Origin of the sequence: Flavobacterium saliperosum (genome assembly GCF_900100625.1) — a bacterium.
Classification (GTDB): Bacteria; Bacteroidota; Bacteroidia; order Flavobacteriales; family Flavobacteriaceae; genus Flavobacterium; species Flavobacterium saliperosum.
The window spans coordinates 65,095-121,767 of sequence record NZ_FMTY01000003.1; the positions used below are offsets into that span (position 1 = coordinate 65,095).

A 56,673-nucleotide genomic window follows, 5' to 3' on the forward strand; every position below is an offset into this window, starting at 1 on the left:
ATGCTTGTTCCGGCAAGTGTAAAAGCCGATGAAGGAATGTGGTTTTTAATGTTCATCGAGCGTTTGAATCACAGAGATATGCAAAAAATGGGATTACAGTTAACCGCTGAGGAAATCTACAGTATTAACAACCACAGTTTGAAAGACGCTATCGTTCAGTTCAACGGAGGATGTACGGCCGAAATGATTTCAAAAGACGGTTTGGTATTAACCAACCACCATTGTGGGTATGATGCGATTGCGGAATTGTCATCTGCAGAAAAAAATTATTTAAAAGACGGTTTTTGGGCTGCGTCTAAAAAAGACGAAATGAAGCCTTCCAGCTTATACGTTCGTTTCTTCGTTCGTATGGACGATGTTTCAAAACGTATCTTATCTGTTGTGAACGATAAAATGACGGAAGCAGAACGCGAAAAAGCAATTAATGCTGAAATTGCAAAAATCGAAAAAGAAAACAACGAGGGTGGAAAATATACCGTTTCTGTTCGTCCGTTTTTCCAAGGAAATGAGTATTACTATTTCGTTTACCAGGATTATAAAGACGTGCGTTTGGTAGGTACACCTCCTGAAAGTTTAGGAAAATTCGGTGGCGATACTGACAATTGGGAATGGCCTCGTCACACGGCAGATTTCTCCATGTTCCGTGTCTATGCTGATGCAAACGGAAACCCTGCTGATTATTCTGCAAACAACGTTCCGTTAAAACCAAAACACTATTTGCCGGTAAATATCGGTGGTGTTAAGGAAAATGATTTTGCGATGATTTTAGGCTACCCTGGGAGAACAAACCGTTGGATGCCGGCTTCAGGAATCGATCAGAATGTAAAATTCGCTTACCCTGCATGGGTGGAAGGTTCTAAAACCGGAATGGATGCCATGAAAAAATACATGGATCAAAGCGAAGCGTTAAACCTTGTGTATGCTTCTAAATATGCAGGTGTTGCCAACTACTGGAAAAACCGTCAGGGAATGATTGACGCGTTAACGAAATTCGGTACCGCTAAAACAAAAGCAGCTCAGGAAGCGAAATTTGACAAATGGGCGAACAAGAAAGAAAACAAAGCCAAATACGGAAGCGTAGTGGCTACGATCAATAACTTCTACAAGTTAACGAATGAGAAATCTCGTCACGACAACTATCTTACTACCCTTTTCAGAACCAGTGCTTATGGAACGATCTCGAGAAGTTTAGGAAGACAATTGGAGAATTACGCTAAAGCGGATGCGACAAAACGTGCACAAATGGCTCCTGCAATTCTTGAAATGACCGATGAGTTCTTCAAAGAAGTTCACATTCCGGCTGAAAAAGACATCTTGGCTGCGGAGTTAAAATTATATGCTACAAAATCTACCGGTTATGCAATCGCACCAATGGTGGCTGAATTAGGGAAAGCGAACAACAACGATTTTTCTAAATACGTAAATGCTGCTTTCGATTTGAGTATTTTATCTTCTAAAGACAGAATCAAGGCGTTCTTGGAAGTGCCAAATGAAGCGTTAATCGCAAACGATCCTTTAGTGAAATTATCCAATGATTTAGTAGCACATTTCGGTTCAAAATCGGACGAAATTGCAAAAGCACAAAACGATTTCGGTGCAGCTTACCGTAAATTGGTGGAAGGTTTAAGAGAATCTAAAATCGGAACCATCAAATATCCGGATGCGAACTCAACTTTGCGTTTAACTTACGGAAAAGTACGTTCATTGCCTGCCGACAAACGTAATGACGCTACAGTAAACAACTACACTACGTTAGCGGGTCAGGTTAAGAAATACAAAAAAGGAGATCAGGAATTTGATTTGCCAACGCGTGTTCTTGAAATGAACAAAAACAAAGATTTCGGTCGTTATGCAGACAAAGACGGTTCCTTACACGTGAACTTCTTAACAGACAACGATATTACCGGTGGTAACTCAGGTTCTCCGGTATTAAACGGAAAAGGGGAGTTAATCGGTTTGGCTTTCGACGGAAACATTGAGGCGATGGCTGGAGACGTAATCTTCGACAGTAAATTGCAAAGAACCATCAACGTAGACGTTCGTTACGTATTGTGGGTAATTGAGAACTTCTCAAATGCGAAACACATTGTAGACGAAATGACTATCGTGAAATAATTTTTCATTCGTAACGGGGCGGCATTCCATCGAATGTCATTCCGAACGAAGAGAAGGAATCTGAATCCGGATGCAGCAATGTATCCGGATTTTTTTATGCTGTTATTTTGGAGCCTTATCCCGCTGTCCGCTCTATCTTTTATTCCGCTGTTGCTCCATAAAAGGATGCCGCTCCCATCGGGGCTAAGAAGGCAATTTGAGGGCACAAAAATCAGATTGATCAATAGAGTCATCGGTTTAATTGGGTATTCTTCGGAATCTGTGTTCGATTATTGTTTTCCAAATTCCTAAACACATTTACTTGGCAACAACCGTTTCCGGCAGATAGTCAAACGGGAGCATTTCGCCCATTTTTTTCCATCCCATATAACCGAAACTGGCCAAACGTTCCGTATCGGCATAGTTTCCGTTCGCATAAATCTCTACAGGGGAGTCTTCTAATAATTTTAACTGCGAAGTCTGAAAATCAGTAGCTATCTGATGGTAATATTCCACATACTTGCTTTCTTCTTTTGCTCTTCGGTATAGAATCGACAAAAAATCAGTAAAATAAAAATACTTTTTACCGAACCTTTCGAAAACCAACTGATGTTCTTTGCAGTAGGCATCCTCATATACAATTTTGTATTTTATGGGCAAATGTGGAATCGGGCCTTTTTTTCTTCTAAAACGTTCCCACATCCGGTTAATGCTGTCCTGTGACGGATATTCCGGATTCAGTTCCCGGATAAACTTTTTTACCGTAAAACCATCGGCCTCCATCGTGCTATGATACATGCTTCGGATAAAATGCATAGTGGAACCTTTGTAGCATTTCAAACGTGTTTTTGCCACCTCTTTCGCATCCAGTTTTTTCTCCGCAACAATATCTTTGAAAAAAGGATACCCAAAATATGTGGTTAGCTTCTGATTGTGTTCTTCAGGAAGCACCTTACTTTCGAAGTACACCAAATCATAAGAAATGAGATAGCCTGTTTTTTCGTTAATCATCTGAATAGGGGAGTCTGCCGTTACAATCAACAGCGTGTTTTCCTTGTTCATGTCAAACTGCAACACCTCGGGATTCAGGATTTTTGTTTTTTCGGCAATTTTTCCCATCCCGATAAATTCCCGCTTGAAAATCTCCATGTATTTTTCCCTTTGTTTTGCGGTGATTTTCCTAACAACCACTTCCTTAAGGTTGTTCACAGCCGGACTCAGGTAGACTACATTCGGTTTGTCGTTGGCGGTAAAGGAACTGGCAGGTACAATTACGCTTTCGTACCCAATGTAACTGATTATAACCTGAGTTTGCCCTTGAATTAGGGTAAACGCAAATAATCCGTTTTCGTCCGTAGCTCCGCCATTGGTGGTTTGTGGCGCAAAAATAGAAGCACCGGGCAACGGTTCTTTCGTTTCAATATCTCTTACGATACCGGAAATTTTGGTTTGGGAAAACGAAATCGTTCCGAAAAGCAAAAATATAAGTGCTAGGGTTGTTTTCATTCGTTATTCTTTTACGGAAACCCTTATTCCTTTGCTATGACTCGTAAATTCCGGAGCATACATACTCTGAATGGTTGTAATTCCATTGGAAAAATCGCCTTTGTTGTTTACGCGCACATCGTATTCCAATACATACGTTCCCTTATTGATAGTATCAAAAAAGAAATGCGTGGCCATGTCTTTGGTACTCTGATAATACGAAAGTCCGTCTTTCCAATGATGTGTTGAAATCACATCCACAGGTTCAAATCCCGCCGCCCGCATGTCTTTCAAATGAACATATTCCATATTTTCTTTTGCGGTTATGATGAGGCGAACCGTAACCAAATCACCTGTTTTAAGCGGATTTTTATCCGTAATTCTCTGTAATAGCTCTCCAGCGGTCGTACTTTTCTTGAGGTATAATTCTTTTGAAACCGATAAGATGCTTCCGGAATTGGCTTTTATTTTATCCAGATCCTCAAAATACTGCCAATAGAAACCTCCATAACCCGGAACGTTCGATTTGTTTTCTACCGAAAGTGCTGCCATTTCTTTCTTGATTTCATCCGGTTTCCAATTCATTTTGATGTAACCGGTCTCGGCTTCTTTTTCGGTTTCCGACATTTTTTTGGTGACTATCTTTTCATCTCCCATTTTTATGATGGTGTTGTCTTTTACAGAGAGCCAATCATTGCCCTGCATCAGTAAGGCATAAATGGCTTCGGTAGTAGCTTTTGTGGTTGGCCAGTTTTTGTTCTGCTTGTTTTTCAGTAACCAGACCTTCATGGCATCCACCGATTGGGTGTCGTTGTTAATTTCAGCGAAAGCTTCTATCAGTAACGCTTGAGTTTCAATAGGTGCCTGATACCAATACCAGCCCACTTTGTTTTCAATCCAATACATACCCCAGTCTTCGTTGTTGGAAGCCGTTTCCTTGAGACTCTCCGTGATTTTTTTTGCCGTAACATTTTCACCGAAACGATGTAAAGTCAAAGCGGCCATTCCCTTTTCGTATAAGGAATAATTTAGCCAGTTTTCGATTATATTGTCAATATAGGCTTTCGTTGTTTTCTTTAACTCGTCGGTAAGCGGATTACTTTCCAGGTAGAAACTGCGCGTATACAAATAGTGTAAATCGGAATAGGGATTAAGTAAATGCAGTTTTTCTTTTCCTTTCAACGCTGCTGTTCTGCGTTTATGTGCTTCCATAAACTTTATGTCCATGAACATGACTCCTTTTTCTGTAATGCCCTTGTAATCTTCTTTGAGTTTGGCATTGATTTTCATCTTAGACAAATGTCCGAAGCCCGCAAGAATATGTCGGGTAATGTATTCACTTTCGTCAGCACCGTCAAACCAGGCAAAACCACCGGAACTTTTTTGTTTTTGCGTTAATTTATTCAACGTATTCTGCAGGGACCCTTTCATTTTTTCCAAATCAAAAAGCAAGGCCAAGTTCTTTTTTCTTTCCTCTTCGGATTGCGCATCACGAATCCACGGTGTTTCCGCCAGAATAATGGATTTCAATTCTTCATTTTGTTCCAGTTTGGAAATCGATTTTCCGGCTTTGCTCCAGGCATTGAAAACAGCAGCTATTTTCGGATTGCTGTTGATGATTTCAGAAGCCAGCACATTGGCATAATAAAGGGCAAAAGTCTGCTCGCTGCATTCGTGTTCGTATTCCATCAGATAAGGCAATGACTGGAGGGCCAACCATGTGGGATTGGAAGTGTATTCCAATGTGATCATATGGTTTCGCAGGGTCGTAGAAGTGTTGTTTTTTAAATTCTCCAACACATATTTTTTTTTAGTGCCTCCGCGAACCCATAAAGGAATACTTTCCGTTACGAGCATGTTGTTTGTCAGCACCGGAAGAATGTTTTCTTCGCCGTCACTGTAATTGCCTGCTTTCGCCAAAACTTTGTATTGAACGCCCTGCAATCCCTCCGGAATAACGATTCTCCAGGTCACCACCGTATTTCCTCTTGCCGGTATGGTGAAATTTTTGATGTTATCGGTATTTAAGACTTTGGCATCAATCGTTTCCATGGTTGTGGCATCAAATAATTGTAAGGCGGCAATCCCGGTTTTTGCCTCATAGGTCAGATTGGCCACTTTTGCCGTAACGAAAACGGTATCCTTTTCGCGCAGAAAACGCGGAAAATTTGGGGTGACCATCAAATCTTTTTGGGTGATGACGGTGTTCTCGAAATATCCCGAGACGCCTCTTTTATCATGGGCCAAAAGCCTTAACTTCCACTGTGTAAGGGCTTCCGGTGATGTGAAGGAAAACGTCACTTTTCCGTCTTTATCCGTTTTCAGATGCGGGAAGAAGAAAGCTGTTTCGTTTAGGTTTTTTCTTGCCTGAACCTGAGTCACTTCCTGAAGTGATTTTTTGGTTGTAATGATAAGCACACCGTTTGCGCCCGCTTCGCCATAAAGTGCAGCTCCCTGGGCTCCTTTTAAAACAGTTGATGAAAGTAATTCGGAAGCGTCTATTTTTGTTAATGCATCGGCATCGCTTATCACACCGTCAATAACAACCAATACCTGATTGTTTCCGCTTATAGATCGGTTGCCTCTAAGGACGATTCGGGTGTTTGCATTTACACCGTTTGAAGGAGTTATCTGTAAACCTTCGACTTTGCCTGCCAACGATTGAACTATGTTAGGATTGGCTGCTTGTGTAAGTTCTTTTGCACTAAAAACCTGATTGGATGAAGTTATTTCATCCTGTCTTTTTTTGATTCCAAGCGCTGTTACTACTACATTTTCAAGCATCGCGCTTTCGGCGGGCATTGCGACATTATGAACCTTCGAATTAACTTTTAGTTTAACGTCTTTCATACCGATAAAAGAAAAAACAAGTTCTTCTCCTTGCGCCACATCAATAGAGTAATAGCCATCCATGTCAGTCTGGGTCCCCCTTGTTGTCCCTTTAACAACTACGGATACACCCGGCAGTGGCAGACCGCCTTCCGTAACAACGCCAGATACTGATTTTGAATTGGTCGGAATCTTGACTTTTCCCGCTTGTATTAATTTTTCATATTGTTTTTTGGCATAATAATCGTTGGCATTTGAGAAGTTAAAACCAAACCAAATAAGGCTAGTTTCTTTTTCATCAATATCTCGATAGTAATAATTGGTTGGGAATCTTAAAGTACTGTAGATGCTGCGAAATCCAAGTGCGGTTTCAAAATCTCCATAATTAATATAATCATTTTGGACATCTAAATTTTTCCAAATTTTTTTAGTGAACTGATCTAAGGAACTATCATACATGGAAGCCAAAATTTCCGTTTCATTGGCTTTGCTCCCAAGAATTTTGAAAACCCAATTTTCGTTGCTTCCAGGTTCGATTTTGTTTCGAAGACTTTCTGTTTTAAATTGGAGGTTTGATTTTTCATCTAAAAAATACACGGTAAATTGCTTTTTTTCGGATACGTTTTCAAAGATGGTCTGAAATTGTATGTTTATACCATTTTTAAAATCTTTTTTTATCGGAATCTGAATTACAGCTGTATGATTTTCCAATTGTATTTCATTGGAATGGTATTCATTTCCTTTGTAAAAGGCATTTGAGGAAATGTATAAATCAGCAAAATTGGAATTGATTTCCAGTTTTACAAAACCATCTTTTTTTGGATTGAGGTTTAATTGTTTAATGGCAAATAGCTCGTCGGATGGTTTGTTTTTATCTCTTTTTTGAAACAATTTAAATGTAGAAGTGCTCTCCACAGGATTACCAAGTGAATCTTTAGCAGAAAAAACGACTTTATAATTACCCGTTTTCCAAAAGGATAGGAAGTCCAGGGCAATTTTTTTATCTTTTTCTGTGTCTATGGTTTTAGTGAATATGAGTTTTTCTTTTGGAGAATCATCATTTTCGTTTTTTTCATAAGGAAACAGCTGATCGAATTCACTCTCCGGAATTGTTTTGATTTCAGGTTTTGACCATGTCCTGTTTTTCCACTTATTATGGATAGGGGAAAGGGAGTAAAAATGCAATTGTCCTTTAACAGGTACAAATTCATGATTTAGATTTTTACTGTCTACTTCCATAACCGATTTTTTGTCGGTTTCGATGATACGCGGAATAATAGTCTGTAATCTCAACGAATGATATCCAACCTTAACCGTTGTTTGGTTGTTTCTGGTTTCACCGTTAATGTCAGTTATTGAGGCAGCCACATCGTAATTGAAAACGGGTAAGGATTTTTTATCGAATCCGTAATTTGGTTCAGCCGTAAATTCAATAATAAAGTTTCCTTCGGCATCTGTTTTTGTTTCCCCTTCTTCAAGTGTGTTGGTCTCGCTTGGATAAGAATATCTGTAACTGGAGTACGAATTTCGGACAATCTTGTAAGTTACTTTTGAATCGGAAATAGCACTTCCTGCAAAAGACCGTGCCTTCCCCTTAACAGTGACTTTTTGGTCTACGGTATACGTTTTTTTAATTGGACTGAACGTAATTTCAAATTTAGGACGTTTGTATTCTTCCACCTGAAAAGTGATTTCAGGATCATCTCCTGTCAGGTTATCCCAAAAAGGATGTTCTTCTTCTTTTTTATCATATAAAGCGTCTTTTTCAGGTTCATTCGGTTCTTCGGCTGCAAGTGTATACTCACCTGTAAGTCCGGTTTTTGGTAGTAAAAACTCACCTGAGAAGGAACCAAACTCGTTTGTTTTGACTTCTATTTCTTTAATTTCATGTCCGTTGGCATCTTCAAGTAATACTCTCACCGTTAAATCGGGGACAACTTCAATTTGATTGTTTTTTTTCCAAAATGCAATTCCTTTATAGAAGACGGTTTGCCCCGGTCTGTAAATGGCGCGGTCCAGATAAAATTCTATTTTGGGTTCTGTTGTTTCTTTATCATCACCATCATCATAATTGAATGGTCTGATATATTCTCGGGCGATATATAATGAATCATTGTTTTTGCTTATAAAAATTGATTTGTCAAAATAGTGGCTCTTTTTTGAGAATTTGACATCAGCTTTTCCCATTTCATTTGTGTGTAAAACAAAATCATCAAATTCTATTTTCACATCTTCAACAGGAATTCCTGTTTTTCGGTCCAACGCCTGAAAATAAACAGTTTTCTCCTTGGTATGGCTTAATAAGGTCAGATTGCTAACGGTAAGTGTTTCATAATCGAAAGCCTTTGTTTTCAACGAATCACTTTTTTGTTCACTTTCCATATATACCAGATAATGTCCGGTTTCCAATTGAGGTAGGAGCACCTCTGTTGAATATTGAAAATAATCTTTTTTGTTTTCCAGTTTATATGTGGCTTTTTTAAACGGTAAACGATTCTTCAAAAGAAGATTAACAATGCTGTCTTTTTTTTGACTGTTGTCATACTCATAATTAAATAGCGTCTGTTTTATTTTGTAAAACGATATTGTTACATTATCAATGTTTTTATAGGAAATATGTGCTCTGGAGTTTTCCTTATTGTAAATTTGTTTCAATAATTTAAGGTTCAGCTCATTTCGGGTTATTTCATTTTTAGCGTTTGAGGCTTTTTTGTAACTATCCGATCTGCTTAAGTTTAAAATACTGTCGTATGTTGCCACGGCCAGTATAAGGTTCTGAGGTTTTGATTCTTTTGATGCGGAATTGCTGTAAATTTGCGCTTTTTCCAACAAAACCTTTTGCAGGTTTTCGTTGTATAAATGATTTTTCTGAAAACGGGTAAGTACTTTTAGATACGAATCATTATCCGAATAAAAAAAAGCATCTTTTAGAAATCGAATTCTTTGGAACTGATGCTCCTGTGATTTTTTGCTTCCGGATTCCAGTTTCTGATGCAGTGTTAAATACTGTTTTAAATTAGCTTCCTGAATGAAATCGAAAGATAAGTTCTGATACTTTGACGAAACATCAAAAATCAAGTCCCTTTTCAACTCCAAATCAGAATGGTTTATTTTACTGTAATCAATTTTTTCACTGTAATGATTCGCCACTTCAGCAGCCAAAAAATCGTATAGGGAAGTTTCCTTGAAATCTTCGTATTTTTCAAAATCGAAGATCATTTCATAGGTAACTAAAGGGGTGTTTTTCAACAGTTCTTCTTTACTGATGCAGGAATTGTATGCGGTATTGATTTCTTTCTCCAGGATGTTTACGGGCCAGGTTCTGAAGTCCTCACTGTAAATGGAGTCGGTTGCGGTGAGCTTCTGAATACTATATCTGTTTTTAGATAAATGACCCGCAAGACATTTTGCATAGATGTATTTTAAGACAGACTGGGAAGGGCTGCTGAGCTCTTTTATCTCCTTGTTCAAATTGAAAAGGATTTTTAGTTGCGCCTCTTCTTCTAAAGTCTGAATAAATTTAGAGGAATAGAAAAAAGTTTTGATGATTTGGGTTTCATCGTTTCTTCTTTTTGCTTTACTGTAGATTTTCTGAACTTCTTCGTTAGCGGATTGTATTTTCCCTTCTTTTTCGAGTTCAATTACTTTCTCCCATTTTCCATCGAAATTTTGAGCAAACAGATTCAAAGAGAAAAACAAACAGATGATTAAAACTTCTTTTTTCATTTATTTTGATTTGTCAGCAATATACTGCAATATTTAATTTCCTAAAGATTGTTTAAAAGTTAAAAGTAATTTATTTCATTTCCTTATTTTTGACACATGAAGCATTTCCTTCTTCTCTTACTTTTTCCGACGCTGCTTTGGTCGCAATCCGATTTTGAAAAAGCCGAAAAGCTTTTTGAACAGAAAAAGTATGCTTCAGCCGAAACTCTTTTTGAAAATTATCTGAAACAACAACCTAACGACACCAGAACAACGGAATACTTGGGTGACATAGCTGGTCACCAAAAGCAATGGGATAAAGCCATCAGGTATTATAAAAAACTAAAACTGCAATTTCCCAAGAATGCCAATTACCATTACAAGTTTGGCGGCGCATTGGCAATGAAGGCCAAAGAAGCCAGTAAATTTCAGGCACTCGGAATGATTGATGAAGTCAAAACCGCTTTTGAAACCGCAGCGAAACTGGATGCCAGACATATCGATACCCGATGGGCACTGGTAATGCTGTATCTCGAATTGCCGGGGATTATCGGTGGAAGCGAGGTCAAAGCCCAAAAATATGGCAACGAATTACAACAACTTTCAAAAGTGGACGGCTATTTGGCAAAAGGGTATATCGATGTTTATTTCAAACGCTATCAGAAAGCAGAGGAGCATTATAAAAAAGCCCATGAAATTGGTAATTCAAAAACCACTTTCGAAAAACTTTATGATTTATATTTGAACAAATTAAAAGACCGACAAAAAGCTGTTAATTTAAAAAAAGAGTATCAAAAATTAGGTTAAAACTGAAGGGTTTCAAGTTGTTGCCGACTATTAACTTCCGATTTTTAACTCTCGACCAATATATATGAGAACACATTTTATTGCCATAGGCGGTGCAGCGATGCACAATTTAGCATTAGCATTACACAATAAAGGATATAAAGTTACCGGTAGCGATGATGCTATTTTTGAACCCTCCAAATCCCGTTTGGAAAAAAAAGGGCTGCTGCCAGCTGAATTTGGCTGGTTTCCCGAGAAAATAACATCTGATATCGAGGCAATCATCCTGGGAATGCACGCCAAAGCGGATAATCCGGAATTGTTAAAAGCACAGGAATTGGGTCTGAAAATTTATTCGTATCCTGAATTTCTATACGAACAATCCAAAAACAAAACCCGAGTGGTGATTGGCGGTTCGCACGGAAAAACAACAATTACTTCCATGATTCTTCACGTGATGCATTATCACGGTATTGAAGTGGACTATATGGTGGGTGCCCAATTGGAAGGTTTCGATACCATGGTGCATTTAACCGAAGAAAACGATTTTATCGTGTTGGAAGGCGATGAGTATTTGTCTTCTCCAATGGACCGACGACCGAAGTTCCATTTGTACCAACCAAATATCGCTTTAATCAGCGGAATTGCCTGGGATCATATCAACGTGTTCCCAACGTATGAAAATTACGTGGAGCAGTTTGAGATTTTCATTCAGAAGATTACCAACGGCGGCATTTTAGTATACAATGAAGACGATGCGGAAGTAAAACGCGTGGCGGAGGCGGCAACCAATCCCATCCGTAAAATCGCTTATCATACACCGAGTTATGCCGTGGAAAATGGCGTAACCTTATTAGATACTCCCGAAGGTCCGATGCCGATTGAGGTTTTCGGTGCTCACAACCTGAACAATTTAGCCGGAGCCAAATGGATCTGTCAAAATATGGGTGTGGACGAAGCGGATTTTTACGAAGCCATTGCGAGTTTCAAAGGCGCATCGAAACGTCTGGAAAAAATCGCCGAAAGTAAAAACAAAGTGGCTTACAAAGATTTTGCGCATTCGCCAAGTAAGGTTGCAGCAACCACAAAAGCGGTAAAAGAGCAATATCCGAACCGAAAAGTGGTCGCTTGTCTGGAATTACATACGTACAGCAGTTTGAACGCTGCATTTTTAAAAGAATACGAAGGCGCTTTAAATTACGCCGATGTGGCTGTCGTTTTCTATTCTCCCGATGCGGTAAAAATCAAACAATTGGAAGAAGTGACGTACGAGCAAATCGCACAATCTTTCAAACGCGATGATTTGATTATCTACACCAATCCGGCCGATTTTAAAAATTATCTGTTTAATCTTGATTTGGAGAATTCCGCTTTGTTATTGATGAGTTCCGGAAATTATGGCGGACTGAATTTTGATGAAGTGAAAGGTTTGATGGGGTAATTATTTCGCATATTTATAATGCCCCACAATAGTATAGCGGAACAGACAATCCTCTAAAACCTGTCCGGCACCCACATTATGAACTATCATCGGGCGTTTTCCGTCCGGTGATTTTTTGTTTGTAACGATACCAATGTGTGGCAATTTGTTATCAATCATCCAGGTGACCAACTCCCCGGTTTTATAGTCTTTCGCATTGTAGGACACCGTCAGTTTTACTCCTTTTCGACTGAAGAACACTTCCAGATTAGGAACCCGTCTGTGGTCGATATTGGTGTCGGGTTTCTTTAATCCCCACTTTTTTAAATTCGGATACAGGTTAAAATGGGTTTTCATGTCTTCATGCACTTCCTTCTGTAAATCGATTCCGAGTTTCCGATACGCACGGATAATTACATCGGTACAAACCCCTTTGTTTTTGGGGACATCACCATTCGGATATGTAATGGAAACATAGGCGGGATCATAAGTCACCTTATCTCTTGTCAGGAGAATGGCTGCTTCGGATAATTTTTGCTGAAAATCACTTTCTGTAGGATAAAAGCTAAAAAATAACACAGAAAGAATCGAAATGTAAATGACTTTCATTATTTTCGTTTTTTTATGTATAACGCAAGAATTCATTATAAAAGTATACGCCATGAAACCAACCAATTTTGCCATAAAATATTGGGCTGAAGACGATAAACCAAGAGAGAAACTAATGCTGAAAGGCAAATCCGCGTTAAGTGATGCGGAACTGATTGCCATATTAATTGGCTCCGGCAGCCGAAATGAAAGTGCCGTGGAATTGTCCAAACGGATTTTAATCAGCACCGACAATAATCTGAACGGCCTCGGAAAAGTATCACTGAAACAACTAACGACTTTTAAAGGAATAGGCGAAGCCAAAGCGATTGCCATTATAGCGGCTTTGGAATTGGGCAGAAGGCGTAGAGCCGAAGATGCTTTGGAGCTTTCTAAAATCACGTCCAGTAAAACGGTGTTTGAAATCATGCAGCCAATTATCGGTGAATTGCCTCATGAAGAATTCTGGGTAGTGTACCTGAACAATTCGAATAAGGTGATTTATAAAACACAAATCAGTAAAGGCGGCATTACCGGAACCGTTGTCGACACCCGGATTATTTACAAAACCGCTTTAGAGCACAATGCCACTTCGCTTATATTGTGTCACAATCATCCTTCAGGTGTTTTGCAGGCAAGTGAGGCCGACAGACAGATTACCCGAAAACTCAAAGAAGCCGGAAAACAGCTTGATATTATGGTGTTGGACCATGTAATCATAACAGAAAAAAGTTACTTCAGCTTTGCTGATGAAGGAATTTTATAGATTAAGGGTTCTTTAAGATGTTATTCGCTTCCAATTTTATAAATTGCGCTGTAATTTTTTATCGATTCCGAAATCAGTATGATAAGCACCAAAAAAATCACGTTTTCTTACGGAAAAACAACCGAATTTTCCTTTCCCGACATTTATTGTAACGAAGGCGAAACATTGCTGGTTACCGGAAGTTCCGGTGTTGGAAAAACCACGTTACTGCATTTGCTTGGCGGATTGTTGCGACCTGATTCAGGAGAAATTTCAATAGACAATACCGCGATAAATTTTTTTTCAGAACGGAAATTAGATCATTTTCGAGGTAAAAATATCGGTTTGGTGTTGCAACAGTCGTATTTTATAGAAGCCTTTACGGTTTTGGAAAATGTGGCGTTGGCATCATGGCTGGCTACCGGTCAGCAGAAAACGGAAAAAGCGAAACAACTTTTGGAACATTTAGATCTGAGTAGTCAGCTGCATAAATTACCCTCTCAACTCAGTATTGGACAACAACAACGGGTTTCCATTGCCCGAGCCTTAATCAATGAGCCGAAATTGCTTTTGGCTGACGAACCGACTTCAAGTCTGGATGATGAAAATGCGTTAAAAGTTGCCGATTTATTAGAGCAACTGGCCAAAGAATTCAAAACGGCATTGGTGATCGTAACCCACGATTCCCGTCTGAAAGAGCGATTCCCCAATCAAATTTTATTGTCATGATAGCAAAATTAGCGTGGAGAAATACTTGGTTTAAACCTTTAAGCACCGTTTTGAGTATTATTTTGCTCACGGCGAGTGTGGCGATAATTACGGTTTTGATTTTATTGCAAAAACAATTCGAAGAACAGTTTTCCAGCAATGCCGATGATATCGATTTGGTATTGGGAGCGCAGGGAAGTCCGTTACAATTGATACTGTCTTCTGTATATCAGGTAGATGCACCTCCTGGAAATATCGATTATACCGAAGCGAAAACCTGGATGCAGCACCCGTTTGTAAAAACTGCCATTCCTTTGGCTTTTGGCGATAATTATCTCGGATTCAAAATTGTGGGGACAACACCGGAGTATCTTAATAAGTTCGGAGCCACAATGGAAAACGGAAGGGTTTTTGCCACGAACTTCGAAGTTGTTGTAGGGAGCGAAATTGCGTCTAAACTGAATGTGAAAGTAGGGGATTCCTTTTTCGGTTCCCATGGTGATGCTAAAGAAGGCGAGAAACACGAGGAAGCCGCATATAAGGTTGTTGGTATTGTTTCCAAAACCGGAAAAGTAATTGACAATCTGATTTTGTCCAATGTTCAAAGCGTGTGGGCGATGCACGATTCCCACGATCATAATCCCGCACATGGCGAAGAAGGTCATGTTCATGACGAAGACGAAGAGCACCATGCGGAAACGGTAATTTCGGAAGAGGGAAAAGAGATAACTGCTGTCCTGCTGAAGTTCCGAAACAAGATGGGCATTGTGTTGTGGCCAAGACTCATAGCGCAAAACACGAAAATGCAGGCAGCATCACCGGCCATTGAAATCAATCGCCTGTTTACCCTTTTCGGAATCGGGCTGGAAGCATTAGCCTATCTGGCTTACGGCATTATGTTAATCTCAGGAATCAGTATTTTCATTGCGTTGTTTAACACCTTAAAAGAAAGGAAGTACGAGTTTGCCTTATTGCGTGTCAATGGCGCATCCCGTTTCCAATTACTGCAATTGGTTGTTATTGAAAGTATGGTTTTGTGTGTTATCGGGTTCTTTTTTGGAACGATTTTTGGTAGAATAGCCCTGTTGTTCATTTCCAAATCCTCCGATGAAGAATTCAAAATAGCATTCAATCCGTTGGAGTTTGTTTGGGAAAAAGAAGGCGTTTTATTTTTAATAACTATATTCGTGGGCGTTTTGGCTGCCGTGATTCCGGCGGTTAAAGCCTATAGGTTAAACATTTCAAAAGTTTTGGCAAATGCGTAAGAAACAAATTTTAATTATTGTGTTACTGGCGGTAGTTTTCGCCATGGAGCACTTCTATTCTCCCAAAGAGAAAAAAATAAGCAAAGAAACTTTTTCCGAAAGGAACATTCAAAGAGCTGGATTTACGCCGGATTTCAATAAGGTTGATGATGTTGGAAATCCCGATACGCTAACCTGGAAATTGTTAGGGGAAATCAAGTTTTTGAAAAAGCAGGACAAGACCTATGGGGAAGTACAGTTTCCGATAATCAATACGAAACTGAAACAAACCCAAAAGAAACGCATTGTGATGAGCGGTTTCATTGTCCCGATTGATAACAAAAGTTACGCGTTGAGTAAAAATGTGTTCGCTTCTTGTTTTTTCTGCGGGAAATCGGGACCGGAAACGATAATGGGTATAAAATTCAGAGGCGGTAATCCGAAACTGAGAACCGATCAATATGTGACTTTAGAGGGAACATTCCGATATAACGATGCTAATGTAGACGACTGGATTTATCACATTGAAGATGCGGTTATAGTAAAAGGAGGGAAGTAAGGAAATGAGATTTACCAATAAAACCGATATTTTTTTCGATCTGGATCACACGCTTTGGGATTTTGAACGCAATTCGGCATTGACTTTTGAAATGATTTTCAGAAAACATGCTATTGCGGTTGATTTACAGGCTTTTCTTCAACATTATGTCCCTGTGAACATGAAATACTGGGCCTTGTACAGAGAAGACAAGATCGATCAGGTCACCCTGCGTTACAAACGGCTGAAGGAAGTTTTTGATTTGGTGCCGCATGAAATTAAGGATTCGGACATTCATTTGATTTCGGAAGAATATATAAAATACCTGCCTACGTTCAATCATTTATTTGACGGGGCCATCGATGTATTGGATTATCTGAAGCCCAAATACAATCTGCATATTATCACTAACGGATTTCAGGATGTGCAAAACGGCAAATTGAAAAACGCCAAAATCGAACATTATTTTGCGACAATAACCAATTCGGAAATGGCAGGGGTTAAGAAACCCAATCCTAAGATTTTCGAGTTTGCGCTGCAACTAGCTAAGGCAGATAAAGCCACAAGTGTTATGGTAGGGGACAGTTTGGAAGCCGATATGGAGGGCGCCAAAAACATCGGATTGGATGCCTTGTTCTTTAATGAAACCAAAACCGTGGAGCCACATGATTTCCCTCAGATTTATCACCTTTCCGAAATAAAAAATATACTATAAAAATGAAAAAAAGTTTTTTACTTTTCACGTTGCTGTTTTCTGTTTGTCTCTTTTCCCAAAACGTGACCGATTATAAATACATTGTTGTTCCGGTAAAATTCGGGTTTTTAAAGGAAGCTAATAAGTACAATTTGAATGCTTTGACAAAAAGTGTTTTGGAAAAACAAGGTTATGAAGTGTATTACGATAATGAAATCCTGCCTCAGGATTTGGCAGAAAACCGATGTAAAGCGCTTTATGCCGATATGCTGGAGAACAACAATTTGTTAACAACGAAAATTAAACTGGAACTGAAAGACTGCAAAAATCAGGTGGTATATGTTTCCGATCAAGGGGTTAGTCGTCAAAAAGAGCTTGTTAAAGCTTATGTTCAGGCATTTCGTCAGGTTGGAAAGTCGGTTGAAACATTAAAAAGCAACCCGAAACCGCAAATTAAGGATGTAGTAACCCAATCCAAAAAGGAGGTTGCCGAAGAATCAATTGGGTTTCAGCTTTTCGCGCAACCCATAACCAATGGGTTTCAGTTGGTTGACAGCACTCCGAAAGTGGTAATGAAACTATTTAAAACCTCGATAGATAATTTTTACATCGGACAAAAAGACAGTCAGCAGGGTATTGTTTTCAATAAAAACAACCAATGGCATTTCGAATATTATCAAAACGATAAGTTGGTAACAGAAAAAATGGAGATTAAATTTTAATCTCCATTTTTTATTAATAACCGTATTTGTCTTCCCAGCGGTTTTTTAAAAACTGACGCAATTCGCGTTCCCGTGCATTGTTTCCCGGGTCATAAAATTTCGTATTGGATAGTTCTTCCGGCAAAAATTCCTGCTCGGCGAAATTGTTGGCAAAATCGTGCGAGTATTTGTATTCATCGCCATAGCCCAATTCCTTCATTAATTTAGTCGGTGCATTGCGCAAGTGTAACGGAACCGGTAAATCGCCGGTTTGTTTTACCATTTGTTGTGCTTTTCCAATGGCCATATAACTCGCGTTACTCTTGGCGGAAGTGGACAAATAAACGGCGCACTGACTTAAAATAATCCGGCTTTCCGGATAACCGATGGTGGTTACCGCCTGAAAGGTGTTGTTTGCCATGATTAAAGCGGTCGGGTTAGCGTTTCCGATATCTTCCGAAGCCAATATCAACATTCGTCGGGCGATGAATTTTACATCTTCACCTCCTTCAATCATTCTTGCCAGCCAATATACAGCGCCATTGGGGTCACTGCCACGGATGGATTTTATAAATGCCGATACAATATCATAATGCTGTTCGCCGGTTTTGTCATACAACACCGTGTTCTTCTGTACCAACTGCATCACTTTTTCATTGGTGATTTCAATGGTTTCCGATTCGGTAGCGTTGACAATCAATTCGAAAATATTGAGCAGTTTTCGTCCGTCTCCACCGGAAAGGCGGAGTAAGGCTTCGGTTTCTTTTAGCTGAATGTTTTTGGTCTTCAGTATTTCATCGGTTTCCATTGCCCGATGCAATAACGCTTCCAGATCGTCTTTCGAAAACGCATTTAAAATATATACCTGACATCTTGACAATAAAGCGGGAATCACTTCGAAACTCGGGTTTTCCGTGGTCGCACCGATTAGCGTTACCCAACCTTTTTCCACCGCAGCCAGCAACGAATCCTGTTGTGATTTGCTGAAACGATGGATCTCATCGATGAACAGAATGGGGTTTTTAGCCGTGAATAATCCGCCGCTTTGCTTGGCTTTATCAATCACCTCCCGAATGTCTTTTACGCCCGAGTTAATCGCACTCAACGTATAAAACGGCCGCTTGCTTTCCTGTGCCATTATTTGTGCCAAGGTGGTTTTTCCCGTTCCCGGTGGCCCCCATAAAATCAGCGATGGGATGATGCCACGGGCAATCTGATGGGTTAACGAACCTTGTTCTCCCACTAAGTGAGACTGACTGATGTATTCCGATAAGTTTTGCGGACGAATGCGTTCGGCTAAAGGTGCTTCCATAGGTGTAAAAATACTATTTTTATGTGAAGCTAATCCAGCTCTACACTATATCTTTTTGTCCAACAGAAAAAGTTGGATAAAAAGGATGCCGTTGCGATCTGGGCTATGGGAATTGTAGTGAAATGATGTCCGGTTTCTGATATCTGTCGTTATGAAGTGACAAAACTTCATTAAATTGCTTTTGGATTTGTTTTTGATAGCATTCCGTCAAAATCAGCTTATGAAAGAAACCGACTTTAAATTTTCGACTTCCGTGATTGCCTGGCCGCTATTGTTCCTTTTGACAATTTGGGTGGTGTTTTGGTTTGAAGTGCGTTTCAAGATGAGTTTGTACGATTTTGGGATTTATCCCAGAACGTTTTCGGGGATGAAAGGGATTGTTTTCAGTCCGTTTTTACATGGCAACTTGCAGCATCTTTATAACAATTCCATTCCGATTTTTTTGCTGATTATGGCCTTGCGTTATTTTTACCGCGAACAGAGTCTGCAGGTTTTGGTTTTGGGGATTTTGATCTCCGGATTCGGGACGTGGCTGATTGGACGCGAAAGCATGCACATTGGTGCCAGCGGATTGATTTATGTGTTGGTGAGTTTCATGTTTTTTAAAGGAATCCAAACCGGGTATTATCGTTTGGTGGCGTTGTCACTGACTATAGTGGTGTTGTATGGCGGAATGGTGTGGTATCTTTTTCCGAGTGCCGAAGAAAATATTTCCTGGGAAGGGCATTTGGCGGGCTTCATTACCGGATTTTTATTGTCGTATTTTGTAAAAACGCAGGATTATCAGAAACCCATCAGATACGAGTGGGAACAACCGGATTTCGACCCGAGTCAGGATCCGTTTATGAAGCATTTTGACGACGACGGAAATTTTGTACCCACACCCAAACCGGAACCTATTGAAGAGCAGTATTCGTATTTCATATCGAATTTGCCTGTGGTGTATTCTATAAAAGAAACCAAAGAAGAAAAAGGAAACCCATCTAGCCCCGATGGAGCCGGTAGCTTGCCGCCGTTAGGTGGGAACTAAAGGCGAAATGTTTACATTCACGAATACCAAAACAAATATAAGCGCGTGAGTAGAGCGGGAATTTCTCCCGATAGCTATCGGGATACAAAAAAAGCCCGAAACTTTCGCTTCGGACTTTCTTAATAGTTTTTTTATTCGATTAACTTCTTTGGCGAATCGTTTCGTATAAAAACGCACCACAAGCTACGGACACATTCAGCGAGCCAATGGTACCGAACATCGGTAACTTCGCTTTTTCGTCCACAATTTTTAAAACAGACGGATTCACACCACGGTCTTCGCTTCCCATAATGATGGCAACCGGTTCGTTAAAATCGATATCGTAAATGTTTTGTTCTGTTTTTTCGGTAGCGGCCACGGTTTTGATTCCGGAACCCTGAAGGTAGAAAATCGCATCCTTAATATGGTCTACTTTGCAAATTGGCACGTTGAATACCGCTCCTGCTGATGTTTTAACCGTATCGCCGTTAACGGGAGCCGAACCTTGTTTCTGAACGATGATGCCGTTCACTCCGGTACATTCTGCGGTTCTGATGATGGCACCGAAATTACGCGCATCGGACAATTGGTCCAAAATTAAAAACAAAGGTTTTTTACCGCTTTCGATTACGCCTTCCACTAAACTTTCCAGTGAAACGAAGGAGATAGGAGCAATGGTTGCCACCGCACCCTGGTGGTTATTGGAGGTTAATCGGTTTAATTTTTCTACGGGAACATAGGAGAAATTGATGCTGTTTTTTTTCATCGCTTTCATCAAATCCTGCATCAAATCGCCTTGTGCGTCTTTCTGAATAAAAACTTTGTCAACTTCTTTTCCTGCGTTTATAGCCTCAATGATGGCTCTGATTCCGAATATTAGGTGTTCTTTTTCCATGAGGCAAAGATAGTGTATTTAGACTTTCTTAGACAACTTAGACTGAATTAGACTTCTTAGATTTTTAGATTTTCTTAGATTTCTTAGGTTTTGGACTTCTTAGACTGATTAGAATTTTAGACGCTTTAGATTTCTAAAGTGATTGTCTTTTTTGTGTCTGACAATCTAAACGGTCTACGTTGTCTAAGATGCCTTTCTTAAAAATTCGTTTTAAAACTGATGTGAACAATGGAATTCGAAAGTTTTATGGCTTGCTCACTGGTGCTTCCGTTGGCGTAAATTAAGTTGAACAATCCGTTTTTGGTAAACAGTCCGAAACCGAAACCGAGTCCGAGCAAATTGTCTTTCAGATTGGCAGTTTTATCTTGAAAATAACCGTAATCGGTAATGGTGTGCACGTACATGCCTGGTGTTAACACATAACGGTATTCGGCCATGATGCCGGAAAACAAATTGGCCTGCAAACTGTTCTCGCTGAAACCCCGGATGGAATTGATGCCGCCAAAACGATACAATTCGTTAATGATGTAATTGTTGCTCTGAAGGTAAAAACTCTGGTTTTTGAGAGCAATTATGTTTTTCTTGTTCAGATAAAAGTTGTGATGTGTGTTGAGTTGCACGAAATACTGACTGCTGGTTTCGATTTTCGATTCTCGGCTTCCGAACCCGAATTTCAGATACAGGCTGGTTTTTTCGCGGAATAGAAAATCATCGACATTAAAATCGGTGAATTCATACGAGGTGGTCCAAAACGAATTGGAATAGCTGCTGATAAAAGCGTTGTTTGATTTCTGGATGTCGACCGATTCTGCAGATTGGTAGCCCAGATAGACTTTGGAGTTGTAGCTGAAATAATAACCCAGATTCAAATCGGTGGTCGTGTTCTGAAAGGTGCTGTCTTGTTTGAAGATTCTCAAATTGGCTTTGATACCCAACGGACTTTTGAAAATATAGGGCAGTTCGGTTCCGATGTTGAAGGTGGTTTGTTTCTTGCCGTCGCTTTTCCAGTACAGATTTATTTTCTCTCCGGTGTTCAGGGCGTTGTTTAACAGTAGGTCGAGATACCCGTTAAAACGGACGCCGGAATTTTCTTCGTTGGCAAAACCTATAAAGCCGTCAAAACGATTCGCCTTTGTTTTTTCGAGATACACGTAGACTTTCGTGCTGTCTTTCGTAAACAGGATTTCGGGATATTTGATTTGATTGACGAACGGAAGCGCTTTGAAATTGTTGTTCAGTTGTTTCAGATTCTCCTGATTGAATGTGCGTTTGCGGTATTGTTTGGCGATATTTCTGCGGATGCCTTCGGGGAATTTGGTGTAACCTACGATTACGATGTCGTTCAGGCTGCGTTTCTTTTCGGTTTTGAGTTTCAGTTCGGCTAAAAGATGATTGTCTTCTTTTTTATGGTTGACCAGTTGCAGTTCGCTCAACGAATAGCCTTTTTGTTCGAGTTTGGCCAGATTGGCATTCATGAAATCTTCCACTTGGGAGATTTGGAGTTTTATCGTGTCGGAAGGGAATTCGAGTAGTTTTTTTTCTTCTTCGGAAATCCTACCTATATATATGTTGATACGGCTGGTTTGTTTTCCGATGGCATAATAAAAGACAAACGTGCTGTCGTTTACTTTCTTCTGATTAAGCAATTGGCTTTCCAGGTAGCCTTTTTTGAATAGTGTGGCCGAGAAATTGTGGGTTTCCTCAAGAATGGATTTGGTGTTTTCGTGTTGCCTTTTATAGCCGATGCTGTCGATGGTTTTGTTTTCTTCGGATGAAATGCCTTCCAGTTTTAAATGCAGGTTTTGTGCTTTTGATGAAAAGCAGCAACTAAAAAGGAACAGGAAGAGGAGAAGATTTTTCAAAAGCCGGATTTGTTTTGGTAAAAATAACGTAAAAAACAGAAAAAAGTATCGTTGTGGGATATGTTGATTAATGTGGTTGAAAATTAATGATTTATGATTTGTATTGTCAAATTTTATTTCTACATTTGCAACCCCGTAAAAAGCGGGAAATTTAAAAATAAGAAATTTTTAGTATTTAATTATGCCAACAATTCAACAATTAGTAAGAACAGGAAGAACTCAGATCACTAAGAAGAGTAAATCGGTTGCTTTAGATTCTTGTCCTCAAAGAAGAGGGGTTTGTACGCGTGTTTACACTACTACACCAAAAAAACCAAACTCTGCAATGCGTAAAGTTGCGCGTGTACGTTTGACAAATGGTAACGAGGTAAATGCTTACATCCCAGGTGAAGGACACAATTTACAAGAGCACTCGATAGTATTAGTGCGAGGCGGAAGGGTAAAAGATTTACCAGGTGTTAGATATCATATCGTTCGTGGAGCGCTTGACACGTCAGGGGTTGCAGGAAGAACGCAAAGAAGATCTAAGTACGGTGCTAAACGCCCTAAAGAAGCTAAAAAGTAATTTTAAAAAACTTTTAAAGAAAAGACATGAGAAAAAGAGCGGCCAAGAAAAGACCACTTTTACCAGATCCAAGATTTAATGATCAATTGGTAACACGTTTTGTAAACAACTTAATGTGGGATGGTAAGAAATCAACAGCTTTCAAAGTATTTTATGATGCAATTGACATCGTAGAGTCTAAGAAGCAAGATGCAGAAAAATCATCATTAGAAATCTGGAAAGATGCTTTAACAAACGTTATGCCTCACGTAGAAGTACGTAGTCGTAGAGTTGGTGGAGCTACCTTCCAAATTCCAATGCAAATTCGTCCGGACAGAAAAATCTCTATGGCGATGAAATGGATGATTCTTTATGCAAGAAGAAGAAACGAAAAATCAATGGCAGGCAAATTAGCGTCTGAAATCTTAGCTGCGGCTAAAGAAGAAGGTGCTGCTGTTAAGAAAAGAATGGATACTCACAAAATGGCAGAAGCTAACAAAGCATTCTCTCACTTTAGATTTTAATTCATAAGAAATGGCTAGAGATTTAAAATACACAAGAAATATCGGGATTGCGGCTCACATTGATGCTGGTAAAACAACAACAACAGAGCGTATCTTGTTTTATACTGGAAAATCACACAAAATTGGTGAAGTACACGATGGTGCTGCAACAATGGACTGGATGGCGCAAGAGCAAGAAAGAGGTATTACCATTACTTCTGCTGCTACAACTTGTGAGTGGAATTTCCCAACAGAGCAAGGTAAAGTATTGCCTGAATCAAAACCGTACCACTTTAATATTATCGATACCCCAGGACACGTTGACTTTACTGTAGAGGTAAACCGTTCATTACGTGTATTGGATGGATTAGTATTCTTGTTCTCTGCAGTTGATGGTGTTGAGCCACAATCTGAAACGAACTGGAGACTTGCAGATCAATATAGAGTGCCGCGTATGGGATTCGTAAATAAAATGGACCGTCAGGGTTCTAACTTCTTGAACGTATGTCAGCAAGTTAGAGACATGTTAAAGTCTAATGCAGTTGCGATCACATTACCAATCGGTGAAGAAAATGATTTTAAAGGAGTAGTGGATTTAGTGAAAAATCAAGCTATTGTATGGCATGATGAAACACAAGGGGCTACTTTTGATATTGTTGACATTCCTGCTGACATGATTGCGGAAGTTAAAGAATATCGTTCTACATTAATCGAAGCGGTTGCTGAGTATGATGAGAACCTTCTTGACAAGTACATGGAAGATGAGAACTCAATTACTGAGGAGGAAATCAACGCTGCATTACGTGCTGCTACAATCGACATGGCAATCATTCCGATGATTTGCGGATCTTCTTTCAAAAACAAAGGAGTTCAGTTCATGTTGGATGCAGTTTGTAAATATTTGCCATCTCCTTTGGATAAAGAAGGTATTCAAGGTATTCACCCTGATGACGCTGATTTATTGGAAGAAGATCAAACTAAAATCTTACGTAAACCAGACGTAAAAGAGCCTTTCGCGGCTTTAGCATTTAAAATCGCTACCGACCCTTATGTTGGTCGTTTGGCTTTCTTCCGTGCTTACTCTGGACGTTTGGATGCGGGTTCTTATGTCTTGAACACACGTTCAGGAAACAAAGAGCGTATCTCTCGTATTTACCAAATGCACGCGAACAAACAAAATCCAATCGAATATATTGAGGCTGGAGATATTGGAGCTGCTGTAGGATTTAAGGATATCAAGACCGGAGATACATTGTGTGATGAAAAAGCACCAATCATTCTTGAGTCTATGAAATTCCCTGATCCGGTAATTGGTATCGCGATTGAGCCTAAAACAAAAGCTGACGTAGATAAAATGGGTATGGCTTTAGCGAAATTAGCTGAAGAGGATCCAACGTTTACAGTTAGAACTGATGAGGCTTCAGGTCAAACGATTATCTCTGGTATGGGTGAGCTTCACTTGGATATCTTGGTAGATCGTATGAAACGTGAATTCAAAGTTGAAGTGAACCAAGGTGAGCCTCAGGTGGAGTACAAAGAAGCTTTCACAAAAGCAGCACAACACAGAGAGACTTATAAGAAACAATCTGGAGGTCGTGGTAAATTCGGTGATATCGTATTTAGAATCGAGCCTGCTGATTTAGTAGATGGTAAACCAGCGATGGGATTACAGTTTGTTAATGAGGTTAAAGGTGGTAACGTTCCTAAAGAATATATCCCTGCAGTTGAGAAAGGTTTCCGTGAAGCTATGAAAACTGGACCTTTGGCTGGATATGCTGTTGATAGTTTAAAAGTTACTTTGTTGGATGGATCTTTCCACCCTGTGGATTCTGATGCGCTTTCTTTCGAGTTGGCTGCAAAAATGGGTTACAAAGAGTCTGGAAAAGCTGCAGGGGCTGTTATTCTTGAGCCAATCATGAAAATCGAAGTTATCACTCCGGAAGAAAACATGGGTGATATCGTAGGTGACTTGAACCGTCGTAGAGGTCAGGTGAATGATATGGGTGACAGAGCAGGTGCTAAAACAATCAAAGCTGATGTGCCTTTGTCTGAAATGTTCGGTTATGTAACTACATTAAGAACATTGTCATCAGGTAGAGCAACTTCAACAATGGAGTTTTCACACTATGCTGAAACACCTTCTAATATTTCAGAAGCAGTTATCAAAAAAGCAAAAGGAAACGCTTAATTCTAAAGAAAATGAGTCAAAAAATCAGAATAAAATTAAAATCTTACGATCACATGTTGGTTGATAAATCAGCTGAGAAGATTGTAAAAACTGTAAAAAGTACAGGTGCAGTAGTAACAGGACCAATTCCTTTACCAACTCACAAAAAGATTTTCACTGTATTGCGTTCTCCGCACGTAAACAAAAAATCAAGAGAGCAATTTGAAGTGAGTTCATACAAGAGATTGTTAGACATTTACTCATCTTCTTCTAAAACCATCGACGCTCTAATGAAGTTAGAGTTGCCAAGTGGAGTAGAAGTAGAGATCAAAGTATAAGTAGCACACTAAAAAGTAATTGGGCATTAAGTTTTGTTATTCAAAACTTAATGCCTACTTTTGCGCACTCTAAAAAAATATTTTAATTAGTAATTAATAATTAGTTTTATATGTCTGGGTTAATTGGAAAAAAAATCGGCATGACTAGTATCTTCGATGAGAACGGGAAAAATATTCCTTGTACTGTAATTGAAGCTGGTCCTTGTGTCGTTACCCAAGTCAGAACCAATGAGGTTGACGGGTATGAAGCGTTGCAACTTGGTTTCGATGACAAAACAGAAAAACATGCTACTAAAGCTGACTTAGGTCACTTCAAGAAAGCCGGTACTTCTGCAAAAAAGAAAGTCGTTGAATTCCAGAATTATGTAACGGAGCATAAGCTAGGTGATGTTGTCACTGTAGAGCTTTTTGCTGAAGGAGAATTTGTAGATGTACAAGGTGTATCTAAAGGTAAAGGTTTTCAAGGGGTTGTTAAACGTCACGGTTTTGGTGGTGTTGGACAAGCAACTCATGGTCAGCACAACCGTTTAAGAGCGCCGGGTTCTGTTGGAGCTTCATCTTATCCGTCTAGAGTATTCAAAGGAATGCGTATGGCTGGAAGAATGGGAGGAGATAATGTAACAGTTCAAAACCTTAGAGTTTTAAAAGTAGTGGCTGAAAAGAACCTACTTGTTGTTAAAGGAGCGATTCCTGGGTGCAAAAACTCTTACGTAATCATTCAGAAGTAATGGAAGTAAAAGTATTAGATATCAACGGAAAAGATACTGGAAGAAAAGTGCAACTTTCTGATTCAGTATTCGCAATCGAACCAAATAATCATGCGGTTTATCTTGATGTTAAACAATATTTAGCAAATCAAAGACAAGGTACTCACAAAGCTAAAGAAAGAGCTGAAGTTGCGGGAAGTACACGTAAGATTAAAAAACAAAAAGGAACTGGTACTGCTCGTGCGGGTAGTGCAAAGAATCCATTGTTTAAAGGTGGGGGAACAGTTTTCGGTCCAAGACCAAGAAGTTATTCTTTCAAATTGAACAAAACTTTAAAGAGATTAGCTCGTAAATCGGCTTTCTCAATTAAGATGAAAGAGTCCAATTTAGTAGTTCTTGAAGACTTTACATTTGAAACTCCAAACACTAAAAATTTCATTAACGTATTGAAAGCTTTAGGGTTAGAAAACAAAAAATCTCTATTTGTGTTGGGTGATTCAAATAAAAATGTATATTTGTCATCTCGAAATTTAAAAGCGTCTAATGTTGTAACTACCTCTGAATTAAGTACTTACGCTATTTTAAATGCTAATAATTTGGTGCTTTTAGAGGGATCTTTAGAAGGAATTGAAGAAAATTTAAGCAAATAATAGGCCATGAGTATCATAATTAAACCTATCATTACTGAAAAAATTACCAAAGAGGGAGAGACTTTCAACCGCTTTGGTTTTGTTGTTGACAAAAAAGCAAATAAAATTCAAATCAAAAATGCTGTTGAAGCGGCTTTCGGTGTGAATGTAGTTACTGTTAACACGATGAATTACAGAGCTGATAGATCGGTTAAATACACTAAGAGTGGTTTAATCAGTGGAAAGACAAATGCTTACAAAAAAGCAATCGTTCAAGTACAAGAAGGTGAAACAATAGATTTTTATAATAATATCTAATAGAAAATGTCAGTTAGAAAATTAAAACCTATTACCCCGGGTCAGCGTTTTAGAGTTGTGAATAGCTTTGACACTATTACAACTGATAAGCCGGAGCGTTCATTGATCGCGCCGAAAAAAAACTCTGGAGGTAGAAATAGTCAAGGAAAGATGACCATGCGTTATACGGGTGGTGGTCACAAACAAAAGTATCGTTTAGTAGATTTCAAAAGAACTAAAGTAGGAGTTCCTGCTGTAGTTAAAACTATTGAATACGATCCAAACCGTTCAGCGTTCATTTCGTTATTGTACTATGCAGATGGTGCTAAAACGTATATCATCGCTCAAAATGGTTTACAAGTAGGACAAACTGTAGTTTCCGGACCGGATTCGGCTCCAGAAATCGGTAATACTTTACCATTAAGTAAAATTCCTCTAGGTACTGTTATTTCTTGTATCGAATTAAGACCAGGTCAAGGTGCGGTTATCGCGCGTTCAGCTGGAACTTTCGCTCAGTTAATGGCAAGAGACGGAAAATATGCTACAATTAAAATGCCTTCAGGTGAAACAAGATTGATCTTGTTGACTTGTTCAGCAACCATTGGAGCAGTTTCTAACTCAGATCACCAATTAGTTGTATCAGGTAAAGCTGGTAGATCTAGATGGTTAGGTAGAAGACCAAGAACTAGACCGGTAGCAATGAACCCTGTTGATCACCCAATGGGTGGTGGTGAAGGACGTTCTTCTGGAGGTCACCCACGTTCAAGAAAAGGTTTACCTGCTAAAGGCTATAGAACTCGTTCTAAAGTTAACCCGAGTAATAAGTATATCGTAGAACGTAGAAAGAAATAATAAGTAGATATGGCACGTTCATTAAAAAAAGGACCTTTTGTTCACTTTAAGTTAGAGAAAAAAGTTCAGGAAAATATCGAAAAAGGTAACAAAGGAGTGGTAAAGACTTGGTCTAGAGCTTCGATGATTACTCCGGATTTTGTTGGGCAAACTATCGCAGTTCACAACGGTCGTCAATTTGTACCTGTTTACGTTACAGAAAACATGGTAGGTCATAAATTAGGAGAATTTTCACCAACAAGATCTTTTAGAGGTCATGCCGGTGCAAAAAATAAAGGTAAAAAATAAGAAGCTATGGGAGTTCGTAAAAGAGAAACAGCTGATGCAAGAAAAGAGGCTAATAAGTCTATTGCTTTTGCAAAATTGAATAACTGCCCTACTTCACCTAGAAAAATGCGCTTAGTTGCAGATTTAGTAAGAGGTCAGAAAGTGGAAAAAGCACTTAATATCTTAAGATTCAGTTCTAAAGAAGCTTCTCGTAAATTAGAGAAATTGTTGTTATCAGCAATCGCTAACTGGCAAGCTAAGAACGCAGATTCTAACATGGAAGAAGCAGGATTATTTGTTAAAACGATTACGGTAGACGGTGGTATGATGTTGAAAAGACTTCGTCCAGCGCCACAAGGTCGTGCACACAGAATCAGAAAACGTTCTAACCACGTAACAATCGTGATTGGAGATAATAATAACACACAAAGCAATTAATAAAGATGGGACAAAAGACAAATCCAATCGGAAATCGCCTTGGTATCATCAGAGGATGGGATTCTAACTGGTATGGTGGAAATGACTACGGTGATAAACTTGCCGAAGACCACAAAATCAGAAAGTACATTCATGCTCGTTTATCAAAAGCTAGTGTATCGAAAGTAATCATCGAGAGAACTTTGAAACTTGTAACCGTTACTATCACTACTGCTAGACCAGGTATCATTATCGGGAAAGGTGGCCAAGAGGTAGACAAGTTAAAAGAAGAACTTAAGAAAATTACTGACAAAGAGGTTCAAATTAACATCTTTGAAATCAAAAGACCTGAACTTGACGCTTACTTAGTAGGAACAAGTATCGCTCGTCAAATTGAAAGTCGTATTTCTTACAGACGTGCAATTAAAATGGCTATTGCTGCTGCTATGCGTATGAACGCAGAAGGTATCAAAGTTATGATTTCCGGTCGTTTGAACGGTGCTGAAATGGCGCGTTCAGAAATGTTCAAAGAAGGACGTATTCCTCTATCAACTTTCAGAGCTGACATCGATTACTCACTTGCTGAAGCACATACTACTTACGGTAGAATGGGTATCAAAGTGTGGATCATGAAAGGCGAAGTTTATGGTAAAAGAGATCTTTCTCCACTTGTAGGCATGGACAAAAAACAAGCTGGAGGTAAAGGCGGCGACTCTTCGAGAGGAGATAGAAAGCCTTTCAATAAAGGAGGAAAACCAGACGCTCGTAAAAGAAAGTAAATTTTAAACTAAAGAAAAATGTTACAGCCTAAAAGAACAAAATACCGTAAGGTACAAAAAGGTAGAATGAAAGGCATTTCTCAAAGAGGACATGAACTTTCTAATGGAATGTTTGGTATTAAATCTTTAGATTCATCTTTTATTACTTCTCGTCAAATCGAAGCTGCACGTATCGCGGCAACTCGTTACATGAAAAGAGAAGGACAATTATGGATTAAAATATTTCCAGACAAGCCTATCACAAAGAAACCTCTTGAGGTACGTATGGGTAAAGGTAAAGGTGCAGTAGAGTACTGGGCAGCCGTTGTTAAACCAGGTAGAATTATGTTTGAAGTAGGAGGAGTTCCTTTGTCAGTTGCAAAAGAGGCGTTACGTCTTGCAGCCCAAAAGATGCCTGTTAAAACTAAGTTTATCGTTGCTAGAGATTTCGAAGCATAATCAATTTTTATTATGAAACAATCAGAAATTAAAGATCTATCTGCAGCTGAGTTACAAGGACAACTTAGTCAGTTAAAGAAGACATATGCCGACCTAAAAAACGCTCACGCAATTTCTCCAATTGAGAACCCATTACAGTTAAGAGCTGTAAGAAGATCAATTGCCAGAGTAGCGACTGAGATAACTAAAAGAGAGTTACTATAATTGTATTCTTCTGAAAGATGGAAAAAAGAAATTTAAGAAAAGAAAGAATTGGTGTAGTTACTAGCAACAAAATGGAGAAATCTATTGTTGTTTCTGAAACTAGAAGAGTAAAACACCCATTATACGGTAAGTTCGTGTTAAAAACAAAAAAATATGTTGCGCACGACGAAACAAACGATTGCAATATTGGCGATACAGTAAAGATCATGGAAACACGACCTTTGTCAAAATCAAAATGTTGGAGATTAGTTGAAATCATTGAAAGAGCGAAGTAATTATGGTACAACAGGAATCGAGATTAAAAGTAGCAGATAACACGGGAGCAAAAGAAGTTTTGACTATTCGTGTTTTAGGAGGAACGAAACGTCGTTATGCCTCTGTTGGAGATAAAATTGTAGTATCTATTAAAGACGCAACACCTAACGGAAACGTTAAAAAAGGTGCCGTTTCTACTGCAGTTGTTGTACGTACCAAAAAAGAAGTGAGAAGAGCCGACGGTTCATACATCAGATTTGACGATAACGCTTGCGTATTGTTGAATGCTGCGGGTGAAATGAGAGGAACTCGTGTTTTTGGTCCTGTAGCAAGAGAACTTCGTGAAAAACAATTCATGAAAATTGTATCATTAGCACCAGAAGTGCTTTAATTCGTTTAGACAATGATAAAGCTAAAAGTAAAATCTGGAGACGTGGTAAAAGTTATCGCAGGTGACCATAAAGGTGCTGAAGGTAAAATTTTACGTGTTCTTCGCGAGAAAAATAAAGCGGTAGTTGAAGGTGTGAACATGGTTTCGAAACATACAAAACCAAGTGCAAAAAACCCTCAAGGTGGTATCGTTAAAAAAGAAGCTCCTATTCACATTTCTAACCTTGCTTTAATTGATCCTAAAACTAAGTCAGCGACTAAAGTTGGGGTTAAAGTTGAAGGAGATAAGAAAGTGAGAGTTTCTAAAAAATCTAATCAAGTATTATAGTCATGACTTATATACCTAGACTAAAAGAAGAATATAAGAGCAGAGTAATTGCTGCTCTTACAGAAGAGTACGGTTACAAAAACGTGATGCAGGTTCCAAAACTTGAGAAAATCGTTATTAGCCGTGGTGTTGGTGCTGCAGTTTCTGATAAGAAATTAGTGGATCACGCAGTAGAAGAGTTAACAAAAATTACAGGTCAAAAAGCTGTATCTACTATCTCTAAGAAAGACGTTGCGTCATTCAAATTGAGAAAAGGGATGCCGATTGGAGCTAAAGTAACATTACGTGGCGAAAGAATGTATGAATTCTTAGATCGTTTGATTACTTCTGCCTTACCACGAGTAAGAGATTTCAGTGGTATCAAAGCTACAGGTTTTGACGGAAGAGGAAACTACAACTTAGGTGTACTGGAGCAAATCATTTTCCCTGAAATTGATATTGACAAAGTAAACAAGATTTCTGGTTTCGATATTACTTTTGTAACTTCTGCCGACACTGATAAAGAAGCGAAGTCATTATTAGCACAATTAGGTTTACCTTTTAAAAAGAATTAAGTTATGGCTAAAGAATCAATGAAAGCCCGCGAGGTAAAAAGACAAGCGTTGGTAGACAAGTATGCTGAAAAAAGAAAAGCTTTATTAGAAGCCGGAGATTACGAAGGTTTACAGAAATTACCAAAAAACGCTTCTCCAGTTCGTTTACACAACCGTTGTAAATTAACCGGAAGACCTAGAGGGTATATGCGTCAATTCGGTATTTCACGTGTAACTTTCCGTGAAATGGCTAATAATGGATTGATTCCAGGAGTTAAAAAAGCTTCTTGGTAGTCTCGCAATAAGTTAGTACTTTTGCAAACTAAAAAATAATTTTAATTGATTAAAGGTTCAGGAAGCGGGTGCTTCCTGAAAACCATAATCGCAATTTTATACATATGTATACAGATCCTATTGCAGATTTTTTGACAAGAATCAGAAATGCAGTGCGAGCTAACCACAAAGTGGTTGAGATTCCTGCTTCTAATTTGAAAAAAGAAATCACTAAGATTTTATTCGATCAAGGATATATCTTAAGTTACAAATTCGATGACAGTTCTGTTCAGGGAACTATCAAAATCGCTCTTAAGTACGACAAAGAAACTAAAGAGTCTGTAATCAAAGATATCCAAAGAATTAGTAAACCAGGTTTGCGTAAATACGCTGGTGCTGCGAACTTACCTAGAATCCTTAACGGTTTAGGTATTGCTATTGTTTCAACTTCTAAAGGTCTTATGACTGGGAAACAAGCGAAGCAATTGAATGTTGGTGGTGAAGTAATTTGTTACGTATACTAATAATAAAGACTTAACAATGTCAAGAATAGGTAAAAGTCCAGTTGTAATTCCGGCGGGTGTAACTGTAGAGGTTAACGAAGGTGTAGTTACAGTAAAAGGAAAATTAGGTCAGCTTTCTCAAGAATTTTCAGATGTTTCTGTTAAAATTGAAGAAGGAAATGTAATCGTAGAGAGATCTTCAGATCACAAAGATCACAGATCAAAACACGGTTTATACAGATCATTAATCAGCAACATGATTACTGGTGTATCCGAAGGTTTCACTAAAGAATTAGAATTAGTGGGAGTAGGTTATAGAGCAGCAAACCAAGGTCAAAAATTGGATATCGCTTTAGGTTTTTCTCACAACATCGTTCTTGAAGTAGTTCCAGAGGTTAAAGTAGAAACAGTTTCTGAGAAAGGTAAAAACCCAATCATTAAACTAGCTTCACACGACAAACAACTTTTAGGCCAGGTGGCTGCGAAAATCAGAGGTTTCCGTAAGCCAGAGCCTTACAAAGGAAAAGGAGTTAAGTTTGTAGGTGAAGTATTAAGAAGAAAAGCAGGTAAATCAGCTTAAAAACTAAGACTATGTCATTAACAAAATCTGATAGAAGACAGAGAATACAGTACAGAATTCGAAAAATTGTTAGCGGAACCGTTGCAAAACCTCGTTTGTCTGTATTCAGAAGTAACAAAGAAATCTATGCGCAAATCATAGATGACGTAAACGGTGTAACTTTAGCTGCTGCCTCTTCAAGAGAAGCTGGTATTACTAAAGGAACTAAAATAGAAACGGCTGCATCAGTTGGAAAACTAATCGCAGAGAAAGCTTTGAAAGCCGGTATCGAAACCATCACTTTTGACAGAGGTGGAAATTTATACCACGGACGTGTTAAATCATTAGCTGAAGGCGCTAGAGAAGCTGGACTTAAATTCTAAGAATTATGTATCATAATTATAAAAACGTAGAACTGGTAAAACCGAGTGGTCTTGAATTAAAAGATCGTTTGGTTAGTGTGAATCGTGTTACTAAAGTTACAAAAGGTGGTAGAGCTTTCGGTTTTTCCGCAATTGTAGTGGTAGGTGATGAAAACGGTGTTGTAGGTCACGGTTTAGGAAAATCGAAAGACGTTTCTGAAGCAATTGCGAAAGCAGTGGAAGATGCTAAGAAAAATCTTGTGAGAATCCCTTTAAGTGGTCAATCGGTACCTCACGAACAAAAAGGTAAATTTGGTGGAGCAAGAGTATTATTGATGCCAGCTTCTCACGGTACTGGAGTAATTGCCGGTGGTGCAGTTCGTTCGGTATTGGAGTCAGTGGGTATTCACGACGTATTGTCAAAATCTCAAGGTTCATCCAACCCTCACAATGTTGTTAAAGCTACTTTCGATGCTTTATTACAAATGAGAAGTGCTTACAGTGTTGCAAAACAAAGAGGTATTTCTTTAGAAAAAGTATTCAAAGGTTAATTCAAGGAAATTATGGCAAAAATAATAGTAAAACAAGTTAAAAGTCAGATTAACTGTCCTCAAACACAAAAGAGAACATTAGTGGCTTTGGGTCTTAAAAGATTAGGACAAACTGTAGAGCATGATGCAAATTCTGCTATCCTTGGAATGGTAAATAAAGTTAAACACTTGGTTTCTGTAGAAGAAACTAAATAACATTAATAGTTATGAATTTAAGTAACTTACAACCGGCTGAAGGGTCAACTCACAATCAAAACAAAAGATTAGGTAGAGGTGAAGGTTCTGGTAAAGGTGGTACTGCTGCACGTGGTCACAAAGGAGCAAAATCTCGTTCTGGTTATTCTAAAAAGATTGGATTTGAAGGAGGGCAAATGCCTCTTCAAAGACGTGTACCTAAGTTTGGTTTCAAAAACATCAACCGTGTGGAGTATCAAGGTGTTAACCTTTCTGCATTACAGTTGCTTGTTGATAACGGAATCGTTACGGATACTGTGGATTTCTCGGTATTTGTTGAAAACCGTTTGGCAACCAAAAATGAGCTTGTAAAGATATTAGGAGGAGGAGAGCTTAAAACAAAATTAAAAGTAACTGCTCACAAATTTACTGCGACTGCAAAAGCGGCTATCGAAGCTGCAGGTGGAGAAGCTGTAACTTTATAAACTAATATACCAAGATGAAGAAGTTTATAGAATCGTTTGTCAATGTTTGGAAAATTGAGGAATTAAAAAATAAAATTTTAATTACTTTAGGAATGTTGGTTGTGTACCGTTTCGGTGCTCAGGTGACTTTGCCAGGTATTGATGCTACTAAATTGCAAAATTTATCGACTCAAACTGATCAAGGTATAGGATGGTTAATCAATGTATTTACAGGTGGCGCGTTTTCGCAGGCATCTGTATTTGCATTGGGTATCATGCCATATATTTCTGCGTCCATCGTAGTGCAATTAATGGGTATTGCTATCCCTTATTTGCAAAAACTGCAAAAAGACGGAGAAAGTGGTAGAAAGAAAATTAACCAAATCACAAGATGGTTAACAATCGGAATCACCTTATTGCAAGGTCCGGGTTATATCTATAACCTGTACAAACAATTACCGGGTGATGCTTTCTTATTAGGGTTCAGCTCTTTCTCATTCTTATTCTCTTCTGTAATCATTTTGACTACTGGGACAATATTCGCAATGTGGTTGGGTGAAAAAATCACTGATAAAGGTATCGGAAACGGAATTTCGTTATTGATTATGGTAGGAATCTTGGCGCGTTTGCCGCAGGCATTCATTCAGGAGTTTTCTTCCCGTGTATCAGAAAACAACGGAGGTCCAATGTTAATCGTTCTTGAAATTATCATTTGGTTATTGATCATTATTGCTTGTATCTTATTGACCATGGCTGTTAGAAGAATACCGGTACAGTACGCAAGACGTACAACAGCCGGCGATTTCGAACAAGATGCAATGGGAGGTAACAGACAATGGATTCCGTTAAAGCTGAATGCTTCAGGAGTTATGCCGATTATCTTTGCACAGGCAATCATGTTTATTCCTGCTGCAGTAGCTGGTTTGTCTACATCAGACGCCGCTCAAACTATTACTACCAGCTTCCAGAATATCTTTGGATGGCAGTATAATTTAGTTTTTGCTTTGTTAATCATAATTTTTACTTACTTTTACACCGCAATTACGGTACCTACCAATAAAATGGCCGACGATTTAAAGCGTAGTGGTGGTTTTATTCCGGGTATCAAACCAGGTGTGGAAACAGGTGATTATCTTGATAAAATCATGTCATTACTAACCTTTCCGGGCTCGTTATTTCTTGCTTTGATTGCTGTGTTCCCAGCTATTGCCGTAAGTTTGATAGGAGTTCAACAAGGATGGGCAATGTTTTATGGCGGAACATCATTGTTAATTATGGTGGGAGTTGCAATTGATACTATTCAACAAGTAAATTCTTATTTATTGAATAAGCATTATGACGGATTGATGAAAAGCGGTAAAAACAGAAAAGCAGTCGCTTAATTTTATGGCAAAACAATCAGCAATAGAACAAGACGGATCAATCATTGAAGCATTGTCAAATGCGATGTTCCGTGTAGAATTAGAAAATGGACATATAGTAATTGCTCATATTTCCGGTAAAATGCGAATGCATTACATCAAATTATTACCTGGTGATAAAGTGAAATTGGAGATGAGCCCTTACGATTTGTCAAAAGCAAGAATTACTTATAGATACTAAAGGCTATTAAAATGAAAGTAAGAGCATCAGTTAAAAAAAGAAGTGCCGAGTGCATTATCGTGCGTAGAAAAGGAAGATTATACGTTATAAACAAAAAGAATCCTAGATTTAAACAAAGACAAGGATAATTATGGCAAGAATAGCAGGGGTAGACATACCTAAAAACAAAAGAGGAGTTATTGCTCTAACCTATATCTTCGGAATTGGTAGCAGCAGAGCACAGGAAATCTTAGCAAAAGCTAACGTTAGCGAAGATAAAAAAGTTCAAGACTGGAATGACGACGAGATCGGAGCAATTCGTGATGCGGTATCCTATTTCAAAATTGAAGGTGAGTTGCGTTCTGAAATCTCATTGAACATCAAACGTTTAATGGATATCGGATGTTACAGAGGGATTCGTCACAGATCTGGTCTTCCGTTAAGAGGGCAAAGAACTAAGAACAATTCCAGAACAAGAAAAGGTAAAAGAAAAACTGTTGCTAACAAGAAAAAAGCAACTAAATAATAAGTAGTAGTATGGCTAAGGCAAGTACAAAAAAACGTAAAGTTATCGTTGAATCAACGGGCGAAGCACATATTAATGCGACTTTTAACAACATCATCATTTCTTTGACAAACAAGAAAGGTGAAGTTATTTCTTGGTCTTCAGCTGGTAAAATGGGCTTCAGAGGTTCTAAAAAGAACACTCCATACGCAGCTCAGATGGCCGCAGAAGATTGTAGCAAAGTAGCGTTAGAAGCGGGTCTTAAAAAAGTAAAAGTTTACGTTAAAGGTCCAGGAAATGGTAGAGAATCTGCCATCAGATCACTTCACAACGGAGGAATTGAAGTTACCGAAATTATCGATGTAACTCCAATGCCACACAACGGTTGTCGTCCTCCAAAAAGAAGAAGAGTTTAATATTTTATAGTATAACCAAGGTAGGATATAAGATTATCGGAGGATACGACCTGAATTCATAATCCCTACCTTTTTTAATTTTTAGCAATGGCAAGATATACTGGTCCACAAACTAAAATTGCTCGTAAATTTGGCGAAGCAATCTTCGGAGATGACAAATCTTTCGAAAAAAGAAATTACCCTCCTGGGCAACATGGTTTAGCCAAAAAGAGAGGTAAAAAATCGGAATATGCTGTTCAGTTAATGGAAAAGCAAAAAGCTAAATATACTTACGGTATTTTAGAAAAGCAATTCAGAAACTTGTTCGAAAAAGCAGCTGCATCAAAAGGGGTAACAGGTGAAATCCTTTTGCAACTTTGTGAAGCGCGTTTAGACAACGTAGTATACAGAATGGGTATCGCTCCTTCTCGTCGTGCTGCGCGTCAAATCGTAGCTCACAGACACGTAACTGTAAATGGTGAGAATGTAAACATTCCATCCTACCACCTAAAACCAGGTGATAAAGTTGCAGTTCGTGAAAAATCAAAATCTCTTGAGGCTATCGAACGTTCGTTATCTAATTCTAGCGCTGTTTACGAATGGATTACTTGGAATAATGATACTAAAGAAGGTACTTTTGTTTCTGTACCTCAAAGACTTCAGATTCCTGAAAACATTAAAGAGCAGTTAATCGTAGAGTTGTACAACAAATAATAATTAGACATCAGTCGAAATAAATATGGCAATATTTAATTTTCAGAAGCCCGATAAAGTTATCATGATCGATTCCACCGATTTTGAAGGTAAATTTGAATTTAGACCTTTAGAACCGGGTTATGGATTGACTGTTGGTAACGCATTAAGACGTGTTTTGCTTTCTTCTTTGGAAGGATACGCAATTACTTCAGTTCGAATCGAAGGTGTAGAGCATGAGTTCTCCACTATCGCGGGAGTAGTTGAAGATGTTACTGAAATTATCCTTAACCTTAAACAAGTACGTTTCAAACGTCAGATTGAGGATATCGATAACGAATCTGTATCCATCTCCTTCTCAGGTAAAGACCAGTTAACTGCAGGTGATTTCCAAAAATACATCTCCGGCTTCCAGGTATTAAATCCTGATTTGGTAATCTGTAACCTTGACGGTAAGATTACCATCAACATGGAATTGACTATCGAGAAAGGTCGTGGTTATGTTCCTGCTGAAGAAAACAAAAAACAAAACGCACCAATAGGTACTATTTTTACAGACTCTATCTACACACCGGTAAAGAATGTAAAATATGCAATTGAAAACTTCCGTGTGGAGCAAAAAACCGACTACGAAAAGTTGGTTTTCGAAATCATCACAGACGGTTCAATTCACCCTAAAGATGCCTTAACAGAAGCAGCTAAAACATTGATCCATCACTTTATGTTGTTCTCTGACGAAAGAATCACACTTGAGGCTGATGAAATTGCTCAAACCGAATCCTACGATGAGGAATCATTGCACATGAGACAATTGCTTAAAACTAAGCTTGTTGATATGGATTTATCGGTAAGAGCCTTAAATTGTTTGAAAGCGGCTGAAGTTGAAACACTTGGCGATTTAGTATCATTCAACAAAAATGATTTAATGAAGTTCCGTAACTTCGGTAAAAAATCATTAACAGAGTTAGACGAATTAGTCGCTGTTAAAGGTTTGAACTTCGGAATGGATTTAGCTAAATACAAATTAGATAAAGAATAAATTACTTCATATTTTGCGCTCCTTAACGGATTGAAGCAAGATGAGGGTTAAAACAAAGCGTCATGAGACACGGAAAAAAAGTAAATCATTTAAGCAGACAGACTGGTCACAGAAAGTCAATGCTAGCGAATATGGCTTGTTCATTAATTGAGCACAAGCGTATTAATACAACTGTTGCCAAAGCAAAAGCTTTAAAACAGTTTGTTGAGCCATTAATTACAAAATCAAAAGAAGATACAACTCACAACCGTCGTATCGTTTTCTCTTACTTGAGAAACAAATACGGTGTTACCGAGTTATTCAGAGAAGTTGCTGCGAAAGTGGGAGACCGTCCAGGCGGATACACTCGTATCATCAAGTTAGGAAACCGTTTAGGGGATAACGCGGATATGGCAATGATCGAATTGGTAGATTTCAATGAATTGTACAACGGAGGTAAGAAAGAAGTGAAAAAAGCTACAACCCGTCGTGGTAAAGCTAAAAAAGCGGAAGCAACTCCGGAAGCTCCTGCAGCAGACGCTACAGAAACTACTGAAGCTACAGAATAATCATGAAACAATTGATTTTTCAATAAAAATTAAGGATAAACTTTTTAGAGTTTGTCCTTTTTTTTTGTCTCGTCTTTTCGAGGTACGAAGCAATCTTTGGAGCCAAACTGTAGGCGTTTTTTAAGCCATGTTCCCGCTGTCCGCTGTATTTTTCTGGCTGACTGTCCGCCATGGCGTGCCAGCCAGCCAGAAAAGATGCCGCTCCCATCGGGGCTAAAGAAAAACTTTTGGCTTCTTTTGAACGAAATTTTTTTAACGCCGGAATTTAAATTAAATTTGCACAACTTTTTACAACACAACTACAAAAATGAAATATTCAAATCGTAATCAGGCCATTCTTTTATTAAACGACGGAACGGTTTTCTACGGCAAATCCATCGGGATTGAAGGGAAAACATTTGGGGAAGTCTGCTTTAATACCGGAATGACAGGATATCAGGAAATTTTTACCGACCCGTCGTACTTCGGACAAATTATGGTGGCGACCAACGCGCACATCGGAAACTACGGTGTTCACGCCGATGAAACCGATTCCGAAAGCATCAAAATTGCCGGATTGGTTTGTAAAAACTTCAGTTTTAACTATTCCAGACCCGACGCAGAAGGCAGCTTGTTAGACTACTTCGAAAAAGTAAACTTAGTGGCGATTTCCGACGTGGATACCAGAGCTTTGGTAGCCTACATCCGTGACAACGGTGCACAAAACGCGGTTATCTGCACTGACGGAACGCCGCTGGAAGAATTAAAGAAATTATTGGCCGATGTGCCGAATATGAAAGGTTTGGAACTGGCATCAACGGTTTCCACAAAAGAGCCGTATTTCTTCGGTAATGAAAACGCAACCTATAAAGTAGCAGCATTGGATTTGGGAATCAAAACCAATATCCTAAGATGTCTTGCCGAAAGAGATTGTTACGTGAAAGTATTCCCATACAACACCACTTTCGAGGACCTGAAAGCCTTCAGCCCGGACGGTTATTTCCTGTCCAACGGTCCCGGCGATCCGGAACCTTTGAAAGAAGTACAGGAAGTGGCTAGACAAATCATTGCGGAAAACAAACCGGTTTTCGGAATCTGTTTGGGACACCAGATTATCGGATTGGCCAACGGTATTCCGACTTACAAAATGTTCAACGGTCACCGTGGTATCAATCACCCGGTAATGAACGTACTCACCAATCGCGGAGAAATTACGTCTCAAAACCATGGATTCGCCGTAGTGCGCGAAGAATTGGAAAAACACCCCGACTTCGAAATCACGCATTTGCATTTAAATGACGGAACGGTTGCCGGTATGCGTATGAAAAACAAATCGGTTTTCTCTGTACAATACCATCCGGAAGCTAGTCCGGGGCCACATGATGCCCGTTATTTATTCGACCAGTTTGTTGACAACATTAAAGAAAGTAAAAAATAATTCGCGGTAGCGATAGCAAATAAAAGACAGTATTATGAGCATGATTATCAAAGTTCACGCAAGACAAATATTAGACTCAAGAGGAAATCCAACGGTTGAAGTAGATGTAGTTACGGAAAACGGCATTTTAGGAAGAGCGGCAGTTCCGTCAGGAGCCTCAACGGGAGAGCATGAAGCGGTGGAATTACGCGACGGCGGAAAAGCCTTCATGGGTAAAGGGGTTTTAAAAGCGGTGCAAAACGTAAATACGACCATTGCTGCCGAATTGGTAGGAATGTCCGTTTTCGAACAAAATGCCATCGATAAAATGATGATCGAGTTGGACGGTACGCCAAACAAATCCAATTTAGGAGCCAATGCCATTCTTGGTGTTTCCTTAGCAGTGGCAAAAGCGGCGGCGAACGAATTGGGTATGCCTTTGTATCGTTATGTGGGTGGTGTTTCTGCTAACACGCTTCCAGTACCGATGATGAATATTATCAACGGTGGTTCGCATTCCGATGCGCCTATCGCGTTCCAGGAATTCATGATCATGCCGGTAAAAGCACAAAATTTCACACACGCCATGCAAATGGGTACGGAAATTTTCCACAACCTGAAAAAAGTATTGCATGACAGAAACCTTTCTACAGCTGTAGGTGATGAAGGTGGTTTCGCACCCAACTTGGCCGGAGGAACTGAAGATGCTTTGGATTCCATCAAATTGGCGGTTGAAAATGCGGGTTATACTTTCGGTGGCGATGTAATGATTGCTTTAGATTGTGCCGCTTCTGAATTCTACGTAAACGGAAAATACGATTACACGAAATTTGAAGGCGAAACCGGAAAAATCAGAACCTCGGAAGAACAAGCGGATTATTTGGCGGAATTGGCGGCAAAATACCCAATCATTTCCATCGAAGACGGAATGTACGAAGACGACTGGGCGGGCTGGAAATACCTAACCGAGAAAATCGGTGATAAAGTACAATTGGTGGGCGACGATTTGTTTGTAACCAATGTGCAACGTCTTTCTCAGGGAATCGAACAAAATATCGCCAATTCCATCCTAATCAAAGTAAATCAAATCGGAACCTTAACCGAAACGATTGCGGCGGTTAACATGGCACACAATGCAGGATACACTTCGGTAATGTCGCACCGTTCGGGAGAAACAGAAGATAATACCATTGCGGATTTGGCGGTAGCATTGAATTGCGGACAAATCAAAACCGGTTCCGCATCGCGTTCGGATCGTATGGCAAAATACAATCAGTTGTTAAGAATTGAAGAAGAATTGGCGGAAGTAGCTTATTTTCCGAAAGAAAGAGCTTTTAAAGTGAGCCGATAGTTTTGGGATAAAAAACAGGAAAGCCTGACAGGGAAACTTGTCGGGCTTTTTATTTTACTGAACAATCTTCAATTATTTGTTTTAGGTCTTATGAAATCAATCAGAATTAAGTTGAAATTTATCTAATAATTAACGATTTCATTGTGAGATTTTCTTTTTAATTCGAATGTAATTTCTTAAATTCGCCTAGAACAAAAATAATTACATTTAATTCCTAATACAAACATGTCGAAAACTGCAATATTAGAAATTGATGGCAACAAATATGAATTTCCGGTTATCGTGGGAAGTGAGAATGAGGTTGCTATCGATATTGAGAAATTACGTGCTGCAACCGGCGCGATTACGCTTGATCCGGGTTATAAAAACTCCGGTTCTTGCCAAAGTGAGATTACTTTCCTTGACGGAGAAGAAGGAATCCTTCGTTACAGAGGGTATGCGATTGAAGATTTAGCAGATAAAGCGAATTTTCTGGAAGTATCTTATTTAGTGATTTTCGGAGAGTTACCTACAGCGAAACAATTAGCGCAGTTTGAAACCGATATCCACAAATATACTTTGGTTAATGAGGAAATGAAAAACATCATCGATGGTTTTCCTAAAACCGCACATCCAATGGGGGTTTTGGCTTCATTAACAAGTGCATTAACCGCATTCAACCCTAAAGTGGTTAATGTTGAAAACGAAAAAGAAATGTACGAAGCGGTTTGTAAAACAATGGGTAAATTCCTTGTTTTGGCAACCTGGACGTACAGAAAAAGTTCTGGTTTCCCTTTGAATTATTACGATAATACAAAAGGTTATGTGGAGAACTTTATGCGTTTAATGTTTGAATTGCCAACAGGACCTTACAAAATCAATCCGGTAGTGGTGAATGCTTTGGATAAATTATTCATCCTTCATGCCGATCACGAACAAAACTGTTCTACGTCAACGGTAAGAATGGTTGGTTCTTCACATGCCGGTTTATTCGCTTCCATTTCAGCAGGTGTTTCTGCACTTTGGGGACCACTTCACGGTGGTGCTAACCAAGCCGTTTTGGAAATGTTGGAAGAAATTCAGAAAGACGGCGGCGACGCGGATAAATTCTTGGCGAAAGCAAAAGATAAAAACGATCCTTTCCGTTTGATGGGCTTCGGACACCGTGTGTATAAAAATTTCGATCCGAGAGCAAAAATCATCAAAAAAGCAGCGGATGAAGTATTGGCGGAATTGGGTGTTAACGATCCCATTCTTAACATTGCTAAGAAATTGGAAGAGTCGGCTTTACAAGACGAGTATTTCAAATCAAGAAACTTATATCCAAACGTAGATTTCTATTCCGGTATCATTTACCGTGCTTTAGGAATTCCTACCGATATGTTTACCGTATTGTTCGCAATCGGTCGTCTTCCGGGATGGATCGCACAATGGAAAGAAATGCGCGTGAACAAAGAACCAATCGGTCGTCCGCGTCAGGTGTACACGGGATATCCGTTACGTCCTTTCAAAGAAATGGATGCAAGATAATTGTAGTTATATAATAAATAAAAAAGTCCCGAGAAATCGGGACTTTTTTTATAAATCAAAACCAAACTATTCCGCCGGTTTTTCTTCTTCCGCAGCATCAGCAACATCATCGGCCGCATTTTCAATTGTATTTTCTGCTTTTTCAACAGTATCTGTTACGGTTTCTTTTGTCTCGCTGACTTTGTTTTCCGCAACGTCTTCCATCTCCGAAGCTTTGCCTGTTAAATGGTCGATTTTGTCTTCCACTTTGTCAACTACGTGTGCTAGGGTTTCTTTGGCATCTTGCGCTTTGTCTTCCGCCCAATCTGCAGCTTGTGACGCTTTCTCTTTGGCGGTTTCGATGAAATCGTTTACCTTGTCCGGAACACCCATCTCTTCCAGTTTGTGTGCGGCGTTCTCTGCTACATCGGATACCTTTTCGACTACGTCTTTCGAAAACGTTTCTGCTTTGTTAGCGGCAGTTTCTGCCATATTGGAAACATTTTCCCCTAAACCTTCGGCGCTTTGTTTCGCTTTTCCGAAAAGTGAACTAAAAAAACTTGATAATCCCATAATTTTTTGATTTTTATCAAATTTAATAAAAATTTACTTAAGAATTAACTTATAGCAAGCCAAATTGGTATTAAATAATAGTTTTAAAATTCTGAATTGCTGTGAGTTATTTTTAAGGAGACGTTATTTTTAACGAAGTTTTTCGTTTATCGGAGCCCTTTTTCTATATTTGTCAAAAGCCAAAAGCTATGTTACAGTTAAATGTAAAAAACGAAACTTCAAGATTAAGAGCAGTTGTTTTGGGGACTGCAGTCAGTAACGGCCCAACGCCCACAATCGATGAGGCCTACGATCCGAAATCATTAGAACATATCAAAGCCGGAACTTATCCTGTAGAAGCCGACATGGTAAAGGAAATGGAAGCCTTCAACCAGGTGTTTCAGAAATACGATGTAAAGGTATTTCGTCCGCAAACCATCGAAAACTACAACCAGATTTTTTCCCGTGACATCGGATTCGTAATTGATGATGTTTTTATCAAAGCCAATATTTTGCCCGACAGAGAACGCGAACTCGATGCGATTCAATACGTAATCGATCAGATCGATCCCAAAAAAGTAGTGCGTCCTCCGGAAGAAGTGCATGTGGAAGGTGGCGATGTGATGGTGTGGAACGATTATGTTTTCATCGGAACCTATAAAGGAAGCGATTACAAGGATTACATCACGGCCCGCACGAACATGCAGGGGGTGAACTATATAAAAGAAATGTTTCCGTATAAAATCGTGAAGGAATTCGATTTGGTGAAATCCAAAATTGAACCACGGGATAATGCTTTGCATTTGGACTGTTGTTTTCAGCCGGTGGGTACCGATAAAGGCATCATTTACAAAAGCGGTTTCCGTGAAGAAGCCGATTATATGTTCCTGGTGAACCTTTTCGGAATGGAAAATCTGTTCCATATCGAAAGAGAAGAAATGTATCATATGAATTCCAACGTATTTTCGATTGCCCCGGATGTGGTGGTTTCCGAAAGAAATTTCACGAGATTAAATAACTGGTTACGAAGCAAGGGAATCACCGTGGAAGAAATCCCGTATGCCGAGATTGCCAAACAGGAAGGACTGTTACGTTGTTCCACTTTACCCTTAATAAGAGACTAATTATGAAACAGACAACCGATACCATATTGATGATTCGTCCGGTAGCTTTCCGAATGAACGAACAAACCGCCGTAAACAATTACTACCAGAAAGTTTTGGACAATTTATTGCCGGCAACCGTAAACGCTAAAGCACAGGAAGAGTTTGATACTTTCGTAACGAAACTCCGCAATGTAGGTGTGAACGTAATCGTGGTGGATGACACTGTTAGCCCGGATACACCCGACAGTATATTTCCAAACAATTGGATTTCTTTCCATGAAAACGGCGATGTGGCTTTGTATCCGATGTTTGCCGAAAACCGTCGTTTGGAACGAAGAGAAGATATTTTGGATATTCTGGAAGAGAACGGTTTCCACATAGAACAGATTGTGGATTACAGTTCTGCCGAAGAGGACGATCTTTTTCTGGAAGGAACCGGAAGCTTGCTTTTGGACCGCGAAAACGGAAAAGCCTATTGCGCACTTTCACCAAGAGCGAATGAAGAGTTGATGATCGAATTTTGTGAAGATTTCGAAATGAATCCGGTGATTTTTGAAGCGTATCAAACGGTAAACGGCGAGAGAAAACACATTTACCATACGAACGTAATGATGTGCTTGGGAGAAACTTTTGCGGTAATCTGCGCGGATTGTATCGATGACAAGAAGGAACGTAAAATGGTTCTAGATTGCCTGAAATCGGACGGAAAAGAAATCATTTTGATTACCGAAGATCAGGTAAACAATTTTGCAGGTAACATGCTGCAGGTGCGTGGTGCAAATGACAAACGTTATTTAGTGATGAGTACATCAGCACACCAAAGTTTAACTCCGGTGCAAATTGCCGCTCTTGAAAAACATTGCGAAATTTTAAGTTCCAGCTTGGATACTATCGAAGCTTGCGGTGGCGGAAGTGCGCGTTGCATGATGGCGGAAGTGTTTTTACCAAAAGAAGATTAATTTCAGATTGCATAAATTTAAAAGACCTCCGTTTGAGGTCTTTTTTTTTATGGGTTGTTTTCGGCTATGTTTTTAAGCATTCCTTCAAAAATAAAGTAATGGAACGGTAGCATGGCATACCAGTAAAGCCGTCCCCACAATCCTCTCGGTCTGAATGTGGCGGTTTGGTGTAAAATATTGTTTTCGTCAATTTTAAATTCGAGCCAAGCTTCTCCGGGTAAACGCATTTCAGCGAAAAGGAGTAACCGCTTTTTTTCTTTATCGGCCAAAAGGACTCTCCAAAAATCTAAAGCATCGCCATTGTCCAAATGTGTTGGATTGGTTCGGCCTCTTCGTAAACCTACTCCTCCGAAAAATTTATCGAGAAAACCTCTTATTTTCCACATCCAATTGCCGTAATACCAACCTTTGTCGCCGCCAATACTCCAAATGTTATTGAGTGCCTTTTCCGGATTCCGGATTTTAATTTTCTGATAATCGCTCAGACATCCGAAAGTGGGCACCTGAATGAATTCTGATAAATTGTGTTTGAATCGTCCGCTGACCAAACTGTCTTTCCAACTGGAAATAACCAGATTCTGTTCGATTCTCTTGAAGGCCAGTTTTATGGCTTCGGTATAGGAAATGGGAGTGATGTTCAGCATTTTCTGTAAACGCCTGTCTTTACTTACCACTTCAATTTTCATACTGTCTACCAAATTCACAGCCAGTTTATAGGAGGTGGATGTCACGAAATAAAGCCAATAAGAAGAAAGTTTCGGGGTCATGACCGGCACTGTGAAAATCCAGTTCCTGAATCCGCGGGTTTTGGCATACAATTGCAACATTTGTTTGTAGGTCAGCACATCGGGACCGCCAATGTCAAACGATTGGTTGTAACAGTCTTCGCGAAGTTGAACGCCGATAAGATATTTGATCACATCCCGAATGGCGATGGGTTGTGTTTTGGTCAGCACCCATTTCGGGGTAATCATCACCGGCAATTTTTCGCATAGATCCCGAATGATTTCAAAAGAAGAACTTCCGGAGCCCACCACGATTCCGGCTCTTAAAACTGTAAGATTGAATCTTCCGCCGTATAGTATTTTTTCCACATTTCTCCGCGAGCTTAGGTGTTTGGAGAGCACACCATTGTTTACAATGCCGCTTAGGTAAACCACTTGTCTTACCTTAATTTCATTCATGTAGATGTTGAAGTTTTCGGCGGCAACAGCTTCTAATTTGTCAAAATGCTCTGTCGATGATGTCATGGAATGGATTAGGTAATACGCCACATCGATTTGTTCGGGAAGGCATCTAAAGTCAGGTTCCGATAAAAAGTCGACTTCCCAAACGGTTATTTTTGAGAGCGTTTCCGTATCCAGTCCCAATCGCATTTTGTCTCTGACCGCGCAGGTAACTTCATGGCCTTGTGCCAATAATTCGGGCAGCAGTCTGCGTCCGACATAGCCATTGGCACCGGTAAGTAAGATTTTCATGGCTCCTTTTTCTTTTAAAGTTACAAAAAAGGAAAGTGCAACAGTTGTTAAATCGTTTTGAAGATGTTTGTGACTGAGACGCTAATGTATTGAACGCCAATTGCAATTACGATGAATCCGATGATTCTCGAAATCGCAACGATACCCGAAGCCCCTAAAATTCGGGATAAATAATGCGCACTTCTTAAAATGATAAAAATGGAAAGCGCTACGGCTAAAATAGCACCGCAAACAATCGCTTTGTCTGATGCTTTTGGGAAATCCTGATAAAAAGCGATTAACAGTGAAATGGAACCTGGACCGGCGAGCATCGGAATGGCTAACGGTGTTAAGGCGATGTCGGTTCTTTTTTGGGCATCACTGGCTACTTTTTTGTTTACACCTCGCGTTTTTCCAAACTTACCGCTTAAAAGAGCAAAACCGGAGCTCACAATTACCATACCGCCCGCAATACGCAAAGCATCGATACTGATGCCGAAGAATTTCAATACATATTCGCCGATAAAAAAAGAGATTACAAGAATGATAAATACGTTGATTGCTGTCCAGAGTGAAGTTCTGGAACGCTCGGCATCGCTGTCGTGCTGTGTTAATCCAACAAAAACGGGAACGGCTCCTAAAGGGTTTAATACTGAAAATACGGCGGCGAAAATGTAAACAAATAATTCCATTGGTTTTGTTGCAAAATTAATGTGACTGTGGGCTCGGAAGCGTAAAATAAAAATTAAGGAAAGGTTATTTAACCTTTGCGGAAAACTAAAGTACGAAATTGATTTAGAATAAAAATGCGTAATTTTGAAAGAAATTAAAAATAAGATGAGATCGAAAAAAACCTTGGTGCTTGGAGCGACTGTAAAACCGGAACGTTATGCGTTTATGGCGATGACTAATTTAACTGAAAAAGGACATGCTGTGGTGGCTATCGGTCAAAATGAAGGTGAAGTGGCGGGTGTGAAAATACAAACCAAACAAATCCCTTTAAAAAATATAGACACCGTTACTTTATATCTGAATCCGGTCCGACAAAGGGACTATTATAACTACATCATCGGATTGAAACCAAAGCGTGTAATCTTTAATCCCGGCACTGAAAATCCGGAATTTTATCAATTGCTGAAAGCGAATAACATTAAGGTTGACGTGGCTTGTACGTTGGTTTTACTCAGTACCAATCAGTATTAAAAATGAGTTTGGCCTGTGGCCGGTTTGCTGATTAACAACAAGCCAAGCAGCGTAATCAGTCCGTTGAGAATGATGATTTCAAACGAAAACACATAACCACCAAACCAGTCTTTCGAATTGGTATTGATGAAATACGTTATTAGTGGTGATACTAGGCAAATGATTGGCACAAATTTGTCAATAACCGTTTTTGATTTTATGAAAAGCCCAAATCCATACAATCCCAAAAGCGGACCGTAAGTATAACCGGCAACGGTGAAAATCATGGTTACCACCGATTTGTCGTTAAGTGAATTGAAAACCAATATCACCAAAAACATTAAAAAGGAAAACGTAAGGTGGACGAAATGTCTTGTTCGTACCGTCTTCATGTTGTTCGCGTTTTCGGCTTTGTCCATACCAAGAAAATCAACGCAAAAGGAAGTGGTTAAAGCGGTTAGAGCACTGTCTGTTGTGGCGAATGTAGCCGCTGTCAGCCCCAACAGGAAAATCACTGCCGGAATGATGCTTAAATGCTTGAATGCGATTTCGGGAAAAAGGTAATCCGTTCGGGCAATGCCGTCAACCATTGGTATGGCCACACCATTCTTCTCGGCATACATATACAATAAAGCCCCTACACTCAAAAAGAAAATGTTAATCAGTACGAAAATTGCCGTAAATGTGAACATGTTCTTTTGTGCTTCACCGATGTTTTTACAACTCAGGTTTTTTTGCATTAAATCCTGATCGAGCCCTACCATGGCAATGGTTACAAAGATTCCGCCCAGAATCTGTTTTATTACATAGTTGCCTTTGAGATAATCTTCGTAGAAAAATATTTTGGAATAATTACTGTTTTTAACGGCTTCAAAGGCTTCAATCGCACTGAAATCCAGACTTCTGCAGACAAAAATAATCGTCAGAAAAACAGAGGAAACCAAGAAAAACGTTTGCAGTGTGTCGGTTATAATGATGGTTTTCAGTCCGCCGCGATACGTGTAAGCGAAAATCAAACCAAGCGAAATCAGAACGGTTGCTGCAAAAGGCACATTGAAATCGTCAAAAACATAGCGTTGAAGCACGATTACCACCAAATACAAACGAAAGGCCGATCCGATGGTTCTGCTGATCAGGAAAATAATTGCCGAGGTTTTATAACTGATGGTTCCCAATCGTTGTTCGATATAACCATAAATTGAAGTGAGGTTCATTCGGTAATACAATGGCAGCAGTACTTTGGCGATGATAACGAACCCTATGGCGTTTCCTAAAATAAACTGGAAGTATTTAAATTGTAAATCAGGATTACCCACTTCCCCGGGAACGGAAATAAACGTCACACCCGAAAGTGCGGTGCCAATCATTCCAAAAGCCACCAGGTACCATTTCGAATTTTTATTGGCTTTGAAAAAAGTATCGTTGCCGTGATCTTTTTTACTTACGATGTTGGAAATCAGTATCAGAAGCCCAAAGTAAATGATAATAATGGTAAGTATGGTTGCCGATGTCATTGCTTAAATTTTAGTGTGCCAATTTACACAAATAATCTTCAAATTTTCAAATAGGTTCATTTTCAAATTAACTACTTTTGCATCATGGAATTTTCTTCAAAACTTTTAGAGCGGGCCGTTAACGAAATGGCACAATTACCGGGAATCGGTAAACGTACCGCATTGCGACTGGTGCTTCATCTGCTAAAACAACCAAAAGAGCAAACCGAGCTTTTGACATCGGCTTTATTGAAGATGCGGGAAGAGATAAAATTTTGCAAAGAATGTCATAATATTTCCGATGTGGATGTCTGTGAAATTTGTGCGAATCCCTCCAGAGATCAATCGGTAATTTGTGTGGTGGAGGATATCCGTGACGTAATGGCATTGGAAAATACCGGCATTTTTAAAGGGTTGTATCACGTTTTAGGCGGAAAGATTTCACCCATTGACGGGGTGGGGCCAAGTCAGCTAAACATCCATTCGTTGGTGGATAAAGTGAAATCAGGCTCTGTTAAAGAAGTTATTTTTGCCTTAAGTTCCACAATGGAAGGAGATACCACCAATTTTTACATTTACAAGCAAATTAAAGACTGCGAAGTGACAACCTCTGCAATTGCACGCGGAATAGCCATTGGCGACGAGTTGGAATACGCCGATGAAGTAACATTAGGACGCAGTTTGATGCACAGAATTCCGTTTGAGAGTTCCCTGAAGAACATGTAAAGGTTACTTTTTGGTTTAATATCATCTAATAAGTTTAAAATTATCAATTGAAAAACTATATTTGTTTTTTTAAAATAAGAATAATGAAGAGAGGTTTTTTTCTTTTACTGTTAATAATTGGATTTTCAGCTGTTTCCTGTATTCCCAACAAGGATTTGATATACCTTCAGAATGCAAAACAGGACAGTCTGTCGGTAGCGGTAAATCCGGTAGTTAATAAGCCTTACAGAGTTCAGGTTAATGATATCTTGAGTGTAAAAATAAAAGCGCTGGATCAAAAATTAGTAGAGATGTTCAATCCATCTGAAGCTCAAGGGATTCAGGCGCAGTCAGAACAAGGGCTTTATTTTAATGGTTTCAGTGTCGACGATCACGGGAACATAAGAGTGCCGGTTTTGGGAGAAATCAATGTCTTGGGTTATACGCTGGAGGAAGTCAGACAGGAAATTGAAAAACGGCTGTTGGAGGACTATTTTAAAAAAGAGGCCAATATTTTCGTTACCGTAAAACTGGCCGGATTGCGATATACCGTAAATGGTGAGATTGGAAGCCCGGGAACCAAGATATTGTTTCAGGACAAAGCCACCATCATGGAAGCGATTGCCAATTCGGGAGATATTACCATGACCGGAAACCGTAAAGAAGTGACCATCATCCGCCAATATCCGCACGGTACCGAAATGCACACCATTAATCTTACCGACGGGAAAGCCATGCAGTCCCCTTATTACTATATTCAGCCGAACGATTATATCTATATTAAGCCTTTAAAGCAAAAATCATGGGGAACGGGAACAACCGGAACACAGTCGGTGGCGACTATCATAACAGCGTTGTCATTGGTTACCACCACATTTTTATTGCTTAAAAATCTATAAACGAATTCTATGTTAGATATCAAAGATTTTTCCTTTTCAGAAAATCAGAACAGTTTCGACTTTAAGGGTTTTTTCGTAAAGATTCTAAGTTATTGGAAATGGTTTCTGGTTTCGTTAATCATAACCTTTACCATTGCTTACCAGGTCAATATCCGTAAAGAGAAAATTTACGGTATGGACGCATCCATTGTGGTTAAAGACGAAAACAATCCGTTTTTTACTTCGAACACCAGTTTGGTTTTTAACTGGGGAGGGACATCAGATAAGGTGCAAACCATAATTACCGCTCTTAAATCCAGATCACACAACGAACAGGTGGTTGAAAAACTGAATTATTACATCGACTATCTCAAGCAGGGGAAATACAATTTGACTGATGCTTATGGTGATGTTCCTTTTTATGTTCAGATTGATAAAACCCGGGAACAGCTGGCTGGCATTCCTGTACAGATTAAGTTCTTGAATGATACGGAGTACCAGATCAGTGTTAATTTTGAAGGAACATCAGTTGGTACGTATTTGTATGCTGCCAATACCACCGACACTGCAAATGTTCAAAGCGGGACTTTCACAAAGAAATACAAAGTAGGAGAAACGGTTGATTTACCATTTTTAAATTTCAAACTGTTTATCCTTCCCGATGCCGGAATGTATAAAGGGAATGAATACTATATCCGTTTTAATAGTTTTGACGGTACGGTAGCGCGATATAAAGGAATTAATGTGGATGCCGATGCCAAAGCCGGATCGATTATCCGTTTGGATTTACAGGGAACCAATAAAAAACGACTTGTTGATTATTTGAATGCAACGGTTCAGGTTCTTAAGAAAAAACAACTGGACAGTAAAAACCTGTTTGCCATTAACACCATTGCCTTTATTGACAGTACATTGCTGGCTATGGAAGGGCAGTTAAAGGATACGGAAAAGGAACTGAAAGATTTCCGAAAAGACAAGAATGTATTCGAATTAGAGGGCGGAGGGGAAAAGCTGACGGAACGCCTCACCAATTTTGATGTGGAAAGAGATGCGGTTCTAAGAAAAATAGCATATTATAATTCATTAAATGCTTATTTGAGAGGGAGTAATGATTATTCTAAACTTCCTGCGCCTGCAGTAGCCGGTATAGACGATCCAAACGTACTTGGAAACGTTTCCAAATTGATTTTGCTTTCCACTGAGCGTTCCCAAATGTCTTATTCCGTGAAAAGCGAAAAGATTTTTAAGGAATTTGATAAAGAAATGGACGCAATTAAGCGCGTTCTTTTGGAAAACATCAGTACGGCCAAAGCGGCTTTGCAATACGATTTGGCTCTGGTTAACCGCAACATCGGTGAGGTGGAGAGTACGGTTAAAAAATTGCCGGAGGAACAACAGGAATTGCTGAAAATTACCCGAAAATACGATTTAAGCGACAATATTTACAATACCTTCCTTCAAAAACGAAGTGAGGCCGATATTGTTAAAGCGGCCAACGTGTCGGATATTGAGTTTATCGATACGGCTAAGGATACCGGTGGCGGTTTGCTTGGACCAAAAACCAGTGTGAACTATATTTTGGCCTTGTTGCTTGGAATGCTGATTCCTTTGGTAATTGTATTTGTAATTACGATTCTGGATAATAGCATTCACAATACGGATGATATTGAAAAGTTAACTAAAATCCCTATTATTGGAGTAGTCGGGAAGAAAAACACCACCAATAACCTTTCTGTTTTTGAGAAACCGAAATCACCTTTGGCAGAATCTTTCAGGGCGATTCGTTCTTCCTTACAGTATTTGTATAAAAAACAGAAGGGTGACGGTACCAAAATATTGATGCTGACGTCGTCGGTCGGCGGAGAAGGAAAAACCTTCTGTTCGATTAATATGGCTACGGTATTTGCGTTGAGTGAAAAGAAAACCGTAATCGTGGGATTGGACTTGCGTAAACCGCGAATTTTTGGAGATTTCAGTATTGAAAATAATATCGGAGCGGTTAATTATCTGATCGGACAAAAATCATTGAAAGAGATTATTCAGAGTACGCATATTCCTCATCTAGACGTGATTACTTCCGGACCTATTCCTCCAAATCCTTCCGAATTGATTCTTGGGGATTCGATGCGTGAAATGATTGAGGAGTTAAGGGAATTATACGAATACATTATCTTAGATACACCTCCGGTAGGATTAGTGGCCGATGCTTTGGAGCTGGCTCAGTATTGTGATGCCACATTGTATGTAACCCGACAGAATTTTACCAAGAAAGGAATGTTGTCCATTGTTAATGAAAAACACAAACGGGGCGAATTGCATAATATCAGTATTGTACTAAACGATTTTGAAAGCAGGGCCAAATACGGCTATGGTTACGGCTATGGTTACGGCTATGGTTACGGTGCATACGGAAGCGGTTATCTTGAAGTGGAAAAACCAAAAACGTTCCTTGAAAAAGTCAAATCAAGGTGGTTTAAAAAATAGTATTGTTTTACCAAAACGGTAATTTCATGTTTTTTTTCAAGTAAAGCGATTTGTGAAATTAGCGTATCTTTGTACTCAAATTATATAAAATGCCTGTGACTAATACTACTGTTCTTATTACTGGAGGTGCCGGATTTATAGGGTCCAATTTATGTGAGTATTTTCTGGAAAGGAAGTATGGGGTAGTGTGTCTGGATAATTTTTCAACCGGATTTCGTCATAATATAGAGCATTTGTTTTCCAATCCTGATTTTCAGCTTATTGAAGGGGATGTCAGGGATTATGCTATTTGTCAAAAAGCGTTGGACGGGGTGGATTATGTTTTGCATCAGGCGGCTTTGGGATCGGTACCGCGTTCCATTCAGGATCCTATTACTTCCAATGAAGTGAATGTTTCCGGATTTTTGAACATGCTTCATGCTTCTAAGGAAGCCGGAGTCAAACGATTTGTCTATGCGGCGAGTTCTTCCACTTACGGTGATTCCGAAAGTTTACCGAAAGTTGAGGATACCATCGGGAAACCCCTTTCCCCTTATGCAATAACCAAATACGTGAATGAATTGTATGCGGATGTGTTCAGTAAAACCTACGGGATGGAAACCATCGGATTGCGGTATTTCAACGTTTTCGGGCGCAAACAAAATCCGAACGGAGCCTATGCTGCCGTAATCCCTAAGTTTGTGATGCAACTGATGCAGCATGAAAGTCCGGTTATTAACGGAGACGGTAATTATTCCCGTGATTTTACGTATATCGATAATGTACTTCAGATGAATGAACTGGCGTTAACCACTCAAAATCCGAAAGCGATTAATACCGTGTACAATACCGCTTTTGGAGACAGAACCACATTAAACGATTTGATTCATTATCTGAAAGAATACCTGTCGGAGTTTGATTCGGAAATTAAGAATGTTCAGGTAGTTCACGGCCCGAATCGTATGGGGGATATTCCGCATTCGCTGGCGAGCATTGAAAAAGCCAAAGAACTATTGGAGTATAGTCCGCAGTTTTCCATTACGCAAGGGCTGAAAGAAGCGGTGAAATGGTATTGGGAGCATTTGAAGTAAACCGAATCGAAATCACGGTTTAAACAGGATTAGAAGTTAAAAGTAAGAAGTAGAACCATTTGGTGAAAATATAAAATGGAAATAAAAAGGATTTGTTGTATCGGAGCAGGATATGTTGGGGGGCCTACAATGGCTGTTATTGCCCAGAAATGCCCGCATATTAAAGTAACGGTTGTCGATTTGAACGAAAAGCGAATTGCCGCCTGGAATGATGTGAATACCGACAATATTCCGGTATACGAACCGGGGTTAAGTGATGTTGTTGCGGCAGCCCGCGGAAGAAACCTGTTTTTCTCAACGGAAGTGGATAAAGCCATTGCGGAAGCGGATATGATTTTTATCTCCGTAAACACGCCAACAAAAACCTATGGCGTAGGGAAAGGTATGGCCGCCGATTTGAAATATATCGAGTTGTGTGCCCGTCAGATTGCCCGCGTGGCAAAAACCGATAAGATAGTTGTAGAGAAATCAACCTTGCCGGTGCGAACCGCCAGTGCCATCAAAGATATTTTGGACCATACCGGTAACGGTGTGCAGTTTCAGATTCTTTCGAATCCCGAATTTTTAGCGGAAGGAACCGCCGTACAAGATTTGTTTGCACCCGATCGTGTTTTGATTGGTGGCGACACCACACCGGAAGGT

Annotated in this window: 63 protein-coding genes (2 of these 63 cut by a window edge); 53 read left to right on the forward strand and 10 right to left on the reverse strand. The window is 39.3% G+C overall.

What is annotated here, in order from left to right; genetic code table 11:
• Window positions 1–2,115: the 3' portion of a S46 family peptidase gene (locus BLQ05_RS06560; protein ID WP_023577327.1), read on the forward strand. It extends 36 nt beyond the left edge of the window; 2,115 of the gene's 2,151 nt are visible here — the last part of the coding sequence; the start codon falls outside the window, past its left edge; the stop codon is at window positions 2,113–2,115.
• A gap of 297 nt (window positions 2,116–2,412) precedes the next feature.
• On the opposite strand, the gene BLQ05_RS06565 is transcribed toward BLQ05_RS06560, so the two are convergent.
• Window positions 2,413–3,600, reverse strand: a complete 1,188-nt coding sequence (locus BLQ05_RS06565) for a carboxypeptidase-like regulatory domain-containing protein (RefSeq protein ID WP_023577326.1) — start codon at window positions 3,598–3,600, stop codon at window positions 2,413–2,415.
• Window positions 3,601–3,603: 3 nt separating this feature from the next.
• The gene (locus BLQ05_RS06570; protein WP_023577325.1) at window positions 3,604–10,134 is read right to left on the reverse strand and encodes an alpha-2-macroglobulin family protein; all 6,531 of its coding nucleotides are present in this window, start codon (window positions 10,132–10,134) and stop codon (window positions 3,604–3,606) included.
• Between the two features lie 96 nt (window positions 10,135–10,230).
• Between BLQ05_RS06570 and BLQ05_RS06575 the strand changes: the two genes are divergently transcribed.
• Together BLQ05_RS06575 and BLQ05_RS06580 are read left to right on the forward strand one after the other, a co-directional pair.
• Window positions 10,231–10,920 (forward strand): tetratricopeptide repeat protein, encoded by a 690-nt coding sequence (locus BLQ05_RS06575; RefSeq protein ID WP_023577324.1) that lies wholly within the window; start codon window positions 10,231–10,233, stop codon window positions 10,918–10,920.
• Window positions 10,921–10,984: 64 nt separating this feature from the next.
• On the forward strand, window positions 10,985–12,340 hold the full coding sequence (locus BLQ05_RS06580; RefSeq protein ID WP_023577323.1) for a UDP-N-acetylmuramate--L-alanine ligase: 1,356 nt from the start codon (window positions 10,985–10,987) through the stop codon (window positions 12,338–12,340).
• On the opposite strand, the gene BLQ05_RS06585 is transcribed toward BLQ05_RS06580, so the two are convergent.
• A complete protein-coding gene (locus BLQ05_RS06585) occupies window positions 12,341–12,928 on the reverse strand; it encodes a DUF1287 domain-containing protein (protein WP_023577322.1) in 588 nt (195 codons plus the stop codon).
• Between the two features lie 52 nt (window positions 12,929–12,980).
• On the opposite strand from BLQ05_RS06585, the gene radC reads away from it, so the two are divergent.
• From radC to BLQ05_RS06615, 6 genes are all read left to right on the forward strand, one after another.
• Window positions 12,981–13,673: a RadC family protein gene (gene radC / locus BLQ05_RS06590; RefSeq protein ID WP_023577321.1), complete on the forward strand. Its 693-nt coding sequence runs from the start codon at window positions 12,981–12,983 to the stop codon at window positions 13,671–13,673.
• Window positions 13,674–13,751: 78 nt separating this feature from the next.
• On the forward strand, window positions 13,752–14,381 hold the full coding sequence (locus tag BLQ05_RS06595) for an ABC transporter ATP-binding protein (protein WP_023577320.1): 630 nt from the start codon (window positions 13,752–13,754) through the stop codon (window positions 14,379–14,381).
• Window positions 14,378–15,625: an ABC transporter permease gene (locus BLQ05_RS06600; RefSeq protein WP_035654859.1), complete on the forward strand. Its 1,248-nt coding sequence runs from the start codon at window positions 14,378–14,380 to the stop codon at window positions 15,623–15,625. Before BLQ05_RS06595 ends, BLQ05_RS06600 begins: the two co-directional genes overlap by 4 nt.
• Window positions 15,618–16,163: a hypothetical protein gene (locus BLQ05_RS06605; RefSeq protein ID WP_238321150.1), complete on the forward strand. Its 546-nt coding sequence runs from the start codon at window positions 15,618–15,620 to the stop codon at window positions 16,161–16,163. Before BLQ05_RS06600 ends, BLQ05_RS06605 begins: the two co-directional genes overlap by 8 nt.
• 4 nt (window positions 16,164–16,167) lie before the next feature.
• Window positions 16,168–16,857, forward strand: coding sequence for a YjjG family noncanonical pyrimidine nucleotidase (locus BLQ05_RS06610; RefSeq protein WP_023577318.1), 690 nt, complete (start codon window positions 16,168–16,170; stop codon window positions 16,855–16,857).
• A gap of 2 nt (window positions 16,858–16,859) precedes the next feature.
• Window positions 16,860–17,558, forward strand: coding sequence for a hypothetical protein (locus BLQ05_RS06615; RefSeq protein ID WP_023577317.1), 699 nt, complete (start codon window positions 16,860–16,862; stop codon window positions 17,556–17,558).
• A 13-nt stretch (window positions 17,559–17,571) separates the two neighbouring features.
• On the opposite strand, the gene BLQ05_RS06620 is transcribed toward BLQ05_RS06615, so the two are convergent.
• Window positions 17,572–18,849, reverse strand: coding sequence for a replication-associated recombination protein A (locus tag BLQ05_RS06620; protein ID WP_023577316.1), 1,278 nt, complete (start codon window positions 18,847–18,849; stop codon window positions 17,572–17,574).
• A 220-nt stretch (window positions 18,850–19,069) separates the two neighbouring features.
• On the opposite strand from BLQ05_RS06620, the gene BLQ05_RS06625 reads away from it, so the two are divergent.
• Complete coding sequence (locus BLQ05_RS06625) at window positions 19,070–19,879, forward strand: rhomboid family intramembrane serine protease (RefSeq protein ID WP_051365782.1); 810 nt, start codon at window positions 19,070–19,072, stop codon at window positions 19,877–19,879.
• 139 nt (window positions 19,880–20,018) lie between these two features.
• On the opposite strand, the gene rlmB is transcribed toward BLQ05_RS06625, so the two are convergent.
• Window positions 20,019–20,753 carry a 23S rRNA (guanosine(2251)-2'-O)-methyltransferase RlmB gene (rlmB, locus tag BLQ05_RS06630; RefSeq protein WP_023577314.1) on the reverse strand — a complete coding sequence of 245 codons (735 nt, stop codon included), beginning with the start codon at window positions 20,751–20,753 and terminating at the stop codon, window positions 20,019–20,021.
• A 197-nt stretch (window positions 20,754–20,950) separates the two neighbouring features.
• A complete protein-coding gene (locus tag BLQ05_RS06635; RefSeq protein ID WP_023577313.1) occupies window positions 20,951–22,615 on the reverse strand; it encodes a BamA/TamA family outer membrane protein in 1,665 nt (554 codons plus the stop codon).
• Between the two features lie 181 nt (window positions 22,616–22,796).
• Between BLQ05_RS06635 and rpsL the strand changes: the two genes are divergently transcribed.
• The 35 genes from rpsL to BLQ05_RS06810 all read left to right on the forward strand — a co-directional run bounded on the left by rpsL (window position 22,797) and on the right by BLQ05_RS06810 (window position 44,166).
• Window positions 22,797–23,180: a 30S ribosomal protein S12 gene (gene rpsL / locus BLQ05_RS06640; RefSeq protein WP_007136570.1), complete on the forward strand. Its 384-nt coding sequence runs from the start codon at window positions 22,797–22,799 to the stop codon at window positions 23,178–23,180.
• 26 nt (window positions 23,181–23,206) lie between these two features.
• Complete coding sequence (rpsG, locus tag BLQ05_RS06645; protein WP_023577312.1) at window positions 23,207–23,683, forward strand: 30S ribosomal protein S7; 477 nt, start codon at window positions 23,207–23,209, stop codon at window positions 23,681–23,683.
• A gap of 10 nt (window positions 23,684–23,693) precedes the next feature.
• The gene (gene fusA / locus BLQ05_RS06650; protein ID WP_023577311.1) at window positions 23,694–25,850 is read left to right on the forward strand and encodes an elongation factor G; all 2,157 of its coding nucleotides are present in this window, start codon (window positions 23,694–23,696) and stop codon (window positions 25,848–25,850) included.
• 11 nt (window positions 25,851–25,861) lie between these two features.
• A complete protein-coding gene (rpsJ, locus tag BLQ05_RS06655) occupies window positions 25,862–26,167 on the forward strand; it encodes a 30S ribosomal protein S10 (RefSeq protein ID WP_023579610.1) in 306 nt (101 codons plus the stop codon).
• A gap of 110 nt (window positions 26,168–26,277) precedes the next feature.
• A complete protein-coding gene (gene rplC, locus BLQ05_RS06660; RefSeq protein WP_035654857.1) occupies window positions 26,278–26,895 on the forward strand; it encodes a 50S ribosomal protein L3 in 618 nt (205 codons plus the stop codon).
• Window positions 26,895–27,524: a 50S ribosomal protein L4 gene (gene rplD, locus BLQ05_RS06665; protein WP_035654855.1), complete on the forward strand. Its 630-nt coding sequence runs from the start codon at window positions 26,895–26,897 to the stop codon at window positions 27,522–27,524. Before rplC ends, rplD begins: the two co-directional genes overlap by 1 nt.
• Window positions 27,525–27,530: 6 nt before the next feature.
• On the forward strand, window positions 27,531–27,821 hold the full coding sequence (gene rplW, locus BLQ05_RS06670; protein ID WP_023577308.1) for a 50S ribosomal protein L23: 291 nt from the start codon (window positions 27,531–27,533) through the stop codon (window positions 27,819–27,821).
• A gap of 6 nt (window positions 27,822–27,827) precedes the next feature.
• The gene (gene rplB, locus BLQ05_RS06675; RefSeq protein ID WP_023577307.1) at window positions 27,828–28,652 is read left to right on the forward strand and encodes a 50S ribosomal protein L2; all 825 of its coding nucleotides are present in this window, start codon (window positions 27,828–27,830) and stop codon (window positions 28,650–28,652) included.
• A gap of 9 nt (window positions 28,653–28,661) precedes the next feature.
• Window positions 28,662–28,940 carry a 30S ribosomal protein S19 gene (gene rpsS / locus BLQ05_RS06680; protein WP_023570340.1) on the forward strand — a complete coding sequence of 93 codons (279 nt, stop codon included), beginning with the start codon at window positions 28,662–28,664 and terminating at the stop codon, window positions 28,938–28,940.
• A gap of 6 nt (window positions 28,941–28,946) precedes the next feature.
• The gene (gene rplV / locus BLQ05_RS06685; protein WP_023570339.1) at window positions 28,947–29,357 is read left to right on the forward strand and encodes a 50S ribosomal protein L22; all 411 of its coding nucleotides are present in this window, start codon (window positions 28,947–28,949) and stop codon (window positions 29,355–29,357) included.
• A gap of 5 nt (window positions 29,358–29,362) precedes the next feature.
• Window positions 29,363–30,115, forward strand: coding sequence for a 30S ribosomal protein S3 (gene rpsC, locus BLQ05_RS06690; RefSeq protein WP_023570338.1), 753 nt, complete (start codon window positions 29,363–29,365; stop codon window positions 30,113–30,115).
• Window positions 30,116–30,133: 18 nt separating this feature from the next.
• Window positions 30,134–30,553, forward strand: coding sequence for a 50S ribosomal protein L16 (rplP, locus tag BLQ05_RS06695; protein ID WP_023570337.1), 420 nt, complete (start codon window positions 30,134–30,136; stop codon window positions 30,551–30,553).
• Between the two features lie 12 nt (window positions 30,554–30,565).
• Window positions 30,566–30,757, forward strand: a complete 192-nt coding sequence (gene rpmC / locus BLQ05_RS06700; RefSeq protein WP_035117425.1) for a 50S ribosomal protein L29 — start codon at window positions 30,566–30,568, stop codon at window positions 30,755–30,757.
• 17 nt (window positions 30,758–30,774) lie between these two features.
• Entirely contained in the window at window positions 30,775–31,032 is a 258-nt protein-coding gene (rpsQ, locus tag BLQ05_RS06705) for a 30S ribosomal protein S17 (RefSeq protein WP_023570336.1), read from the forward strand.
• A gap of 2 nt (window positions 31,033–31,034) precedes the next feature.
• A complete protein-coding gene (gene rplN / locus BLQ05_RS06710) occupies window positions 31,035–31,403 on the forward strand; it encodes a 50S ribosomal protein L14 (protein ID WP_007803649.1) in 369 nt (122 codons plus the stop codon).
• Between the two features lie 12 nt (window positions 31,404–31,415).
• Entirely contained in the window at window positions 31,416–31,730 is a 315-nt protein-coding gene (gene rplX, locus BLQ05_RS06715; RefSeq protein ID WP_035654853.1) for a 50S ribosomal protein L24, read from the forward strand.
• A gap of 2 nt (window positions 31,731–31,732) precedes the next feature.
• A complete protein-coding gene (gene rplE, locus BLQ05_RS06720; protein ID WP_035654851.1) occupies window positions 31,733–32,284 on the forward strand; it encodes a 50S ribosomal protein L5 in 552 nt (183 codons plus the stop codon).
• 3 nt (window positions 32,285–32,287) lie between these two features.
• On the forward strand, window positions 32,288–32,557 hold the full coding sequence (gene rpsN, locus BLQ05_RS06725; RefSeq protein WP_023577301.1) for a 30S ribosomal protein S14: 270 nt from the start codon (window positions 32,288–32,290) through the stop codon (window positions 32,555–32,557).
• 104 nt (window positions 32,558–32,661) lie between these two features.
• On the forward strand, window positions 32,662–33,060 hold the full coding sequence (gene rpsH, locus BLQ05_RS06730; protein WP_023579602.1) for a 30S ribosomal protein S8: 399 nt from the start codon (window positions 32,662–32,664) through the stop codon (window positions 33,058–33,060).
• 16 nt (window positions 33,061–33,076) lie between these two features.
• Window positions 33,077–33,619: a 50S ribosomal protein L6 gene (rplF, locus tag BLQ05_RS06735; RefSeq protein ID WP_023577299.1), complete on the forward strand. Its 543-nt coding sequence runs from the start codon at window positions 33,077–33,079 to the stop codon at window positions 33,617–33,619.
• A gap of 11 nt (window positions 33,620–33,630) precedes the next feature.
• Entirely contained in the window at window positions 33,631–33,981 is a 351-nt protein-coding gene (gene rplR / locus BLQ05_RS06740; RefSeq protein ID WP_035654849.1) for a 50S ribosomal protein L18, read from the forward strand.
• A gap of 5 nt (window positions 33,982–33,986) precedes the next feature.
• On the forward strand, window positions 33,987–34,511 hold the full coding sequence (gene rpsE / locus BLQ05_RS06745; RefSeq protein ID WP_023577297.1) for a 30S ribosomal protein S5: 525 nt from the start codon (window positions 33,987–33,989) through the stop codon (window positions 34,509–34,511).
• Between the two features lie 12 nt (window positions 34,512–34,523).
• Window positions 34,524–34,706, forward strand: coding sequence for a 50S ribosomal protein L30 (gene rpmD, locus BLQ05_RS06750; RefSeq protein WP_035654847.1), 183 nt, complete (start codon window positions 34,524–34,526; stop codon window positions 34,704–34,706).
• A gap of 11 nt (window positions 34,707–34,717) precedes the next feature.
• Window positions 34,718–35,170, forward strand: a complete 453-nt coding sequence (rplO, locus tag BLQ05_RS06755) for a 50S ribosomal protein L15 (protein ID WP_023577295.1) — start codon at window positions 34,718–34,720, stop codon at window positions 35,168–35,170.
• A gap of 14 nt (window positions 35,171–35,184) precedes the next feature.
• On the forward strand, window positions 35,185–36,531 hold the full coding sequence (secY, locus tag BLQ05_RS06760; protein ID WP_023577294.1) for a preprotein translocase subunit SecY: 1,347 nt from the start codon (window positions 35,185–35,187) through the stop codon (window positions 36,529–36,531).
• 4 nt (window positions 36,532–36,535) lie between these two features.
• Window positions 36,536–36,751 carry a translation initiation factor IF-1 gene (gene infA / locus BLQ05_RS06765; protein ID WP_007136545.1) on the forward strand — a complete coding sequence of 72 codons (216 nt, stop codon included), beginning with the start codon at window positions 36,536–36,538 and terminating at the stop codon, window positions 36,749–36,751.
• Between the two features lie 11 nt (window positions 36,752–36,762).
• A complete protein-coding gene (gene ykgO, locus BLQ05_RS06770) occupies window positions 36,763–36,879 on the forward strand; it encodes a type B 50S ribosomal protein L36 (RefSeq protein ID WP_002987490.1) in 117 nt (38 codons plus the stop codon).
• 2 nt (window positions 36,880–36,881) lie between these two features.
• On the forward strand, window positions 36,882–37,256 hold the full coding sequence (gene rpsM / locus BLQ05_RS06775) for a 30S ribosomal protein S13 (protein WP_023577292.1): 375 nt from the start codon (window positions 36,882–36,884) through the stop codon (window positions 37,254–37,256).
• Window positions 37,257–37,267: 11 nt separating this feature from the next.
• Entirely contained in the window at window positions 37,268–37,651 is a 384-nt protein-coding gene (rpsK, locus tag BLQ05_RS06780; RefSeq protein WP_023570324.1) for a 30S ribosomal protein S11, read from the forward strand.
• 87 nt (window positions 37,652–37,738) lie between these two features.
• Window positions 37,739–38,344, forward strand: coding sequence for a 30S ribosomal protein S4 (gene rpsD / locus BLQ05_RS06785; RefSeq protein WP_023577291.1), 606 nt, complete (start codon window positions 37,739–37,741; stop codon window positions 38,342–38,344).
• Between the two features lie 25 nt (window positions 38,345–38,369).
• Window positions 38,370–39,362: a DNA-directed RNA polymerase subunit alpha gene (locus BLQ05_RS06790; RefSeq protein ID WP_035654844.1), complete on the forward strand. Its 993-nt coding sequence runs from the start codon at window positions 38,370–38,372 to the stop codon at window positions 39,360–39,362.
• A gap of 62 nt (window positions 39,363–39,424) precedes the next feature.
• Entirely contained in the window at window positions 39,425–39,910 is a 486-nt protein-coding gene (gene rplQ / locus BLQ05_RS06795) for a 50S ribosomal protein L17 (RefSeq protein WP_023570321.1), read from the forward strand.
• A gap of 307 nt (window positions 39,911–40,217) precedes the next feature.
• Window positions 40,218–41,327, forward strand: a complete 1,110-nt coding sequence (gene carA, locus BLQ05_RS06800) for a glutamine-hydrolyzing carbamoyl-phosphate synthase small subunit (protein WP_023577289.1) — start codon at window positions 40,218–40,220, stop codon at window positions 41,325–41,327.
• Between the two features lie 34 nt (window positions 41,328–41,361).
• A complete protein-coding gene (gene eno, locus BLQ05_RS06805) occupies window positions 41,362–42,657 on the forward strand; it encodes a phosphopyruvate hydratase (RefSeq protein WP_023577288.1) in 1,296 nt (431 codons plus the stop codon).
• 225 nt (window positions 42,658–42,882) lie between these two features.
• On the forward strand, window positions 42,883–44,166 hold the full coding sequence (locus BLQ05_RS06810; RefSeq protein WP_023577287.1) for a citrate synthase: 1,284 nt from the start codon (window positions 42,883–42,885) through the stop codon (window positions 44,164–44,166).
• A 66-nt stretch (window positions 44,167–44,232) separates the two neighbouring features.
• Here BLQ05_RS06810 and BLQ05_RS06815 read toward each other — a convergent pair whose 3' ends face one another.
• On the reverse strand, window positions 44,233–44,718 hold the full coding sequence (locus BLQ05_RS06815; protein ID WP_023577286.1) for a hypothetical protein: 486 nt from the start codon (window positions 44,716–44,718) through the stop codon (window positions 44,233–44,235).
• Between the two features lie 188 nt (window positions 44,719–44,906).
• Here BLQ05_RS06815 and BLQ05_RS06820 point away from each other — a divergent pair, with 188 nt between their 5' ends.
• Window positions 44,907–45,821: a dimethylarginine dimethylaminohydrolase family protein gene (locus BLQ05_RS06820; protein WP_023577285.1), complete on the forward strand. Its 915-nt coding sequence runs from the start codon at window positions 44,907–44,909 to the stop codon at window positions 45,819–45,821.
• Window positions 45,822–45,823: 2 nt separating this feature from the next.
• The gene (gene ctlX / locus BLQ05_RS06825; RefSeq protein ID WP_023577284.1) at window positions 45,824–46,762 is read left to right on the forward strand and encodes a citrulline utilization hydrolase CtlX; all 939 of its coding nucleotides are present in this window, start codon (window positions 45,824–45,826) and stop codon (window positions 46,760–46,762) included.
• A gap of 47 nt (window positions 46,763–46,809) precedes the next feature.
• Here ctlX and BLQ05_RS06830 read toward each other — a convergent pair whose 3' ends face one another.
• The gene (locus BLQ05_RS06830; RefSeq protein WP_023577283.1) at window positions 46,810–48,240 is read right to left on the reverse strand and encodes an SDR family oxidoreductase; all 1,431 of its coding nucleotides are present in this window, start codon (window positions 48,238–48,240) and stop codon (window positions 46,810–46,812) included.
• Between the two features lie 47 nt (window positions 48,241–48,287).
• Window positions 48,288–48,911, reverse strand: a complete 624-nt coding sequence (locus BLQ05_RS06835) for a MarC family protein (RefSeq protein WP_023577282.1) — start codon at window positions 48,909–48,911, stop codon at window positions 48,288–48,290.
• Window positions 48,912–49,056: 145 nt separating this feature from the next.
• On the opposite strand from BLQ05_RS06835, the gene BLQ05_RS06840 reads away from it, so the two are divergent.
• Entirely contained in the window at window positions 49,057–49,422 is a 366-nt protein-coding gene (locus BLQ05_RS06840) for a CoA-binding protein (RefSeq protein WP_023577281.1), read from the forward strand.
• Here BLQ05_RS06840 and BLQ05_RS06845 read toward each other — a convergent pair.
• Complete coding sequence (locus BLQ05_RS06845) at window positions 49,419–50,915, reverse strand: sodium:solute symporter (protein ID WP_023577280.1); 1,497 nt, start codon at window positions 50,913–50,915, stop codon at window positions 49,419–49,421. The genes BLQ05_RS06840 and BLQ05_RS06845 overlap by 4 nt on opposite strands.
• A gap of 84 nt (window positions 50,916–50,999) precedes the next feature.
• Between BLQ05_RS06845 and recR the strand changes: the two genes are divergently transcribed.
• The 5 genes from recR to BLQ05_RS06870 form a co-directional block, all read left to right on the forward strand.
• Window positions 51,000–51,620, forward strand: a complete 621-nt coding sequence (gene recR / locus BLQ05_RS06850) for a recombination mediator RecR (protein ID WP_023577279.1) — start codon at window positions 51,000–51,002, stop codon at window positions 51,618–51,620.
• 83 nt (window positions 51,621–51,703) lie between these two features.
• A complete protein-coding gene (locus BLQ05_RS06855) occupies window positions 51,704–52,498 on the forward strand; it encodes a polysaccharide biosynthesis/export family protein (protein ID WP_023577278.1) in 795 nt (264 codons plus the stop codon).
• A gap of 9 nt (window positions 52,499–52,507) precedes the next feature.
• Window positions 52,508–54,961: an exopolysaccharide transport family protein gene (locus BLQ05_RS06860; RefSeq protein ID WP_023577277.1), complete on the forward strand. Its 2,454-nt coding sequence runs from the start codon at window positions 52,508–52,510 to the stop codon at window positions 54,959–54,961.
• Between the two features lie 89 nt (window positions 54,962–55,050).
• Window positions 55,051–56,031, forward strand: a complete 981-nt coding sequence (locus BLQ05_RS06865) for an SDR family oxidoreductase (RefSeq protein ID WP_023577276.1) — start codon at window positions 55,051–55,053, stop codon at window positions 56,029–56,031.
• Window positions 56,032–56,106: 75 nt separating this feature from the next.
• Window positions 56,107–56,673 carry the beginning of a UDP-glucose 6-dehydrogenase gene (locus BLQ05_RS06870; protein ID WP_023577275.1) on the forward strand. 825 nt of this gene lie beyond the right edge of the window, so only the first 567 of its 1,392 coding nucleotides appear in the window; the start codon lies at window positions 56,107–56,109; its stop codon lies beyond the right edge, outside the window.

Excerpts from the sequence above, each read along its gene's own strand:
- infA (WP_007136545.1), top strand. The coding sequence starts at position 36,536 with ATGGCAAAACAATCAGCAATAGAACAAGACGGATCAATCATTGAAGCA.
- rplQ (WP_023570321.1), top strand. The coding sequence starts at position 39,425 with ATGAGACACGGAAAAAAAGTAAATCATTTAAGCAGACAGACTGGTCAC.
- BLQ05_RS06595 (WP_023577320.1), top strand. The coding sequence starts at position 13,752 with ATGATAAGCACCAAAAAAATCACGTTTTCTTACGGAAAAACAACCGAA.
- rplP (WP_023570337.1), top strand. The coding sequence starts at position 30,134 with ATGTTACAGCCTAAAAGAACAAAATACCGTAAGGTACAAAAAGGTAGA.
- BLQ05_RS06840 (WP_023577281.1), top strand. The coding sequence starts at position 49,057 with ATGAGATCGAAAAAAACCTTGGTGCTTGGAGCGACTGTAAAACCGGAA.
- BLQ05_RS06855 (WP_023577278.1), top strand. The coding sequence starts at position 51,704 with ATGAAGAGAGGTTTTTTTCTTTTACTGTTAATAATTGGATTTTCAGCT.
- BLQ05_RS06860 (WP_023577277.1), top strand. The coding sequence starts at position 52,508 with ATGTTAGATATCAAAGATTTTTCCTTTTCAGAAAATCAGAACAGTTTC.
- BLQ05_RS06790 (WP_035654844.1), top strand. The coding sequence starts at position 38,370 with ATGGCAATATTTAATTTTCAGAAGCCCGATAAAGTTATCATGATCGAT.
- rpsD (WP_023577291.1), top strand. The coding sequence starts at position 37,739 with ATGGCAAGATATACTGGTCCACAAACTAAAATTGCTCGTAAATTTGGC.
- radC (WP_023577321.1), top strand. The coding sequence starts at position 12,981 with ATGAAACCAACCAATTTTGCCATAAAATATTGGGCTGAAGACGATAAA.
- BLQ05_RS06580 (WP_023577323.1), top strand. The coding sequence starts at position 10,985 with ATGAGAACACATTTTATTGCCATAGGCGGTGCAGCGATGCACAATTTA.
- rpsE (WP_023577297.1), top strand. The coding sequence starts at position 33,987 with ATGTATCATAATTATAAAAACGTAGAACTGGTAAAACCGAGTGGTCTT.
- rpsQ (WP_023570336.1), top strand. The coding sequence starts at position 30,775 with ATGGAAAAAAGAAATTTAAGAAAAGAAAGAATTGGTGTAGTTACTAGC.
- rpsG (WP_023577312.1), top strand. The coding sequence starts at position 23,207 with ATGAGAAAAAGAGCGGCCAAGAAAAGACCACTTTTACCAGATCCAAGA.
- recR (WP_023577279.1), top strand. The coding sequence starts at position 51,000 with ATGGAATTTTCTTCAAAACTTTTAGAGCGGGCCGTTAACGAAATGGCA.
- rplD (WP_035654855.1), top strand. The coding sequence starts at position 26,895 with ATGGAAGTAAAAGTATTAGATATCAACGGAAAAGATACTGGAAGAAAA.
- BLQ05_RS06605 (WP_238321150.1), top strand. The coding sequence starts at position 15,618 with ATGCGTAAGAAACAAATTTTAATTATTGTGTTACTGGCGGTAGTTTTC.
- BLQ05_RS06585 (WP_023577322.1), bottom strand. The coding sequence starts at position 12,928 with ATGAAAGTCATTTACATTTCGATTCTTTCTGTGTTATTTTTTAGCTTT.
- fusA (WP_023577311.1), top strand. The coding sequence starts at position 23,694 with ATGGCTAGAGATTTAAAATACACAAGAAATATCGGGATTGCGGCTCAC.
- BLQ05_RS06610 (WP_023577318.1), top strand. The coding sequence starts at position 16,168 with ATGAGATTTACCAATAAAACCGATATTTTTTTCGATCTGGATCACACG.
- BLQ05_RS06815 (WP_023577286.1), bottom strand. The coding sequence starts at position 44,718 with ATGGGATTATCAAGTTTTTTTAGTTCACTTTTCGGAAAAGCGAAACAA.
- ykgO (WP_002987490.1), top strand. The coding sequence starts at position 36,763 with ATGAAAGTAAGAGCATCAGTTAAAAAAAGAAGTGCCGAGTGCATTATC.
- rpsM (WP_023577292.1), top strand. The coding sequence starts at position 36,882 with ATGGCAAGAATAGCAGGGGTAGACATACCTAAAAACAAAAGAGGAGTT.
- BLQ05_RS06620 (WP_023577316.1), bottom strand. The coding sequence starts at position 18,849 with ATGGAAGCACCTTTAGCCGAACGCATTCGTCCGCAAAACTTATCGGAA.
- BLQ05_RS06600 (WP_035654859.1), top strand. The coding sequence starts at position 14,378 with ATGATAGCAAAATTAGCGTGGAGAAATACTTGGTTTAAACCTTTAAGC.
- rplX (WP_035654853.1), top strand. The coding sequence starts at position 31,416 with ATGATAAAGCTAAAAGTAAAATCTGGAGACGTGGTAAAAGTTATCGCA.
- rpsL (WP_007136570.1), top strand. The coding sequence starts at position 22,797 with ATGCCAACAATTCAACAATTAGTAAGAACAGGAAGAACTCAGATCACT.
- secY (WP_023577294.1), top strand. The coding sequence starts at position 35,185 with ATGAAGAAGTTTATAGAATCGTTTGTCAATGTTTGGAAAATTGAGGAA.
- rplV (WP_023570339.1), top strand. The coding sequence starts at position 28,947 with ATGGGAGTTCGTAAAAGAGAAACAGCTGATGCAAGAAAAGAGGCTAAT.
- rplR (WP_035654849.1), top strand. The coding sequence starts at position 33,631 with ATGTCATTAACAAAATCTGATAGAAGACAGAGAATACAGTACAGAATT.
- carA (WP_023577289.1), top strand. The coding sequence starts at position 40,218 with ATGAAATATTCAAATCGTAATCAGGCCATTCTTTTATTAAACGACGGA.
- rpsH (WP_023579602.1), top strand. The coding sequence starts at position 32,662 with ATGTATACAGATCCTATTGCAGATTTTTTGACAAGAATCAGAAATGCA.
- rpsS (WP_023570340.1), top strand. The coding sequence starts at position 28,662 with ATGGCACGTTCATTAAAAAAAGGACCTTTTGTTCACTTTAAGTTAGAG.
- rplC (WP_035654857.1), top strand. The coding sequence starts at position 26,278 with ATGTCTGGGTTAATTGGAAAAAAAATCGGCATGACTAGTATCTTCGAT.
- rpsC (WP_023570338.1), top strand. The coding sequence starts at position 29,363 with ATGGGACAAAAGACAAATCCAATCGGAAATCGCCTTGGTATCATCAGA.
- BLQ05_RS06830 (WP_023577283.1), bottom strand. The coding sequence starts at position 48,240 with ATGAAAATCTTACTTACCGGTGCCAATGGCTATGTCGGACGCAGACTG.
- rpmC (WP_035117425.1), top strand. The coding sequence starts at position 30,566 with ATGAAACAATCAGAAATTAAAGATCTATCTGCAGCTGAGTTACAAGGA.
- rpsJ (WP_023579610.1), top strand. The coding sequence starts at position 25,862 with ATGAGTCAAAAAATCAGAATAAAATTAAAATCTTACGATCACATGTTG.
- BLQ05_RS06615 (WP_023577317.1), top strand. The coding sequence starts at position 16,860 with ATGAAAAAAAGTTTTTTACTTTTCACGTTGCTGTTTTCTGTTTGTCTC.
- rplN (WP_007803649.1), top strand. The coding sequence starts at position 31,035 with ATGGTACAACAGGAATCGAGATTAAAAGTAGCAGATAACACGGGAGCA.
- BLQ05_RS06810 (WP_023577287.1), top strand. The coding sequence starts at position 42,883 with ATGTCGAAAACTGCAATATTAGAAATTGATGGCAACAAATATGAATTT.
- BLQ05_RS06865 (WP_023577276.1), top strand. The coding sequence starts at position 55,051 with ATGCCTGTGACTAATACTACTGTTCTTATTACTGGAGGTGCCGGATTT.
- rplW (WP_023577308.1), top strand. The coding sequence starts at position 27,531 with ATGAGTATCATAATTAAACCTATCATTACTGAAAAAATTACCAAAGAG.
- BLQ05_RS06565 (WP_023577326.1), bottom strand. The coding sequence starts at position 3,600 with ATGAAAACAACCCTAGCACTTATATTTTTGCTTTTCGGAACGATTTCG.
- rpsK (WP_023570324.1), top strand. The coding sequence starts at position 37,268 with ATGGCTAAGGCAAGTACAAAAAAACGTAAAGTTATCGTTGAATCAACG.
- rpsN (WP_023577301.1), top strand. The coding sequence starts at position 32,288 with ATGGCTAAAGAATCAATGAAAGCCCGCGAGGTAAAAAGACAAGCGTTG.
- rlmB (WP_023577314.1), bottom strand. The coding sequence starts at position 20,753 with ATGGAAAAAGAACACCTAATATTCGGAATCAGAGCCATCATTGAGGCT.
- BLQ05_RS06835 (WP_023577282.1), bottom strand. The coding sequence starts at position 48,911 with ATGGAATTATTTGTTTACATTTTCGCCGCCGTATTTTCAGTATTAAAC.
- rplF (WP_023577299.1), top strand. The coding sequence starts at position 33,077 with ATGTCAAGAATAGGTAAAAGTCCAGTTGTAATTCCGGCGGGTGTAACT.
- ctlX (WP_023577284.1), top strand. The coding sequence starts at position 45,824 with ATGAAACAGACAACCGATACCATATTGATGATTCGTCCGGTAGCTTTC.
- eno (WP_023577288.1), top strand. The coding sequence starts at position 41,362 with ATGAGCATGATTATCAAAGTTCACGCAAGACAAATATTAGACTCAAGA.
- BLQ05_RS06820 (WP_023577285.1), top strand. The coding sequence starts at position 44,907 with ATGTTACAGTTAAATGTAAAAAACGAAACTTCAAGATTAAGAGCAGTT.
- BLQ05_RS06845 (WP_023577280.1), bottom strand. The coding sequence starts at position 50,915 with ATGACATCGGCAACCATACTTACCATTATTATCATTTACTTTGGGCTT.
- rpmD (WP_035654847.1), top strand. The coding sequence starts at position 34,524 with ATGGCAAAAATAATAGTAAAACAAGTTAAAAGTCAGATTAACTGTCCT.
- BLQ05_RS06575 (WP_023577324.1), top strand. The coding sequence starts at position 10,231 with ATGAAGCATTTCCTTCTTCTCTTACTTTTTCCGACGCTGCTTTGGTCG.
- BLQ05_RS06625 (WP_051365782.1), top strand. The coding sequence starts at position 19,070 with ATGAAAGAAACCGACTTTAAATTTTCGACTTCCGTGATTGCCTGGCCG.
- rplE (WP_035654851.1), top strand. The coding sequence starts at position 31,733 with ATGACTTATATACCTAGACTAAAAGAAGAATATAAGAGCAGAGTAATT.
- rplO (WP_023577295.1), top strand. The coding sequence starts at position 34,718 with ATGAATTTAAGTAACTTACAACCGGCTGAAGGGTCAACTCACAATCAA.
- rplB (WP_023577307.1), top strand. The coding sequence starts at position 27,828 with ATGTCAGTTAGAAAATTAAAACCTATTACCCCGGGTCAGCGTTTTAGA.
- BLQ05_RS06570 (WP_023577325.1), bottom strand. The coding sequence starts at position 10,134 with ATGAAAAAAGAAGTTTTAATCATCTGTTTGTTTTTCTCTTTGAATCTG.